The 40517-nt window shown below is 63.5% G+C and carries 35 protein-coding genes, 1 tRNA gene and 1 pseudogene; all 37 read left to right on the top strand.

The genetic code is table 11. The features are described 5' to 3' along the window. Positions 1 to 975, top strand: a 975-nt coding sequence (gene plsX / locus OC446_RS21110) for a phosphate acyltransferase PlsX (protein ID WP_262030983.1), incomplete at its 5' end; no start/stop codon positions are given. Between the two features lie 12 nt (positions 976 to 987). Next, positions 988 to 1965 carry a beta-ketoacyl-ACP synthase III gene (locus tag OC446_RS21105; protein WP_262030982.1) on the top strand — a complete coding sequence of 326 codons (978 nt, stop codon included), beginning with the start codon at positions 988 to 990 and terminating at the stop codon, positions 1963 to 1965. Positions 1966 to 2095: 130 nt separating this feature from the next. After that, positions 2096 to 2407, top strand: coding sequence for an integration host factor subunit alpha (locus OC446_RS21100; RefSeq protein WP_009491113.1), 312 nt, complete (start codon positions 2096 to 2098; stop codon positions 2405 to 2407). A 22-nt stretch (positions 2408 to 2429) separates the two neighbouring features. Continuing rightward, positions 2430 to 2933, top strand: a complete 504-nt coding sequence (locus tag OC446_RS21095) for a MerR family transcriptional regulator (protein ID WP_262030984.1) — start codon at positions 2430 to 2432, stop codon at positions 2931 to 2933. Positions 2934 to 3056: 123 nt separating this feature from the next. Further along, positions 3057 to 3133, top strand: a tRNA-Asp gene (locus tag OC446_RS21090). A 184-nt stretch (positions 3134 to 3317) separates the two neighbouring features. Then, positions 3318 to 3746, top strand: coding sequence for a low affinity iron permease family protein (locus OC446_RS21085; protein ID WP_262030981.1), 429 nt, complete (start codon positions 3318 to 3320; stop codon positions 3744 to 3746). Between the two features lie 174 nt (positions 3747 to 3920). Then, a complete protein-coding gene (locus OC446_RS21080; protein ID WP_009491116.1) occupies positions 3921 to 4286 on the top strand; it encodes an NADH-quinone oxidoreductase subunit A in 366 nt (121 codons plus the stop codon). Next, entirely contained in the window at positions 4277 to 4861 is a 585-nt protein-coding gene (locus tag OC446_RS21075; RefSeq protein ID WP_262030980.1) for a NuoB/complex I 20 kDa subunit family protein, read from the top strand. Before OC446_RS21080 ends, OC446_RS21075 begins: the two co-directional genes overlap by 10 nt. Positions 4862 to 4875: 14 nt before the next feature. Further along, a complete protein-coding gene (locus OC446_RS21070; RefSeq protein ID WP_262030979.1) occupies positions 4876 to 5478 on the top strand; it encodes an NADH-quinone oxidoreductase subunit C in 603 nt (200 codons plus the stop codon). An 18-nt stretch (positions 5479 to 5496) separates the two neighbouring features. Then, positions 5497 to 6687 carry an NADH-quinone oxidoreductase subunit D gene (locus tag OC446_RS21065; protein WP_262030978.1) on the top strand — a complete coding sequence of 397 codons (1191 nt, stop codon included), beginning with the start codon at positions 5497 to 5499 and terminating at the stop codon, positions 6685 to 6687. A gap of 115 nt (positions 6688 to 6802) precedes the next feature. Then, on the top strand, positions 6803 to 7858 hold the full coding sequence (nuoE, locus tag OC446_RS21060) for an NADH-quinone oxidoreductase subunit NuoE (protein WP_262030977.1): 1056 nt from the start codon (positions 6803 to 6805) through the stop codon (positions 7856 to 7858). A 14-nt stretch (positions 7859 to 7872) separates the two neighbouring features. Beyond that, positions 7873 to 9174, top strand: a complete 1302-nt coding sequence (nuoF, locus tag OC446_RS21055) for an NADH-quinone oxidoreductase subunit NuoF (RefSeq protein WP_262030976.1) — start codon at positions 7873 to 7875, stop codon at positions 9172 to 9174. Between the two features lie 8 nt (positions 9175 to 9182). Further along, a complete protein-coding gene (gene nuoG / locus OC446_RS21050) occupies positions 9183 to 11261 on the top strand; it encodes an NADH-quinone oxidoreductase subunit NuoG (RefSeq protein WP_262030975.1) in 2079 nt (692 codons plus the stop codon). Positions 11262 to 11273: 12 nt separating this feature from the next. Then, a pseudogene (gene nuoH / locus OC446_RS21045) lies at positions 11274 to 12297 on the top strand (NADH-quinone oxidoreductase subunit NuoH). 12 nt (positions 12298 to 12309) lie between these two features. After that, entirely contained in the window at positions 12310 to 12798 is a 489-nt protein-coding gene (gene nuoI / locus OC446_RS21040; protein ID WP_262030974.1) for an NADH-quinone oxidoreductase subunit NuoI, read from the top strand. Positions 12799 to 13024: 226 nt separating this feature from the next. Further along, on the top strand, positions 13025 to 13639 hold the full coding sequence (locus OC446_RS21035; protein ID WP_262030973.1) for an NADH-quinone oxidoreductase subunit J: 615 nt from the start codon (positions 13025 to 13027) through the stop codon (positions 13637 to 13639). A 10-nt stretch (positions 13640 to 13649) separates the two neighbouring features. Then, on the top strand, positions 13650 to 13958 hold the full coding sequence (nuoK, locus tag OC446_RS21030) for an NADH-quinone oxidoreductase subunit NuoK (RefSeq protein WP_114943804.1): 309 nt from the start codon (positions 13650 to 13652) through the stop codon (positions 13956 to 13958). Positions 13959 to 14044: 86 nt separating this feature from the next. Beyond that, positions 14045 to 16084 (top strand): NADH-quinone oxidoreductase subunit L, encoded by a 2040-nt coding sequence (gene nuoL, locus OC446_RS21025; protein WP_262030972.1) that lies wholly within the window; start codon positions 14045 to 14047, stop codon positions 16082 to 16084. Further along, on the top strand, positions 16084 to 17595 hold the full coding sequence (locus tag OC446_RS21020) for an NADH-quinone oxidoreductase subunit M (RefSeq protein ID WP_262030971.1): 1512 nt from the start codon (positions 16084 to 16086) through the stop codon (positions 17593 to 17595). The genes nuoL and OC446_RS21020 overlap by 1 nt, the downstream gene beginning before the upstream one ends. Positions 17596 to 17602: 7 nt before the next feature. Beyond that, on the top strand, positions 17603 to 19042 hold the full coding sequence (gene nuoN / locus OC446_RS21015; protein ID WP_262030970.1) for an NADH-quinone oxidoreductase subunit NuoN: 1440 nt from the start codon (positions 17603 to 17605) through the stop codon (positions 19040 to 19042). A gap of 2 nt (positions 19043 to 19044) precedes the next feature. Then, positions 19045 to 19869: a biotin--[acetyl-CoA-carboxylase] ligase gene (locus OC446_RS21010; RefSeq protein WP_262030969.1), complete on the top strand. Its 825-nt coding sequence runs from the start codon at positions 19045 to 19047 to the stop codon at positions 19867 to 19869. 5 nt (positions 19870 to 19874) lie between these two features. Continuing rightward, a complete protein-coding gene (locus OC446_RS21005) occupies positions 19875 to 21548 on the top strand; it encodes a ribonuclease J (protein ID WP_262030968.1) in 1674 nt (557 codons plus the stop codon). A 14-nt stretch (positions 21549 to 21562) separates the two neighbouring features. Next, complete coding sequence (mce, locus tag OC446_RS21000) at positions 21563 to 21967, top strand: methylmalonyl-CoA epimerase (RefSeq protein ID WP_262030967.1); 405 nt, start codon at positions 21563 to 21565, stop codon at positions 21965 to 21967. Between the two features lie 7 nt (positions 21968 to 21974). Beyond that, on the top strand, positions 21975 to 22313 hold the full coding sequence (locus tag OC446_RS20995) for a DUF1467 family protein (protein WP_262030966.1): 339 nt from the start codon (positions 21975 to 21977) through the stop codon (positions 22311 to 22313). 392 nt (positions 22314 to 22705) lie between these two features. Further along, entirely contained in the window at positions 22706 to 24034 is a 1329-nt protein-coding gene (gene proS, locus OC446_RS20990) for a proline--tRNA ligase (protein ID WP_262030965.1), read from the top strand. A gap of 6 nt (positions 24035 to 24040) precedes the next feature. Beyond that, positions 24041 to 25330: a lipoprotein-releasing ABC transporter permease subunit gene (locus tag OC446_RS20985; protein ID WP_262030964.1), complete on the top strand. Its 1290-nt coding sequence runs from the start codon at positions 24041 to 24043 to the stop codon at positions 25328 to 25330. Between the two features lie 2 nt (positions 25331 to 25332). Continuing rightward, complete coding sequence (locus tag OC446_RS20980; RefSeq protein ID WP_262030963.1) at positions 25333 to 26028, top strand: ABC transporter ATP-binding protein; 696 nt, start codon at positions 25333 to 25335, stop codon at positions 26026 to 26028. 411 nt (positions 26029 to 26439) lie between these two features. Further along, on the top strand, positions 26440 to 29913 hold the full coding sequence (gene dnaE / locus OC446_RS20975; protein ID WP_262030962.1) for a DNA polymerase III subunit alpha: 3474 nt from the start codon (positions 26440 to 26442) through the stop codon (positions 29911 to 29913). Between the two features lie 427 nt (positions 29914 to 30340). Next, positions 30341 to 31363 (top strand): 30S ribosomal protein S2, encoded by a 1023-nt coding sequence (locus tag OC446_RS20970; protein WP_262030961.1) that lies wholly within the window; start codon positions 30341 to 30343, stop codon positions 31361 to 31363. 105 nt (positions 31364 to 31468) lie between these two features. Next, the gene (tsf, locus tag OC446_RS20965) at positions 31469 to 32398 is read left to right on the top strand and encodes a translation elongation factor Ts (RefSeq protein ID WP_262030960.1); all 930 of its coding nucleotides are present in this window, start codon (positions 31469 to 31471) and stop codon (positions 32396 to 32398) included. A gap of 71 nt (positions 32399 to 32469) precedes the next feature. Then, positions 32470 to 33183 carry a UMP kinase gene (pyrH, locus tag OC446_RS20960; protein ID WP_410055108.1) on the top strand — a complete coding sequence of 238 codons (714 nt, stop codon included), beginning with the start codon at positions 32470 to 32472 and terminating at the stop codon, positions 33181 to 33183. 72 nt (positions 33184 to 33255) lie between these two features. Next, positions 33256 to 33816, top strand: a complete 561-nt coding sequence (gene frr, locus OC446_RS20955) for a ribosome recycling factor (RefSeq protein WP_262030959.1) — start codon at positions 33256 to 33258, stop codon at positions 33814 to 33816. A 27-nt stretch (positions 33817 to 33843) separates the two neighbouring features. Further along, positions 33844 to 34611, top strand: coding sequence for an isoprenyl transferase (locus tag OC446_RS20950; RefSeq protein WP_262030958.1), 768 nt, complete (start codon positions 33844 to 33846; stop codon positions 34609 to 34611). 2 nt (positions 34612 to 34613) lie between these two features. Continuing rightward, positions 34614 to 35471 (top strand): phosphatidate cytidylyltransferase, encoded by an 858-nt coding sequence (locus OC446_RS20945; protein WP_262030957.1) that lies wholly within the window; start codon positions 34614 to 34616, stop codon positions 35469 to 35471. Between the two features lie 6 nt (positions 35472 to 35477). Continuing rightward, on the top strand, positions 35478 to 36659 hold the full coding sequence (gene dxr, locus OC446_RS20940) for a 1-deoxy-D-xylulose-5-phosphate reductoisomerase (RefSeq protein ID WP_262030956.1): 1182 nt from the start codon (positions 35478 to 35480) through the stop codon (positions 36657 to 36659). A 20-nt stretch (positions 36660 to 36679) separates the two neighbouring features. After that, positions 36680 to 37843 carry an RIP metalloprotease RseP gene (rseP, locus tag OC446_RS20935; protein WP_262030955.1) on the top strand — a complete coding sequence of 388 codons (1164 nt, stop codon included), beginning with the start codon at positions 36680 to 36682 and terminating at the stop codon, positions 37841 to 37843. Between the two features lie 165 nt (positions 37844 to 38008). Continuing rightward, the gene (gene bamA, locus OC446_RS20930; RefSeq protein WP_262030954.1) at positions 38009 to 40393 is read left to right on the top strand and encodes an outer membrane protein assembly factor BamA; all 2385 of its coding nucleotides are present in this window, start codon (positions 38009 to 38011) and stop codon (positions 40391 to 40393) included. Positions 40394 to 40517 lie beyond the last annotated feature (124 nt).

Here is a 40517-nt window from a genome sequence, read left to right as displayed (position 1 = left end):
GTAATCCCGGGCGCAGCCTTGGCCTTGGAGCGCCACCCGGATCTCCGTTTCCTGATGTTCGGCAATGAAACGATTGTTGCGCCCCTCCTGAACGCCCATCCCAAGCTGAAGGAAGCCACGGAGCTTCGCCATACCGATATCGCCATCGCCATGGACGAGAAGCCCAGCCAGGCCATTCGGATGGGGCGGGGCAAATCTTCCATGTGGAGGGCCGTCCAGGCCGTCCGGGACGGAGAGGCGGATGCGGCTGTGTCGGCAGGCAATACCGGCGCCCTGATGGCGACGGCCAAGGTCTGCCTCAAGACCATGGCCCATATCGAACGCCCGGCCATCGCCTGCATGTGGCCCACTATGCGGGGCGAGAGCATCGTGCTCGATGTCGGTGCGACGATTGGGGCCGATGCGGGGCACCTTGTGGATATGGCGATCATGGGCGCCGCCATGGCGCGCATCGTGTTCGATCTGGATCGCCCGACCGTCGGCCTGCTCAATGTCGGCACGGAAGAGATCAAGGGTATCGAGGCCGTCAAGGAAGCGAGCCGGATCCTGAGGGAAGCGAACCTCCCGCACCTCGATTATCGCGGCTTCGTCGAAGGGGACGATCTCGGGAAGGGTACCGTCGATGTGGTCGTGACTGAAGGTTTCACGGGTAATATCGCCCTGAAGACCGCCGAGGGAACGGCCAAGCAGATCGCCCAGTACCTTCGCTCGGCCATGAGTCGCACCCTGATGGCGAAAATCGGCTATCTGTTTGCGAAACAGGCCTTTAACGCTCTGCGTGACAAGATGGACCCCCGCAAGGTCAATGGCGGCGTCTTCCTGGGACTTGAAGGAGTCGTCGTCAAAAGCCACGGCGGAACGGATGATCTTGGCTTCGCCAGCGCCATCGACGTCGCCTACGACATGGCGCATTTTGAATTGATGAACACAATCCGGAGCATGCTCGATCATGACCCGGTGGGCCAATCGGCCTGAGGAAGGCGCATCTTGAAACGCATTCGTTCCGTCGTACGCGGCGTCGGCTCGTACCTGCCGAGACGCAAGCTGACAAACCAGGACCTCGAGAAGCTGGTGGACACCTCGCACGACTGGATCGTGCAGCGGACCGGTATTGAGGAGCGCCATATCGCTGAAGAAGACGAGACCACATCCGTCCTCGGAATCAAGGCAGCGCAAGCCGCCCTGGCGGATGCAGGTCTCCACGCCGACGATATCGACCTGGTCATCTGCGCCACTTCGACGCCGGACTACACCTTCCCCTCGACGGCCACGATGATCCAGACCGGCATCGGCATGACGCACGGGGCAGCCTTCGATCTCCAGGCCGTCTGCACCGGATTCGTCTATGCGGTGGCGACGGCAGACAAGTTCCTGCAGTCCGGTTCGCACAAACGCGCCCTGGTTGTCGGCGCCGAGACCTTCTCCCGTATTCTCGACTGGAACGACCGGACGACCTGCGTGCTGTTCGGGGACGGCGCCGGGGCTATCGTGCTCGAGGCCCAGGAGGGGGAAGGCACGTCTTCCGACCGGGGCGTCCTGACCTCGCATCTGCGGTCCGACGGTCGCTACCGGGACAAGCTCTATGTCGATGGCGGTCCAGGCTCGACGAAGACGACGGGCGTTCTGAAGATGGAGGGCCGCGAGGTCTTCAAGTTCGCCGTCGGCATGGTGGCGGATGTCGTCCAGGATGCATTCAAGGCGACCGGCACGAGCGCCGAGGAGCTGAAGTGGTTCGTGCCGCATCAGGCCAACAAGCGCATCATCACGGCGAGTGCCGACAAGCTGGGCATCGCACCGGAGAAGGTCGTCATCACCGTCAACAAACACGGCAACACGTCGGCGGCGTCGATTCCCCTCGCGTTGGATACCGCCCGAAAGGACGGGCGGATCAAGGACGGGGATCTCGTGATGATCGAGGCGATCGGCGGCGGCTTCACCTGGGGCAGCGCGCTGATCCGCTGGTAGTCCGCCGGTAGAAGGTATCGACTCTGGTGGTATCCGGTCTATCGACCTTGGCGGTTGACCATAGGGAGCCATCTGCATAGCGTCGTCCAGGACGACAAGACCAACGAACTCATTCGCGCTGGGGAGCTCAATGGCTGGCAAGACGATAACGAGAGCGGATCTGAGTGAGGCCGTCTACCAGAAGGTGGGGCTCTCGCGGACCGAATCGGCTGAACTGGTGGAGCGGGTCTTGGCCGAGATCTGCGACAGCCTGGCCGCCGGTGAGACCGTCAAGCTGTCGTCCTTCGGCTCCTTCATCGTGCGCAGCAAGGGAGAGCGGGTCGGCCGTAATCCCAAGACGGGCGTCGAGGTTCCGATCGATCCCCGCCGTGTCATGGTTTTCAAGCCTTCGAACGTCCTGAAGGCGCACATCAACGGCGAGACCTTCGAAGGCGAGGATTGATCCGGCGATGGCGAGTGGCGTCATGGACAAGAGCCCCGACGCATTCCGCACGATCAGCGAGGTCGCCGAAGACCTCGATGTGCCCCAGCACGTGCTGCGCTTCTGGGAAACCCGCTTCAGCCATATCAAGCCCCTGAAGCGCGGCGGCGGACGGCGATATTACCGCCCGGACGATATCGACCTTCTCAAGGGGATCCGTCACTTCCTCTACGGCGAAGGTTATACGATCAAGGGTGTGCAGCGAATCCTGAAGGAGGAGGGGGTTCGCTTCGTCCAGGCGATCGGACGCGGCGAGCAGAGCGTTGCCTCGATTCCCCAAGGATCCGGCCAGGAATCCGCAGAGGACCTGTCCCCGGCGAATGGAACCCAGCCCTATGAGGACGAGGATTCGGATCGCCTGCCTCTACGGCAGGGGCTGTCCTCGGAGGCTCTGCGTGAGCTCAAGGTTGCCCTTGAGGAGCTCTACGAATGCGACCGGGTGCTGTCGTCCCTGAAGGGGACGGGCGAGGCCTCGGCGGGCGAGTGAGCGGCGCCTAAGCGTCGGAGGAATTCCCTTCGGTGCGGGCTTTCCGGAACGATCGCATTCAGCGCTTGACAGGGGGCGGGGCCACCCTTAAACCGCACCCACACCGCTTCGGCGGTCCAATGCGCGGGCGTAGCTCAGTCGGTTAGAGTGCCGGCCTGTCACGCCGGAGGTCGCGGGTTCGAGCCCCGTCGCCCGCGCCACTTTCCCTCCCCAAAATCAGGTTTGATAGGGCTTCGGATGAAACGTCCCGGAGCCGCTCGCCTGCCGGCCAGGGTTTCTCCTCTGAAGCATGGTTTTTGGCAAAAAGCCGCATTCTGCTCGTGGTCTGGAGCAATTGGCGTAGCTGGGCGTTAATGCCCGAGGGGAGGTGTGAGGCCGTTGCCGATGTTGATGTCTAGGTTGTTTACGAGTTTCTCCAACTGGGTGGCTCAGGTGGCGGGGCGGCCCATCACCTTCGGGATCAGCCTCCTTATCATCCTGTTCTGGGCTCTCAGCGGTCCCCTGTTCGGGTTCTCGGATACCTGGCAGCTCGTGGTGAACACCGGGACGACGATTGTCACCTTCCTGATGGTGTTCCTGATCCAGAACACCCAGAACCGCGACGGCGCCGCCATCCAGGCCAAGCTCGACGAGCTGATCCGGGCCAGCGCGGCCCAGAACGTGTTCATCGGTATCGAACACCTGACCCAGGAAGAGCTCGACGAGATTCGGGCCAAGTGCGAGGCCAAGGCCAAGGCGGAGGCCGCCGCAGGGCAGGCCGAGGCCGCCGCCAACCGAAAAGCAGCGAAAGCGGCGGAAAAGGCCACCTCCTAATTTGGAATGGTTCTTTTTGCGGCAGTGCAAACACTTGTCACGGAAGGGGAACTCGGTTAAGCCTCCCGCGCAATCAACGTGTTGCCGCAGGGGGCTTTCGTCGGGCCCGTCTGGGGCTTAAATGCGTTCCAGGTTGCCGGTCCTAGGCCGTGCTCCGTACCTTCTAGGTGTCGTATGACGAATCTCCTCGCCGACTACCTGCCTCTCGTAATCTTTATCGGCGTATCGCTCCTGATCGGTGTGGCGCTGCTCGTGGCTCCTTTCATCGTTGCCTATAGCCGCCCCGATACCGAGAAGCTGTCCGCTTACGAGTGCGGTTTCAATGCCTTCGACGATGCCCGCATGAAGTTCGACGTGCGGTTCTACCTCGTCGCCATCCTTTTCATTATCTTCGACCTCGAAGTGGCATTCCTGTTCCCCTGGGCCATCACGTTCGGGAACCTGGGCTGGTTCGGCTTCATCTCCATGATGATGTTCCTCGGTGTCCTGACGGTCGGATTCATTTACGAGTGGAAGAAGGGGGCCCTTGAATGGGATTGATCTCCGAGAACCAGTCGACCCTGGTCGCTCCCGCGCCGCGGGGTATCATCGACCCCAACACCGGCAAGCCGGCCGGATCGACGGACCCTTATTTCGTCTCGATCAACGAGGAGTTGTCCGACAAGGGCTTCCTCGTGACCTCGACCGAGGACCTTATCACCTGGGCGCGCACCGGCTCGCTCATGTGGATGACCTTCGGCCTGGCGTGCTGCGCCGTCGAGATGATGCAGATGTCCATGCCGCGCTACGACGTTGAGCGGTTCGGCTTCGCGCCGCGTGCCTCGCCGCGCCAGTCCGACGTGATGATCGTCGCCGGCACGCTCACCAACAAGATGGCCCCCGCGCTCCGCAAGGTCTATGACCAGATGCCGGAGCCGCGCTACGTCATCTCCATGGGCTCCTGCGCCAATGGCGGCGGTTATTATCACTATTCCTATTCCGTGGTTCGTGGCTGCGACCGGATCGTTCCGGTTGATATCTACGTGCCGGGCTGCCCGCCGACGGCCGAGGCGCTCCTGTATGGGGTGCTGCTTCTGCAGAAGAAGATCCGCCGGACCGGCACCATCGAGCGCTGAGCAAAGGTCGTCGCATGAGTGCTGATCTCCAAGCCCTGAGCGATCACATCGCCTCGTCCCTCGGCGAAGCGATCGAGAGCCGGGCTATCGCCTTCGACGAGCTGACGATCGTCGCCCGCCGTGAAGACCTGGTCCGGGTGGCGACGTTCCTGCGGGACGACCCGCAGTGCCGGTTCGTCTGCTTCATCGATATCTGCGGCGCCGATTACCCGGCCCGCGACAAGCGCTTCGACGTGGTCTATCACTTCCTCGCGCCGCACCATAATCGGCGCATCCGCCTGAAGGTCGAGACGGACGAGGTGACCCCGGTTCCCTCGCTTGTCGGCCTTTGGCCCGCGGCGAACTGGTTCGAGCGCGAGGCTTACGACCTCTATGGGATCTTGTTCTCCGGTCATCCGGACCTGCGCCGGATCCTGACGGACTACGGGTTTGAGGGGCATCCGCTCCGAAAGGACTTCCCGCTTACTGGCTATGTCGAGGTCCGTTACGACGACGGACAGGGTCGCGTGGTCTACGAGCCGGTGAAGCTCAACCAGGAATTCCGCAACTTCGATTTCCTCTCGCCCTGGGAAGGCACCGACTACGTGCTGCCCGGCGATGAGAAGGCCAAGGCATAAGGAGCGGAGAGGCGACCCATGGGCGAGCATAATATCCGCAACTTCACCATCAACTTCGGTCCGCAGCATCCGGCCGCGCACGGCGTGCTGCGCCTCGTGCTGGAGCTGGACGGCGAGGTGGTCGAGCGTGTCGATCCGCATATCGGCCTGCTGCACCGCGGCACCGAGAAGCTGATCGAGTACAAGACATACGTTCAGGCGAATCCCTATTTCGACCGGCTCGACTATGTCGCGCCGATGAACCAGGAGCATGCCTTCTGCCTGGCGACCGAGAAGCTGCTGGGCATCGAGGTGCCCCGGCGCGCTCAGCTCATCCGCGTCCTGTTCTCGGAAATCGGCCGTCTTCTCTCCCACCTCCTCAACGTGACCACGCAGGCCATGGACGTCGGCGCGCTCACGCCGCCCCTCTGGGGTTTCGAGGAGCGCGAGAAGCTCATGATTTTCTACGAGAGGATCTCCGGCTCGCGGATGCATGCCAATTACTTCCGCCCCGGCGGAGTGAACATGGACATCCAGCCGGAGCTGATCGACGACATCGAGGCGTTCTGCAATCCGTTCCTGCAGGTGCTCGATGACCTCGACACCCTCGTCATCGGAAACCGGATCTTCAAGCAGCGTAACGTCGACATCGGCGTTCTCACGCTGGACGACTGCTTCCGCTGGGGCTTCTCCGGCCCGATCGTTCGCAGCTGCGGCGTCGCCTGGGACCTGCGCAAGTCGCAGCCCTACGAGTGCTACGAGGAGATGGAATTCGACATCCCCGTGGGCTTGAACGGCGACAATTACGACCGTCAGGTCATCCGCATGGAGGAGATGCGCCAGTCCGTCCGGATCATGCGCCAGTGCCTCACCAAGCTGCGGGCGCCGGACGGGCAGGGGCCGGTGGCGACGCTCGACGGCAAGGTCGCTCCGCCGTCACGCAAGGACATGAAGCGCTCCATGGAAGCGCTGATCCATCACTTCAAGCTGTATACGGAAGGCTTCCACGTCCCGGCGGGCGAGGTCTATGCCCCCGTGGAAGCTCCGAAGGGTGAGTTCGGCGTCTATCTCGTGTCTGACGGCACCAACAAGCCGTACCGCTGCAAGATCCGCCCGCCGGGCTTTGCTCATCTTCAGGGCATGGATTTCATGTGCCGCGGCCACATGCTGGCTGACGTCGCAGGCATCCTGGGCTCCATCGACATCGTGTTCGGCGAGGTCGACCGCTAACGAAAACCGCCCCGGTTCCGGGGCGGATATCCACGCTCTTTCAAGGCGTGCTGGACAATTTCAAGTCGCGATTGGCCGGGCTGATGCCCGGCCATGGCGATGAGGAGAAGAGTGTATGGCCGTTCGTAAGCTCGCGCCTGAAGACATGCAGCCCGAGAGCTTCGTTCTCTCCGCCGAGACCGAAGCTTTCGCGGACAAGGAAATCGCCAAGTATCCGCCCGGCCGGCAGGCTTCGGCCGTGATCGCCCTCCTGACCAAGGCGCAGGAGCAGGCGGGTGGCTGGCTGCCTCGCAAGGCCATCGAGGCCGTTGCGGCCCGGCTCGACATGCCGGTGATCCGCGTGATGGAGGTGGCGACCTTCTACACGATGTTCAACCTCGAGCCCGTCGGGAAGTACCTCATCCAGTTCTGCGGCACCACGCCCTGCGTTCTGCGCGGCGCGGGCGACATCCGGAAGGTGCTGGAGCGCCGCGTGGGCGACCAGAACCACGTGACGGCGGACGGGACCTTCTCCTGGCTCGAAGTCGAGTGCCTCGGCGCCTGCTCGAACGCCCCGATGGTGCAGATCAACGACGACTACTACGAGGACCTGACCACCGAGAACTTCGAGAAGCTCCTCGATGATCTCGCCGCCGGGCGTCCCGTGAAGGTCGGATCCCAGATCGGCCGCAACCGCTCCGAACCCTTCGAGGCCGTGAATACCCTCCAGGACCCGGCTCTCTACGACGGCTCCGTCGTCGGCGCCTGGCGCAAACGCTTCGAGGAGCAGGCGAGGGCCGCAGAAACCGGCGAGGCGGCTGCCGCGATGGCGAGCGTTCCGCAGGAAGCCAAGGCCGCGAAGCCGACGGCCGGACGGCCCATCGAGAGCGACGCCGCCAATACCCCGGCCAAGCGCGCCAAAGAGGGCGAGAAGCCGGTCAGCACGGCGGACCAGAAGGAAGCTGCGGATTCCTCCAAGGCCACCAAGGTCGAGCCCAAGGATGCCGGTGCCCAGCCAGCCCCTCAGAGCAGCAAGTCCTATGTGGCCTCGCCGAAGAAGGAAGGCGAAGCGGTGCCTGCGAGCCCGACGACGCCTTCCGCCGGCACGCCGCCTGCGAAAGCCGAGACCCGCCGGGACGGCAGCGAAAGCAAGCCGGGCGTGGTCGTCGACAAAGACAACAAGTCGTCCTGATGGAGTGATCGGGAATGCTTCAGGACAAAGATCGTATCTTCACCAATCTCTACGGCTTCCATTCGCCGGACCTCAAGGCTGCGCAGATGCGCGGCGCCTGGGACGGGACGAAGTTCCTGCTCGAGCAGGGCCGCGACTGGATCATCAACGAGATGAAGGCGTCCGGCCTGCGCGGCCGCGGCGGCGCCGGCTTCCCCACGGGCCTGAAATGGTCCTTCATGCCCAAGCAGTCGGACGGCCGTCCGCACTACCTGGTCGTGAATGCGGACGAGTCCGAGCCAGGCACCTGTAAGGACCGGGAGATCATGCGGAACGATCCGCATCTCCTCGTCGAGGGCTGCCTCATCGCGTCCTTCGCCATGGGGGCCCATGCGGCCTACATCTATATCCGCGGCGAGTACGTGGCCGAGCGCCACGCGCTTCAGCGGGCGGTGGACGAGGCCTATGCGGCGAAGCTCATCGGCAAGGACAACATCCACGGCTATCCCTTCGACCTCTACGTCCATCACGGCGCAGGCGCCTACATCTGCGGCGAGGAGACGGCTCTCATCGAGAGCATGGAAGGCAAGAAGGGCATGCCGCGCCTGAAGCCGCCGTTCCCGGCCAATATGGGCCTCTACGGCTGCCCGACGACCGTGAACAACGTCGAGTCGATCGCGGTCGCCGGCACGATCCTGCGTCGCGGCGCCGCCTGGTTCTCCGGCATCGGCCGGCCGAACAACGTGGGCACGAAGCTCTTCTGCGTCTCGGGCCACGTCAACAAGCCCTGCAACGTGGAAGAGGCCATGGGCCTCACCTTCCGCGAGTTGATCGACCGCCATTGCGGCGGCATCCGGGGCGGCTGGGACAACCTGCTCGGGGTGATCCCCGGCGGCTCGTCCGTGCCGATCGTTCCGGCCCACGAGATCGCCGACGCCTACATGGATTTCGACACGTTGCGGAACCTGAAGTCGGGTCTCGGCACCGCGGCCGTGATCGTCATGGACAAGTCCACCGACATCGTCCGGGCCATCGCCCGCATCTCGTACTTCTACAAGCACGAGAGCTGCGGCCAGTGCACCCCGTGCCGTGAGGGCACGGGCTGGATGTGGCGCGTGCTCACCCGCATGGCCGAAGGTCGCGCCCAGAAGCGCGAGATCGACATGCTTCTCGAAGTCTCGACCCAGATCGAAGGCCACACCATCTGCGCGCTCGGCGACGCGGCGGCTTGGCCGGTTCAGGGCCTGATCCGCCATTTCCGTCATGAGATCGAGAAGCGGATCGACGATTACGCGGCGAACCCGCATTCCGAATCCGTCCTGATCGCGGCGGAGTGAGATTGAAGATGGCGAAAATCATCGTTGATGGCGTCGAGGTCGACGTCCCCGCGGAATACACCCTGCTCCAGGCCGCCGAAGCGGCCGGGGCGGAAATTCCGCGCTTCTGCTACCACGAGCGGCTTTCGATCGCCGGCAATTGCCGCATGTGCCTCGTCGAGGTGAAAGGCGCCCCGAAGCCGGTGGCGTCCTGCGCATGGGGCGTGCGCGACTGCCGTCCCGGCCCGAACGGCGAGCCGCCGGAAATCTCCACCAAGTCGCCGACGGTGAAGAAGGCGCGGGAAGGGGTGATGGAGTTCCTCCTCATCAACCACCCGCTCGACTGCCCGATCTGCGACCAGGGCGGCCAGTGCGACCTGCAGGACCAGGCTATGGCCTACGGCGTCGACACCAGCCGCTATCACGAGAACAAGCGCGCGGTGACCGACAAGTATCTCGGCCCGTTGGTGCGCACCTCCATGAACCGGTGCATCCACTGCACCCGCTGCGTGCGCTTCTCGGCCGAAGTGGCGGGCGTGCCGGACCTCGGCGCCATCTGGCGCGGCGAGGACATGGAGATCACGAGCTATCTCGAGCGGGCCCTCGGCTCCGAGCTGCAGGCCAACGTGGCGGATCTCTGCCCGGTCGGCGCGCTTACCCATAAGCCGGAAGCCTTCCACTACCGTCCCTGGGAGCTCACCAAGACCGATTCCGTCGACGTGATGGATGCGGTTGGCTCCTCGATCCGCGTGGATTCCCGCGGCCGTGAGGTCATGCGCATCCTGCCGCGCGTGAACGAGGCGGTGAACGAGGAGTGGATCACGGATAAGACCCGCCAGATCGTGGACGGCCTGCGCCTGCAGCGTCTCGATCGTCCCTTCGTGCGCGAGAATGGCCGCCTTCGCCCCGCCAGCTGGCAGGAGGCCTTCGCGACCATCGCGGCCCGGGTGAAGGGCGCCGATCCGAAGCGCGTCGGCGCCATTGTGGGCGATCTCGCGGCCGTCGAGGAGATGTATGCCCTGAAGCTCCTCATGGAGAGCCTCGGCGTCACCAACATCGATGCCCGCCAGGATGGCACCGTGCTGACGCCGGTCTATGGGCGCGGCTCCTACCTCTTCAACACCACCATCGCGGGCATCGAGGATGCGGACGCGATCCTGATCGTCGGGGCGAACCCGCGCATCGAGGCTTCGCTCGTCAACGTGCGCATCCGCAAGCGCTGGCGTATGGCCCCCCCGCCGATCGCCCTGATCGGCGAGCATGCCGACCTGACCTATCCCTACGACTATCTCGGCGCCGGCCCTGAGACGCTGGCCGAACTGACTGGCGGCCGTCACAGCTTCATCGAGAAGCTGCGTGCCGCCGAGCGTCCGCTGATCATCGTGGGGCAGGGCGCCCTTTCGCGTCCGGACGGTCTGGCTGTTCTCTCGGCCGTGGCGCAGCTCGCTCGCGATGTGGGCGCCGTGAAGGATGGCTGGAACGGCTTCTCGGTCCTCCACACCGCCGCGTCCCGCGTCGGCGCCCTCGATCTCGGCCTCGTGCCGGGTGAGTGGGGCCTCGATGCCAGGACCATGGCGCAGGGCGAAGTGGACGTGCTGTTCAATCTCGGCGCCGACGAGATCGACATCGCGCCCGGCGCCTTCGTGATCTACCAGGGCACCCACGGCGACCGCGGCGCGCACCGCGCCGACGTGATCCTGCCGGGGGCGACATACACGGAGAAGTCCGGCACTTACGTGAACACGGAAGGCCGGGTTCAGCTCGCCAACCGGGCGGCCTTCGCCCCGGGCGAGGCCCGTGAGGACTGGGCCATCCTGCGGGCCCTGTCCGACGTGCTCGGCCACCGGCTGCCGTTCGACTCGCTCAATGCGCTCCGGGCAAAGCTCTATGCCCATTACCCGCACTTCGCCGCCATCGACACGGTCCAGCCGGCCGATGCTTTCGCGGCCGTGCAAGTGCTTGCCGGGATCGGCGGCACTCCGGGTCGCGAGGCATTCGCCAGCCCGGTGAAGGACTTCTATCTGACGAACCCGATTGCCCGCGCCTCCGGCGTCATGGCCGCGTGCTCCGCGCTCGCCCGTGAGCTGAAGCTCGAGGCGGCTGAGTAAGAGGAACGGAACATGGAATTTGGGGACATCCTCCTCGCAGTCGCGATCATGCTGGGCAAGAGCCTGCTCATGCTGGTGGCGCTTCTCATCTTCATCGCCTATGCGCTCTATGCCGACCGGAAGGTCTGGGCGGCCGTCCAGCTGCGTCGGCCCGAACGTGGTCGGACCCTGGGGCCTGCTTCAGTCCTTCGCCGACCTGCTGAAGTTCGTCCTGAAGGAGCCGGTCATCCCGGCCCCGGCCAACAAGGGCATGTTCCTTCTGGCACCCCTGGTGATGTGCACCCTGTCGCTCGCCGCCTGGGCTGTCATTCCGCTCAATGCGGGCTGGGCGATCGCCGACATCAACGTGGGCATTCTCTACATCTTCGCGATCTCGTCGCTCGGCGTCTACGGCGTCATCATGGGCGGCTGGGCGTCGAACTCGAAGTATCCTTTCCTCGGCGCGCTTCGCTCCGCGGCCCAGATGGTGTCCTACGAGGTCTCCATCGGCTTCGTCATCGTGACGGTGCTCATGTGCGCGGGAACGCTGAACCTTTCGGCCATCGTGGAATCGCAGAATACCCGCCTGGGCATCCTCGGCTGGTACTGGCTGCCGCTCTTCCCGATGTTCGTCGTGTTCTTCATCTCGGCCATGGCCGAGACGAACCGTCCGCCCTTCGACCTTCCGGAGGCCGAGTCCGAGCTCGTGGCCGGCTACATGGTGGAGTATTCCTCCACGCCGTACCTGCTCTTCATGCTCGGCGAGTACGTGGCCATCATGACCATGTGCGCCCTCGGCACGATCCTCTTCCTCGGCGGCTGGCTGTCGCCGATCCCCTTCGCGCCCTTCACCTGGGTGCCCGGCGTGATCTGGTTCGTGTTCAAGGCCAGCTTCCTCTTCATCCTCATCGCCATGGTGAAAGCCCTGGTGCCACGCTACCGCTACGACCAGCTCATGCGCCTCGGCTGGAAGGTCTTCCTTCCGCTTTCCCTGGCGATGGTGGTCATCGTGGCAGCTGTCCTGATGGCGACCGGCAATGCGCCGGGCGTCCGCTAAAGGAGTTCGGCCATGCAGCTCGACCGCATCGCCCAGTCCCTCCTGCTGAAGGAGTTCATCTCGGGCTTCGTCCTGACGGTGAAGTACTTCTTCAAGCCGAAGGCCACTCTCAACTACCCGTTCGAAATGGGCCATCGCGGACCTCGTTTCCGCGGCGAGCACGCCCTGCGGCGCTACCCCAACGGAGAAGAGCGCTGCATCGCCTGCAAGCTCTGCGAGGCGATCTGCCCGGCCCAGGCCATCACCATCGAAGCCGGCCCGCGACGCAACGACGGCACCCGCCGGACGACGCGCTACGACATCGACATGGTGAAGTGCATCTATTGCGGCATGTGCCAGGAGGCCTGCCCGGTGGACGCCATCGTGGAAGGCCCGAACTTCGAGTTTTCCGTGGAGACCCGCGAGGAGCTCTATTACGACAAGGCCAAGCTTCTCGAGAACGGGGAGCGCTGGGAGCGGGAAATCGCGCGCAACATCGCGAAGTCCGCACCCTACCGGTAAGCGAAGCATTTTTTGGTGAAGTGGACTCCGGTTCATCTCGGAAAATGCCGCTAAGGAATTGAAGCTGATCCTGCGAAGCAGGGCAGCTCCGGGCTTTCTACCCGACAAGGGCAGGGGGCAAGCAGGTCCGGCGGGTTGTGCCCGTCGGATTCGGATTTTATAGACAGGCCGCCGGATTCTCCGGTGCCACGTCGGAAGGGGCCGCCTCGGGCGGCTTAAGCTGAGCATGACGGTTACCGCCGCCTTCTTCTATCTGTTCGCGACGATCACGATCGCCTCCGGCTTCATGGTGATTGCCTCCCGCAATCCCGTTCAGTCGGTGCTGTTTCTCATTCTGGCCTTCGTCAATGCGGCGGGCCTGTTCCTGATGATGGGAGCCGAGTTCCTGGCGATGATCCTGGTCATCGTCTATGTGGGCGCGGTCGCGGTGCTGTTCCTCTTCGTCGTGATGATGCTCGACGTGGACTTCGCGGCGCTCCGCCAGGGCTTCCTGCAGTACCTGCCCATCGGCGGGGTGATCGGGGTGATCTTCCTGCTCGAGCTGATCCTGGTCGTCGGCGCCTATTCGATCGATCCGGGCCTCGTCCGCTCGCCGGCCGTTCCGATCCCTTCACCCGCGGTCATGACGAACACCGAGGCCCTCGGCCAGGTGCTCTACACCCGGTACTTCTATTTCTTCCAGGCCGCCGGCCTGATCCTGCTGGTCGCCATGATCGGCGCCATCGTGCTGACCCTGCGCGAGCGTGTCGGCGTCCGGCGCCAGGATATTTCCAAGCAGAACGCCCGGACGCAGGAAACCGCCGTCGAAGTGCGGAAGGTTCCCTTCCGCCAGGGCATCTAAGGAGGCACGCATGGTTATCGGACTGGGTCATTATCTCACCGTCGCCGCCGTGCTCTTCACGCTCGGGGTCTTCGGCATCTTCATCAACCGGAAGAACGTGATCGTCATCCTGATGTCCATCGAGCTGATCCTGCTCGCCGTGAACATCAACATGGTCGCATTCTCGACCCACCTGAACGACATCGTCGGCCAGATCTTTGCCATGCTGATCCTCACGGTCGCGGCGGCGGAGGCGGCCATCGGCCTTGCCATTCTGGTGGTCTTCTTCCGCAACCGCGGCTCCATCGCGGTCGAGGACGTCAACAGGTTGAGGGGCTAGGCATGAGTCAGAAAAGTGGGAACCGGTTTTCTGAACGAAATCAGGCCTCGGCCGTGAGCCCGAGCGGACTGGCGAAGTAATCGAACATGTATCACGCAATCGTCTTCCTGCCGCTCGTCGGCTTCCTCATCGCAGGCATCTTCGGGCGCGTCCTCGGTGCCCGTCCCAGCGAGATCATCACCACGGCACTTCTTTTCGTGTCGGCGGTTCTCTCCTGGGTGTCCTTCATCCATGTGGGCTTCGGCGAAGAGCCGTTGATCCGCGTGCAGATCGCCCAGTGGATGTCCGTGGGCGACCTTCAGGTCGATTGGGCGTTCCGCATCGATACGCTGACGGCCATGATGCTGGTGGTGGTCAACACGGTCTCTGCCCTCGTGCACCTGTATTCCATCGGCTACATGCACGAAGATCCGCACCGTCCGCGCTTCTTCGCCTACCTGTCGCTCTTCACCTTCGCCATGCTCATGCTGGTGACGGCCGACAACCTCGTCCAGATGTTCTTCGGCTGGGAAGGCGTGGGCCTCGCGAGCTACCTCCTGATCGGCTTCTGGTACCAAAAGGATTCGGCGAACGCGGCGGCCATGAAGGCCTTCATCGTCAACCGCGTCGGCGATTTCGGCTTCCTTCTCGGCATCTTCACGATCTTCGTGCTGTTCAACGGCGTCACCTTCGACCAGATCTTCCCGCGCGTCGCCGAGTTCGCCGATGCGAAGTTCCACTTCCTCGGGATCGAGTGGCACGCCCTGACCATCGCCTGCCTGCTGCTGTTCATGGGCGCGATGGGCAAGTCAGCGCAGTTCCTGCTGCACACCTGGCTGCCCGACGCGATGGAAGGTCCCACCCCGGTCTCCGCGCTCATCCACGCCGCCACCATGGTGACCGCCGGCGTGTTCATGGTCGCTCGCCTGTCGCCGGTCTTCGAATACGCGCCGGCTGCTCTCACGGTCGTCACCGTCATCGGCGGCATCACGGCCTTCTTCGCCGCGACGGTCGGTCTCGTTCAGAACGATATCAAGCGCGTCATCGCCTATTCGACCTGCTCGCAGCTCGGCTACATGTTCGTGGCCCTCGGCGTCGGGGCGTATGGGGCCGGCGTGTTCCACCTGTTCACGCACGCCTTCTTCAAGGCCCTGCTGTTCCTCGGCGCCGGCTCGGTCATCCACGCGATGCACCATGAGCAGGACATCCGCCACATGGGAGCGCTCCGCCGCTACATCCCGTTCACCACGGCGATGATGGCAGTCGGAACCCTGGCGCTCACCGGCTTCCCGTTCACGGCAGGCTACTACTCGAAGGACGCGATCATCGAGGCGGCCTATGCGGCCCATTCGTCGGCCGGATCCTTCGCCTTCCTGGCGACGGTCGTGGCGGCCTTCATGACCTCCTTCTACTCCTGGCGTCTGTTCTTCCTGACCTTCGAGGGCAGCGCCCGCTGGGGGCATCACGACCATCATGCCCATGCGCCGCATGATCATGAGGGCGTGGAGCATGACGATCACAACCGGGATGTGGAGCCTGCGACCCATGCCCAGCACGAGCACGGCCACCACGGCTCGCATATGCCGCACGAGAGCCCGCTCGTGATGCTGGTGCCGCTCCTCGTGCTCGCCATCGGGGCGGTCATCGCCGGCTTCGTGTTCCACGGCGCCTTCATCGGCGAGGGCTACCAGGAATTCTGGAAGGGGGCCCTGTTCACCCGTCCCGAGAACCAGATCCTGGAAACGATGCACCATCTGCCGGGATGGGTGCCGCTGCTGCCCACGATCATGATGATCCTCGGCTTCCTGGTCGCCGTGTACATGTACATCATCGACAACAAGCAGCCGGCGAAGCTCGCGGCCGATCACCCGATCCTGTACCGTTTCCTCTTGAACAAGTGGTACTTCGACGAGCTGTACGACGCGATCTTCGTGCGGCCCGCCATGGCCATCGGGCGCTTCTTCTGGCGCACGGGCGACCAGCGCATCATCGACGGGCTCGGGCCTGACGGCATCTCCGCCCGCGTGCTCGACGTGACGCGCGGCGTGGTGCGGGTCCAGACCGGCTACGTCTACCACTATGCCTTCGCGATGCTGATCGGCGTTGCCGCTCTCGTGACCTTCTATCTCTTCAGGGGAGCCCACTAATGCTCGGCTTCGGCATCCTCTCCGGCCTTCTGATCCTTCCTCTCGTCGGAGCGGCCTTCATCCTCTCCCTGCGCGGCGACAGCGAGGCTGCTCGCTCGAACGCCCGCTGGGCCGCTCTCGCCACGACGATCGCGACCTTCCTCCTGTCGCTCGTAGCCTGGGCACGTTTCGACATCGCCTCGGCGTCGTTCCAACTGGTGGAAAGCCATGCCTGGCTGGCCGAGTCGATCCGCTTCAAGCTCGGCGTCGACGGCTTCTCCATGCCGCTCGTCCTGCTCACCACGTTCCTGATGCCGTTCTGCATCCTGGCCTCGTGGGAATCGATTGGCACCCGGGTGAAGGAGTACTTCGTCGCCTTCCTGGTACTCGAAACCACGATGATCGGCGTGTTCTGCGCCCTCGACCTCGTGCTGTTCTACCTGTTCTTCGAGGCGGGCCTCATTCCGATGTTCCTCATCATCGGCATCTGGGGCGGCAAGCGGCGCATCTATGCGAGCTTCAAGTTCTTCCTCTACACGCTGCTCGGCTCCGTCCTGATGCTCCTGGCCATCATGGCCATGTACTGGACCGCCGGCACCACCGATATCCCGACGCTGCTCGCCTACAAGTTCGCTTCGAACCTGCAGATCTGGCTCTGGCTGGCGTTCTTCGCCTCCTTCGCGGTGAAGATGCCCATGTGGCCGGTCCATACCTGGCTGCCCGACGCGCACGTGGAAGCGCCGACGGCCGGTTCGGTGATCCTGGCGGGCGTTCTCCTGAAGATGGGCGGTTACGGATTCATCCGAGTGTCGCTTCCCATGTTCCCGGATGCGTCGCTCTATTTCGCCCCACTGGTCTATGCCCTGTCCGTCATCGCGATCATCTACACGTCGCTGGTCGCCCTGATGCAAGAGGACATCAAGAAGCTCATCGCCTATTCCTCGGTGGCGCATATGGGCTTCGTGACCATGGGGCTGTTCAGCATGAACGAGCAGGGCATCCAGGGCGCCATGTTCACCATGATCTCCCACGGTCTCGTGTCGGGCGCGCTCTTCCTCTGCGTCGGCGTGATCTACGACCGGATGCACACCCGCGAGATCAAGGCGTATGGCGGTCTGGTGAACCGGATGCCCCTCTATGCGGTGGTCTTCCTCATCCTGACCATGGCCAACGTGGCGTTGCCCGGCACCTCCGGCTTCATCGGCGAGTTCCTGACCCTCATGGGGGCCTTCCGGTCCAACACCTGGGTCGCCTTCTTCGCCGCGAGCGGTGTGATCCTCTCGGCCGCCTATGCGCTCTGGCTGTACCGGCGCGTGGTCTACGGACCGCTCGACAAGCCGGCTCTCCAGGGCATCAAGGACCTGAACCGTCGCGAGATCATCACCTTCGCGCCGCTCATCCTGCTCATCATCTATTACGGCGTGCAGCCCGGCCCGATCCTCGATGCCTTCGCGGCTCCGACGGATGCGCTCATGACCAGCGTCCAGGCTGCGCTCGCCACCGTGAAAACGGCCGCTGTCGCCGCACACTGAGGTTCCGATGAATCCCGCCCTGACCATTCCAGCTTTCGGTCCGATGCTGCCAGAGATCCTCATGGCAGTCGGAGTCCTCGTCCTGGTCCTGTTCGGCGCCTTCCGCGGCGAGCGTCCCGGCTACGGCATGAGCATCATCGCGCTGGCGCTTCTCGCCGTCACTTTCGTGGCGGTGCTGATGCTGCCCGGCGAGCGGGTCGAAACCATGGCCGGCTCCTTCGTGATCGACGGCTTCGCCAAGTTCATGAAGGCGCTGACGCTCCTGGCTTCGGCCGGGGGCATCATCCTCTCCCTTGATTATATGCGCCGCGAGGGGATCTACCGCTTCGAATACCCGATCCTGATCATCCTCTCGACCATCGGCATGATGATGGTCATTTCGGCGAACGACCTGATCGCCCTCTATCTCGGCCTCGAGCTGCTCAGCCTCTCGTCCTACGTGATCGCGGCTTTCGACCGCGACAACGCGCGCTCGACGGAAGCTGGCCTGAAGTACTTCGTGCTGGGTGCGCTCTCCTCGGGCATGCTCCTCTACGGCGCCTCGCTCGTCTACGGCTTCGCCGGTAGCGTGTCCTTCCCGGTCATTGCCACCGTTCTGCAGGGCAATGTGGGCATCGGCGCCATCGTGGGCCTCGTGTTCGTGTCAGCCGGTATCGCCTTCAAGATCTCCGCCGTACCGTTCCACATGTGGACGCCGGACGTCTACGAAGGATCGCCGACGCCCGTGACGGCCTTCTTCGCCGCCGCGCCCAAGATGGCCGGTATGGCCATGGCCACCCGCGTCTTCATCGATTGCTTCCCGGGCATCCTGGTCCAGTGGCAACAGATCATCGTCTTCGTCTCGATCGCCTCGATGGCGCTCGGCTCCTTTGCTGCCATCGGCCAGCGCAACCTCAAGCGCCTGATGGCCTATTCCTCCATCGGCAATGTGGGTTACGCGCTGATCGGCCTCGCGGCCGGAACGCCCGAGGGCATCCAGGGCGTGGTCATCTACATGGCGATCTACCTCGCCATGACGCTCGGCACCTTCGCGGTCATTCTCGGCATGCGCCGCGGGAACGTGATGTTCGAGTCGATCGACGACCTTTCGGGGCTCGCTCGCACCCATCCGGCCCTGGCGTTCTGCCTGGCGATGATGATGTTCTCGCTGGCCGGCATTCCGCCCCTGGCGGGCTTCTTCGCCAAGTTCTACGTCTTCGCCGCCGCGATCCAGGCCAACCTGGTGACGCTCGCCGTGATCGGCGTCGTGACCAGCGTGATCGGCGCCTATTACTACCTGCGCATCGTGAAGGTCATGTACTTCGATGCGCCGGTCGAGCGGTTCGAGCCCATGTCTCCGGGTGTGAGCTTCGTGCTCGTGGTGTCGAGCGCCGTCGTGCTGCTGTTCTGGCTCGTGCCGGCTCCCATCGTCAACGCAGCTGGCGCCGCTGCGCGCTCCCTGTTCTGATCGTGCGCCTGTCGCCCGAGACAGAGGCTGCCGGCTACCGGCTTCTCTCGCTCGAGGCGACGGGCTCAACGAACGACGATGCCCTGCAGGCGGCCCGGAACGGTGATCCGGGTCGGCTCTGGATCATCGCGGCCGAGCAGCTTGCGGGCAGGGGACGCCATGGCCGCCAATGGTCGTCGCCCCCGGGCAATCTTTATGCCAGCCTGCTCCTGATCGATCCCTGCGACATGCCTTCGGCGCCGCAGCTCGGCTTTGTCGCCGGGCTGGCCTTGCATGAGGCCGTCGAGGCGGTGACCGGGATCGGTGCGCCGCGTCTTGCACTGAAATGGCCGAACGACCTCCTTCTGGATGGGGCCAAGCTGTCCGGCCTCCTTCTGGAGGGGCATCGCCTTCAGCCGAACGGTCCGCTTTCCATCGTGATCGGATTCGGGGTGAACGTGGCTTTCGCTCCGACCGGCACGCCGTATCCTGCAACCACATTGCAGGCCGTCAAGCCAGGCCTTGACAGGGGAGAGGTACTCCACGCCCTGTCGTCAGCCTTTGCCCGGACGTTCTCGGCGTGGCGCACCTCTTCGAGAATGAGCGCCTCCGATCCGTTCGGAGCCATACGGCGGCTCTGGCTCGAGCGGGCTGCCGGCGTCGGACAGGAGGTGACGCTCCGCTTGCCCTCGGGCGAGAAGAAGGGAACATTCGAGGGGCTCGACAGGTTCGGACGCTTGCAGTTGAGGAGCCTCGAAGGCATGGAGCTCATCGATGCGGGCGATCTTTATTTTCCCAATTTGCTGCACGATATAGCCAAGCACGAGGCTGGCTCGAAAAGGTTTTGAATTTAATGGCTTCCCACCAGGATGAATTGGTCTTTCTCCCTCTTGGAGGGCTCGGCGAAATCGGTATGAACGCTGCGCTGTACGGCTTCGGGCCGGAAGCGGAACGGCAGTGGATTCTGGTCGATTGCGGCATGGGCTTCGGCGGTGAGGAGAACCTGCCTGGCATCGACCTCGTCTATCCCGATCTTCGCTTCATCGAGGAGGAACGCCACAACCTGCTCGGCATCTTCATTACCCATGCCCACGAGGATCATATCGGCGCGCTCGTCGAGATGTGGCCGCGCCTGCGCGCTCCGGTTTACGCGACCAAGTTCGCCATCGGCCTGCTGGAGACGCGCCGTCTCTCGGAAGCCGACGCGCCGAAGGTCGATCTCAACGAGATCGTGCCAGGCCAGCGCCTGAAGCTCGGTCCGTTCGACATTGAATACGTCCCTGTTGCCCACTCGATTCCTGAATCGAATGCGCTCGCGATCCGGACGCCACAGGGACTCGTGGTGCATACGGGCGACTGGAAGCTCGACAATACTCCCTATCTGGGAAGCCTCACGTCGGAGGAAGCGTTTCGGGCTCTGGGCGACGAGGGTGTGCTGGCGCTCATCTGCGATTCCACCAACGTGGTTCGTGAAGGCACCAGCCCCAGCGAATCCGACGTTGCCCGCAACCTCGCTCAGCTGATCAAGGATTCGCCCCACCGCGTCGCGGTCACGACCTTCGCCTCGAACGTGGCCCGCATCCGTTCGATCGCGGAAGCCGCGCGCGAATGCGGCCGCGATGTGGTGGTCGTCGGCCGGGCCATGGACCGAGTCGTCGACGTGGCCAAGGAATGTGGCTATCTCGAAGGCCTGCCCGAGTTCCGCTCCACGGAGAATTTCGGCTACATTCCCCGCGACAAGATCGTCGCCATCCTGACGGGCTCCCAGGGCGAGCCGCGCGCGGCTCTGGCTCGGATCGCCCAGGACGAGCACCCGGACATCGCGCTCTCGGCAGGAGACCGGGTGATCTTTTCCTCCCGAGCCATTCCCGGCAATGAGAAGGGCGTCGGGTCGATCATCAACAGCCTGATCGAGCAGGGCATCGAGGTCATCACCGACCGTACGGAACTCGTGCACGTGTCCGGCCATCCGCGCCGCGGCGAACTCGAGCAGATGTACCGGTGGACCCGGCCGCGCATCGCCATTCCCGCCCACGGTGAGCCGCTGCACCTGAGCGAGCACGCGAAATTTGCCCGGGCCCAAGGGGTGCCCGAGGTGGTCCGCGCGAAGAACGGCACCGTGGTGCGCCTCGCTCCCGGGCCGGCTGAGATCGTCGACAACGTTCCGGCGGGACGCCTCTACCGCGACGGCAATATCGTCATCGGAGCAGGCGAACGCGCCCTGCCGGAGCGCCGCAAGCTCGCATTCGCCGGAATCGTCACCGTTGCCATCGCCATCGATGATCGTGGCGAACTCGTCGGCGACCCTGTCATCGACGCCATGGGCCTGCCCGATAAGAACCGGGAGGGACGTGACCTGACCGACATCATTGCCGATACGGTGGGTGATCTGCTCGATAGCTTGCCGAAAGGCAAGCGGCGGGATCCAGACGCGGTGGAGAACGCTGTCCATCGGGCAGTCCGCGCGGCGGTGAACCAGGAATGGGGCAAGAAGCCCGCCTGCCACGTGCTCGTCATCGAGGCCTGAAAGGGAAAGTTCCGATGATTGGACGTCTCAACCATGTCGCCATTGCGGTGCCGGACATCGCGGCCGCTGCCGAGATGTACCGCAGGACCCTTGGAGCCGAGGTCTCGGCCCCGGAGGCGTTGGAGGAGCATGGCGTCACGGTCGTGTTCATCACCCTCCCCAACACCAAGATCGAGTTGCTGGAGCCCCTAGGGGGAGAATCGCCCATCGCTCGGTTCCTGGAAAGGAACCCGGACGGCGGCATGCACCATATCTGCTATGAGGTGGACGATATCGTCGCGGCGAGGGACCAGCTTGTGAATTCCGGGGCAAGGGTGCTCGGCTCGGGCGAGCCGCGGATCGGAGCTCATGGAAAACCGGTGCTTTTCCTGCATCCCAAGGATTTCAACGGCACGCTGATCGAACTCGAGCAGGCCTGAGGACAAGGTGTTGATAAGCTTTGTAAAAAACCTGGCGGGATCGCTCTGGTCCACCATAGCTGTCGTGGCGGTCGTGTCCGCCATCGCCGTCGCCATCAGCGTCAGTGCTTTCGGCCTGCGGGTGAGCGGTGGGTTGGCACTCTATTTCGTAATCTGGTGGATCCTGCTCTTCGCTGTCCTGCCATTCGGCATCCGTAGTCAGGCCGAAGCCGGGGAGGTCGTCCAGGGAAGCGAGCCAGGAGCCCCGGCTCTGCCTGCCCTGCGAGAGAAGGCGATCTGGACGACGCTCGTCGCATCCGTCGTTTTGGTGATCGCCGCTGCGGTCTTCCCCCTGGCTGGGCTCTGATCGGAGGCAGAAGCGGGGAGGTCAAAAAAGAAAAGCAAGGCTTTCGCCTTGCCTAAACTGCCTTTTGGCAATTTTTGATCCCTGGCTTTCTCAGGCCAGCGCCTCTTGGCGCTTGGGGATCTTGTTCCTCCCGAAACTCGGACCGTAGCCTCTGACCCTTGAAGGTCTAAGACGTTAGGGTTTCGTTTATAGTCATCTTGTTCCCCGGAGTCACCTTTTGTAGGCAGGCCTTGATGCATTTTTCGGCAATTCTTGTATTGATCTTTGGTCTAATCCATCTCGCCGCAGGCCCGTTCAGGCGATGACAGCTTGTCTTTTGGCCGAGGCCTGTGTTGTGTGCTGGAAGCGAGTCGCTACCTATTTCATATTCGATCGAGATCTAAAGGCGCCCTATGCGTTTGAGCCGCTACTTCCTCCCCATTCTCCGTGAGACGCCGAAAGAGGCGGAGATCGTGTCTCACCGCCTGATGTTGCGCGCCGGCATGATCCGCCAGGAGGCAGCGGGGATCTATGCTTGGCTGCCGCTAGGATTGAAGGTGCTCAACAAGGTCAATGCCATTGTCCGCGAGGAGCAGAACCGCTCCGGGGCCGTCGAGCTTCTCATGCCGACGATCCAGTCGGCGGACCTGTGGCGGGAATCGGGCCGCTACGATGCCTATGGCAAAGAGATGCTGCGCATCCAGGACCGTCATGAGCGTGAGATGCTCTTCGGCCCGACCAACGAGGAGATGGTGACGGAGATCTTCCGGGGCTATGTGCGCTCCTACAAGGACCTGCCGCTGAACCTCTACCATATCCAGTGGAAGTTCCGCGACGAGGTGCGCCCGCGCTTCGGCGTCATGCGCTCGCGCGAGTTTCTGATGAAGGATGCCTATTCCTTCGACCTGGACCAGGCCGGCGCCGTGCATTCCTACAATAAGATGTTCGTGGCCTATCTCCGCACCTTCGCCCGTATGGGCCTGAAGGCGATCCCGATGCGTGCCGACACTGGACCCATCGGCGGGAACCTGAGCCACGAGTTCATCATCCTGGCCTCGACGGGCGAGAGCGAAGTCTTCTGCCATGCGGATTACCTGAACTTCGACATTCCCCCGGCGGACACGAATTTCGACGATATCGCCGGTCTCCAGAGCACCGTCGATAAATGGACGTCGCTCTACGCCGCCACGTCCGAGATGCACGATGAAGCGGCCTTTGGCGCCGTCTCGGAGGACAAGAAGATGTCCGCCCGCGGTATCGAGGTCGGCCACATCTTCTATTTCGGCACCAAATATTCCGAGCCCATGGGCGCTAAGGTCATGGGGCCGGACGGGCAGGAGACGCCAGTCCATATGGGCTCCTACGGCATCGGCCCGAGCCGCCTGATCGCCGCCATCATCGAGGCGAGCCATGACGAGAACGGCATCATCTGGCCGGAGGGGGTCGCTCCGTTCGACGTGGCGATCCTGAATCTGAAGGTCGGCGATGCTGCGACCGACGCTGCCTCGGAGCGCCTCTATCGCGAACTCGGAGCGGCGGGACGCGATGTCCTCTATGACGACCGGGACGAGCGTCCCGGCGGCAAGTTCGCCACGGCCGATCTTATCGGTGTCCCGTGGCAGGTGCTTATCGGCCCAAAAGGACTTGCCGAGGGCAAGGTTGAATTGAAGAACCGCGCCACGGGAGAGCGCGAGCACCTTGCGCTCGAGGACGTGCTCGCTCGGCTCACCACGCGAAAATAGGCGGTTATGGCCAAGGAAAGAGACGCCAAGACAAGCCCGGCGGGGACGAAGCCATTCTCGCTCTTCGAGTGGATGCTCGCCGGGCGCTATCTGCGCACGCGGCGGCGGGAGGGTTTCGTCTCAGTCATCGCGGGTTTCTCCTTCCTCGGCATCATGCTCGGCGTCGCCACGCTGATCGTGGTGCTCTCGGTCATGAACGGCTTCCGTAAGGAGCTGCTCGACAAGATCGTCGGCATCAACGGTCATATCTTCGTGGCGCCACTCGAGAGCCCGCTCACGGACTATCCGGAAGTCGCGGCCCGCATCGCGGCGGTGCCGGGCGTCAAGCGGGCGATCCCGCTGGTGGAGGGGCAGGCCTTCGGGTCCTCCCAATACAATGGCAGCGGGGTCCTCGTGCGCGGCATCCGCGCGGAGGACCTGCGCAAGATCGACCATATCGCCGGTAATCTGCGACAGGGCTCGCTGGAGAATTTCGAGGACGGCGAGGGGGTCGCCATCGGCCGTCGTCTCGCGGACGCGCTTTCGCTTCAGGCCGGCGATACGCTGACGATCATCACGCCGCGCGGAGCATCGACTCCATTCGGCACGGCGCCGAGGGTGAAGGGATACCCCGTCAAAGCGATCTTCGAGATCGGCATGTCGGAGTTCGATTCCACCTTCGTGTTCATGCCGTTGACCGAGGCGCAGAACTACTTCAACCGCCAGAACGACGTGCAGCTCATCGAGGTCTATCTCGACAACGCCGACCGGGTCGACGAGGCGCGTGTCGCGATCGACGAGGCCGCGGGGCGCCCGATCCTCATGACCGACTGGCGTCAGCGCAACCGAACGTTCTTCGGAGCGCTCGAGGTGGAGCGGAACGTCATGTTCCTCATCCTCACGCTTATCGTTCTGGTGGCGGCGCTCAACATCATTTCCGGGCTCATCATGCTCGTGAAGGACAAGTCGGAGGACATCGCGATCCTGCGCACGATGGGAGCGACACGAGGCGCCATCATGCGGGTCTTCCTGATCACTGGCGCCTCGATCGGTATCGTCGGCACCATCGCGGGCTTCGGCCTGGGACTGCTGCTGGCCCTTAACGTCGAGACGATCCGCGACGTCATTTCCCGACTCACGAACACCAATCTCTTTCCAGCGGAACTCTACTTCCTGAGCCGGCTGCCCGCTGAGGTGAACCCCACGGAAGTGGCGACGATCCTCATCATGGCAATGGTGCTGTCCCTCCTGGCGACCTTGTATCCCTCCTGGCGGGCCGCGAAACTCGATCCCGTTGAAGCGTTGCGTTACGGATAAGTATGTCGCCGACTCAAGCCCAACCCGCCCTGTATCTCTCTAAGGTCGAACGCCGTTACCCGCAGGGGGACAGCTTCCTCGAAGTGCTGCGCGGCGCCGATCTCGCGATCTGGCCGGGCGAGATCGTGGCACTCATCGCACCGTCCGGCACGGGCAAGTCGACCCTGCTTCATCTGGCCGGCCTGCTCGAACGTCCCGACGGCGGCGAGGTGTTCGTCGGCTCGAAGCAGACCGCCGCCATGAACGATCCGGAACGCACCCGCATCCGGCGGGAAGAACTCGGCTTCGTGTACCAGTTCCACCATCTCCTGCCGGAGTTCTCGGCGCTTGAGAACGTGGTGATCCCGCAGCTCATCCGCGGCCTCGCGAAGGCGGAGGCCCAGGACCGTGGAACGCAGCTCCTCACATTTCTGGGGCTCGGAAAGCGCCTCGACCATCGACCCGGCGAACTCTCGGGAGGTGAGCAGCAGCGTGTCGCCATCGCCCGCGCCGTCGCCAATGCGCCGCGCCTTCTCCTCGCCGACGAGCCCACGGGCAACCTCGATCCGAACACGGCGGACCGCGTTTTCCAGACCCTCGTCGCCATCGTGCGCGCCTCGAAGCTTGCGGCCTTGATCGCGACGCACAACCTGGATCTCGCCGCCCGGATGGACCGGCGCGTGACCATCCGAGACGGGCTGATCGTCCAGCTGCCGTAAAGGCCTCAAGCTGCCTTCAATGCCTCTTTTCAGGATTGAACCTGCAGAAGCGCGTTCAGCGCTTGCGAAGCTGCGCGCATCTGCATCTTAACGTTCTGTTGACTCCGTCCCGAGCCTGGACTCTGCACAGGCTTTACACAGAACATCCAATGAACAAAGATGAACATATTGGGAACACGGAGAAACACACCATGCTTCGCTTCATCCTTGAGACCACCGCCGAAATCGCCTCCCTGGCAATGTTCGGCTCCGCCGTGGCAATCTGGGCTCTGGTCCTTTCTCCCATTGCTTGATACCGGGATCCACAACAACTCACCGGGATTCACAGGAACCTTGTCCTAGTGGCCGGAGGTTAGGCTTCCTTAGAAAAGAATCGTGCCACTATGCGTGCCGTTTGCTGAGTAGAGTTTCATGGCGCGCATTCTTCACGATATCGGTTTTGTCCATCTGCATGTCCATTCCTCGTACTCGCTGCTCGAGGGGGCGCTGAAGGTCGCGCAATTGGCCAAACTCGCGGCGGCCGACAAGCAGCCGGCCCTTGCGCTCACCGATACCAACAATCTTTTCGGCGCACTCGAATTTTCCGAGAAGCTCGCGGGTTCCGGTATCCAGCCTATCGCGGGCGTTCAGCTCTCCGTCTGCTTCGAGGAGCCGGATCCGGTCGCCCGCGTGGTGCCGCAGCCATCGAACATCGTGCTCCTTGCGCAGAACGAAGAGGGCTATCGCAACCTCATGCGCCTCGTGAGCCACGCCTATTTCGGCGTGCCGCTGGGCGAAGATCCGCGCGTGATGGCGCCCGTGCTCGCGGCCCACAGCGAGGGGCTGATCGCACTGACGGGCGGCTTCTCGGGGCCGCTCGATTGCGCCCTGCGCAACGGTGCGCGCCAGGATCTGGCGCAGGCGCGTCTCAATCTCTTGAAGAACGCCTTCGGCCATCAGCTGTATGTCGAGATCCAGCGCCATGGCCTCGAGGACGAGCGCCTGATCGAGGGCGAGCTGCTCGCTCTGGCGGACCGCAACGGGCTGCCCATCGTGGCGGCGAACGAACCCTTCTTCTCGGCAGCGAAAGACTACGAGGCGCACGACGCGCTGCTCGCCATCGCCGAAGGGCAGATCGTCTCGAATCCGGATCGCCGACGCCTGTCGCCGGAGCATCACTTCAAGACGCGCCAGCAGATGATGGAGCTGTTCTCGGATTTGCCCGATGCGCTCCAGGCAAGCGTCGAGATCGCCATGCGCTGCGCTACGCGCGTGAGAACCCGCAAGCCCATCCTGCCGAATTTCGGCACGGGTCCCGATGCCGCCGCGCTGGACGAGGGCGAAGAGCTGAAGCGGCAGGCGGAGGAGGGGCTCGAGAGGCGTCTCGCCGCACACGGCCCCGCGCCTGGCCTGACCGAGCAGGATTACCGCGACCGTCTCGCCTATGAGATCGGGATCATCCGGAACATGAAGTTTCCGGGATACTTCCTGATCGTGTCCGACTTCATCAAGTGGGCCAAGGACCACAACATCCCGGTCGGGCCGGGCCGCGGCTCGGGTGCGGGCTCGCTCGTGGCCTATGCGCTCACCATCACCGATCTCGACCCCTTGCGGTTCGCTCTGCTTTTCGAGCGCTTCCTCAATCCGGAACGCGTCTCGATGCCGGACTTCGATATCGACTTCTGCGTCGAGGGGCGCGAGCGCGTCATCGAATACGTGCAACAGCGGTATGGCGAGGAGCAGGTCGCGCAGATCATCACGTTTGGTACGCTGCTCGCCCGAGGCGTGATCCGCGACGTCGGCCGCGTGCTTGAGATGCCGTATGGCCAGGTCGACAAGCTCACCAAGCTGGTGCCACAGAATCCCGCCAACCCGGTGACCCTCGCGCAGGCCATCGAGGGCGAGCCGAAGCTGCAGGCGGCCATCGACGAGGAGCCGGTCGTCAAGCGCATGCTCGACATCGCGCAGAAGCTCGAAGGCCTGCACCGGCACGCCTCGACCCACGCGGCCGGCGTGGTGATCGGCGACCGTCCGCTACAGGAGCTGGTGCCGCTCTACCGAGACCCGAAGACCGGCATGCGCGTGACCCAGTTCAACATGAAATGGGTCGAGCAGGCGGGGCTCGTGAAGTTCGACTTCCTGGGCCTCAAGACCCTCACCGTTCTACGCACGGCGGTCGATCTGATCCGGCGCAAGGGGATCGAGGTCGATCTCTCCGCTCTGCCGCTCGACGATCGCAAAACCTACGAGATGCTCCAGCGCGGCGAGACGGTCGGCGTGTTCCAGGTGGAATCGGCGGGCATGCGGAAAGCCCTCGTCGAAATGGAGACCGACCGCTTCGAGGACATCATCGCCCTCGTGGCGCTCTACCGTCCGGGCCCGATGGCGAACATTCCGGTCTATTGCGCGCGCAAGCTCGGCAAGGACGAGCACAACAAGAAGGATTGGTATCCGCACGACAAGCTGGAGCCGATCCTGCGCGAGACCTTCGGAATCATCGTGTACCAGGAGCAAGTGATGGAGGTGGCGAAAGTCCTCTCCGGATACTCGCTCGGCGACGCCGACCTTCTGCGCCGCGCCATGGGCAAGAAGATCAAGGCCGAAATGGACGCGCAGCGCGAGCGCTTCGTCTCCGGCGCAAAGGAGGGCGGTCTCGACAAGGCGAAGTCGAACGAAATCTTCGACCTGCTCGCCAAGTTCGCGGATTACGGCTTCAACAAGAGCCACGCGGCAGCTTACGCTCTGGTCGCGTTCCAGACGGCCTATCTGAAGGCCAATCATGCGGTTGAGTTCCTCGCCGCATCGATGACGCTCGATCTCGACAACACCGACAAGCTGTCGGAATTCCGCCGCGAGGCCCAGCGGCTCGGCTTCAAGGTCATCCCGCCCTCGATCAACCGCTCCGGCGTCGTCTTCGACGTGAAATACGACCAGGAGGGCAAGGGACAGATCCTCTACGCGCTCGCGGCCGTGAAGGGAGTCGGCCGGCAGGCCATCGAGGCCGTGGTCGAGGCGAGGGGCGACAAGCCCTTCAAGGATCTTGCCGACTTCGCCCGCCGCATCAATCCGAAGGCGATCAACAAGCGCACCCTCGAGAACCTCATCGCGGCCGGCGCCTTCGACGAGCTGGAGCCGGACCGTGCGAAGGCCTGCGCCTCCATCGACGCCATGATGAGCCTCGCCCAACAATCGCACGAGGCGGCCAACGGCGGCATGATGGACATGTTCGGCGGCGTCGCAGCGGCCGGCGTGCAGCTGCGGATCGGACCCTACGAGCCCTGGCCCTCCGCCGAGAGGCTGCAGCGGGAATACGACGCCATCGGGTTCTTCCTCTCAGGCCACCCGCTGGACGAATACGGTGATCTTCTCAAGAAGCTGCGCGTGCAGACCTGGATGGAGTTCTGCCGCTCTGTGAAAGCGGGCAACTCCGTCGGGCGGGTCGCGGCCACCATCCTCGACCGGCAGGAGCGCCGGACCAAGACCGGTAACAAGATGGGCATTCTCACCCTGTCGGATCAGACCGGTCAGTTTGAGGCCATCATCTTCTCCGAAGGGCTGCAGCGCCTGCGCGAGGTTCTCGAGCCCGGATCCGCCGTGGTCCTGTTGCTCCAGGCCGGTCTCGAAGGCGAAGAGGTGAGGGCGCGCATCGGCATGGCCGAGCCTCTGGACGAGGCCGTCGCCAAGCACCAGAAGAGCATGCGGATCTTCCTGCGCGACGAGCGGCCGATCACGAGCGTCTATGAACGGCTCAAGGCCCGGGGCGAGGGGGAGGTGTCCCTCGTCCTCATCCTCGACGACGGCGACCGGGAGGTCGAAGTCAAGCTCCCCGGCAAGTACATGGCCACCCCCCAGATCGCCGGAGCGCTCCGCGCCGTGCCTGGGGTCGTGGATGTGCATGTAAATTAGGGTAATCGGTCACTAATAGATGTCCATTTGGCTGTCCAACCTCAAACGGCTGCTGCTTGAGGCCTGGTTTGAGCCCTATCAACGGAGGATCTCGTCAATAGATCCGAATAGCTCTGCTTGGGGCGCGGGCTATGGGAGGCGAGTACAGGGCCAGAGGACAGAGCCCGCCCCTTATACAGATCCTCAAGACCTTGAAAACTATATAGATGGCTGGATAACCGCTGACGCTGAGGCTGATTATTATGGGTATCCTGCGCTTAAGGAATGAGAGGCTAGCCACCCTACGGTTTCGGCTTGCATCTCAGCCGCTTTACCCCTATATGCGCGCCTATCCCACACGCGGAATCAACCTCATAAGTCCATGAGGTATCCCGGTGGCCGGTCTGACCGGTCCACTGATCCGCGGAGGCTTAACCGGAGAATAAATATGGCGCTTCCCGATTTCTCGATGCGCAGCCTGCTTGAGGCTGGCGCTCACTTTGGCCACCAGGCCCACCGTTGGAACCCGAAGATGGGTCAGTTCATCTTCGGTACCCGCAACAACATCCACATCATCGACCTCGCCCAGACGGTTCCGATGCTGCACCGCGCCCTCCAGGCCGTGAGCGACACGGTGGCCAAGGGCGGCCGCGTGCTCTTCGTCGGCACGAAGCGCCAGGCTTCCGACGCGGTTGCGGATGCGGCCAAGCGTTCGGCCCAGTACTACGTCAACTCCCGCTGGCTCGGCGGCATGCTGACCAACTGGAAGACGATTTCCGGCTCGATCCAGCGCCTGCGCAAGGTCGACGAGATCCTCGCCGGCGGCGGCCAGGGCCTCACGAAGAAAGAGCGTCTCATGCTCGCCCGTGAGAAGGAAAAGCTCGAGCGCGCTCTCGGCGGCATCAAGGACATGGGCGGCACGCCCGACCTGATCTTCGTCATCGACACCAACAAGGAGCAGCTGGCGATCCAGGAGGCCAAGCGCCTCGGCATCCCGGTGGCTGCCATCGTCGACACGAACTGCGATCCGGACGGCATCACCTTCCCGGTTCCGGCCAATGACGACGCCGGCCGCGCGATCGCGCTCTACTGCGACCTGATCGCCCGTGCCGCTCTCGACGGCATTTCCCGTGGCGCCGGCGCCATGGGCATCGATATCGGCGAGTCCGAGAACCCGATGGCCGAGGAGCTTCCGGCGAATGACACGGCTGTTGCCGCCTATGAGGGCGAGCAGTTCGAGCGTCTGGCCGCCCCCCGTGGCGCTCCCGACGACCTGACCAAGCTGAACGGCGTCGGCCCGCAGCTCGAGAAGAAGCTCAACGAGGCTGGCATCTTCCACTACTGGCAGCTGGCCGCCATGCAGGCGGGCGACATCGCCCAGCTCGACAAGGACCTGAAGCTGAACGGCCGCCTCGAGCGTGACGGCTGGATCAACCAGGCCCGCTCGATGATCGAAGCCGCTGCTGCGTAAGCCTCACGGCGCCGCAGGATGCCGCGCCGCTTGAACGAATGATCGAGCCCGGCGTTCCACGAACGCCGGGCTCCCTCTATGCGTGAACCTTTGAAAGGAAAAGCCATGGCGAACATTACCGCTGCGATGGTGAAAGAGCTGCGCGAGACGACCAGCGCCGGCATGATGGACTGCAAGGCCGCTCTCGCCGAGACCAACGGCGACATGGAGGCCGCGATCGACTGGCTCCGCAAGAAGGGCTTGTCGAAGGCCGCCAAGAAGGCCGGTCGCGTCGCGGCTGAGGGCCTCGTGGCCGTCGAGTCCTCCGGTCACACCGCCACGATCCTCGAGGTCAATTCCGAGACGGACTTCGTGGCCCGCAACGACCAGTTCCAGGCCTTCGTGCGCGAAGCCGCCAAGATCGGCCTGATGGGCAACGGCACCATCGAGTCGCTTGAAACCGCGACATTCCCTGGTTCTTCCACGACCGTGAAGGATCGCCTGCAGGAGCTCATCGCCACCATCGGCGAGAACATGACCCTGCGTCGCATCGCCAAGCTCGAAGTTTCGAAGGGTGTGATCGCTTCCTACGTGCATAATGCCGTCAGCGAAGGCCTCGGTAAGATCGGTGTTCTTGTGGCGCTCGAGTCCGAAGGCGATGTCGACGTGCTCAGCACGCTCGGCCGCCAGATTGCCATGCACGTGGCCGCCACCAACCCGGTGGCTCTCGACGCCTCCGGCGTCGATCAGGCGACCGTCGAGCGCGAGAGCGCCATTCTGCGCGACAAGAATGCCGGCAAGCCGGATCACGTCATGCAGAAGATCATCGAGAGCGGCCTGAAGAGCTACTTCAAGGAAGTCACCCTCCTGGAGCAGCCCTTCGTTCACGATCCCTCGAAGACCGTGACTCAGGTCCTCAAGGAAGCCGAGTCCAAGGCCGGCAAGCCGGTGACCCTCAAGGCCTTCGTCCGCTATGCCCTCGGCGAGGGCATCGAGAAGGAGGAGGCTCCGGACTTCGCGGCCGAAGTGGCCGCCCAGGCGGGTCTCAAGGCCTAAATCGAACCCATGAAAACGGCGGCTCTTCAGCCGCCGTTTTCATGAGAGGTCTCGAAAAGAAAGGTCTGATGATGGCAACGTTCCGGCGCATCCTGGTGAAGCTTTCCGGTGAGGCCTTGATGGCTCCCGACGGCTACTGGCTCGACACTCAGATCCTGTCCTCCCTGGCGGAGGATCTCGCCCAGGCGACGAGGGCCGGCTTCGAGATCGCCGTCGTCATCGGCGGCGGCAATATCATCCGGGGCGCCCGCATGAGCGCCGCCGGCTGGATCGACCGCCCCACGGCGGACTCGATGGGCATGCTCGGCACGGTCATGAATTCGCTCGCCGTCGAGACCGCCCTCAATGCGGCGGGCGTGCCTGCCCGCACCATGTCGGCCGTCTCCATGCCGACGATCTGCGAAACCTATGCCCGCCAGCCGGCTCTCCACCACCTCGACAAAGGGCAGGTCGTGGTCCTGGCAGGCGGCACCGGAAATCCCTTCTTCACCACCGACACCGCCGCCGTCCTGCGCGCTGCCGAGCTGCGCTGCGATGCGGTCCTCAAAGCCACGCAAGTGGACGGGGTCTACTCGGCCGATCCGAAGAAGGACCCTTCGGCGATCCGATTCGACCGCCTGACCCATGACGAAGCCATCGCCAAGGACCTGAAGGTCATGGACACGGCGGCCTTCGCCCTGGCGCGCGAGAGCAAGCTCTCCATCATCGTCGGCTCAGTGCACGCTCCCAGCTCCGTAACCGCTCTTCTCCAGGGGAAAGTGCCCTCGACCGTCGTCGCCCCTTGATCCAAGGGCCTTGATGCTGGACCCTGGGAAGCGTAAGCCCGTTTTAACTAGTTCGCGTAAGGACAAAATCGAATGGCCACGACCTTTGATCTCGCCGATGTAAAGCGCCGCATGCAGGGCGCCATCACCGCTTTCAAGAACGACCTGGCTAGCCTTCGCACCGGGCGGGCCTCCCCGAATCTCCTCGATCCCATCCAGATCGATGCCTATGGCTCTCTGATGCCGATCACCCAGGTTGCCACCATCAACGTCCCGGAGCCACGCCTCCTGAGCGTCCAGGTGTGGGACCGGGGCATGGTTGCGGCCGTTGAGAAGGCGATCCGGGAATCGGACCTCGGCCTCAACCCGCAGACCGAAGGCCAGGTGATCCGTCTGCGCATTCCCGAGATGAACGAGCAGCGTCGCAAGGAAATGGTGAAGGTCGCGCACAAATACGCCGAGGAGGCGAAGATCGCGGTCCGCCACGTCCGCCGCGACGGCCTCGACCTCCTCAAGAAGCTTGAGAAGGACAGCGCGATCAGCGAGGATGACGGCAAGCGTCATGCGGATCAGGTTCAGAAGGCCACAGATCAGTTCGTAGCCGAGATCGACGGTCTTCTGGTGACCAAGGAAAAGGAAATCATGCACGTCTGAACCTCAGGCGCGCATGGGGACGGAAATATGAGCGGCGAAGCCAAGCGGTCGGCTCCCATCCTCGCCCAGCGGGAAGCAGGCGAGGGAATGCCACGCCATGTTGCCATCATCATGGATGGAAACGGACGCTGGGCCGCTCAGAGAGGGCTGCCCCGGTTCGAAGGACATCGGAAGGGGATCGAAGCGATCCGCCGTGCGGTGCGCACCGCGACGGATCTCGGCATCGGGTACTTGACGGTCTACAGTTTTTCCGCCGAAAACTGGCGCAGGCCCGCCGATGAGGTGTCCTACCTCATGGGCCTGCTCAAGCGCTTCGTCCGGCACGATCTGGCCGAACTTCACGCCAACAATATCCGAGTCCGCATTATTGGCGAGCGCGAAGGGCTGGTCTCCGACATCCGCCTGCTTTTGGACGAGGCGGAGCATCTCACCCGTTCCAATACCGGCCTCACGCTGGTCATTGCGTTCAATTACGGCGGGCGCCAGGAGATCGTGAGTGCCGTTCGGGCTCTTGCCCGCAGGGTGAAGGAAGGATCGCTCGACCCGGCCGATATCGATATGGCGACGGTCGAAGCGGCCCTCGATACCCATGATATTCCGGATCCGGACCTGGTGATCCGGACCTCGGGCGAGCAGAGGGTATCGAACTTCCTCACGTGGCAGACCGCCTATTCCGAGTTCGTTTTCCTGCCCTGCTTCTGGCCGGATTTCGATGAGGCTGCCTTCAAGGCGGCCATTGACGAGTACTTCAGGCGCGACCGCAGATTCGGCGGCCTGAGTGTCCGGGCAGTCTGACGATGGTCTCGGACCAAGGCTCCAGCCTGCCATCCAGCTCGAAGCCGGCCCCGTCCAAGGAACTGACCGCACGCGTTCTGTCCGCACTCGTCATGGTGGCCGTCGCCCTGCTGGCGGCCTATTGGGGTGGATGGCCCTTCGCCCTGTTCTGGCTGGCAGCCGGCATCGCCATGATGATCGAATGGACCCGGATGACGGGTGTAGAGCCGCGTTTGCCGGTGCAAGGCGTCCTGGGTGTCGGCCTCGGCGTTCTGACGGCTCTTTTCCTGTCGGATGCGGACCTGGGCCTCTTCATCGGCGCAGGGCTGCTCTTCCTCGCAGCAGGCACGGTCCTGACCCGCGGCACGACCCACCGAATCTGGTCGGCCTCCGGCTTCCTTTACGCCTTGCCGGTCACGCTTGTTCCGCCGATCGTGCGCGAGCATCCCGAACTCGGCATCCTGGGCCTACTCTGGATGTTCGCTGTCGTGTGGGCGACTGATATTGCGGCCTATTTCACAGGGCGAACTTTCGGCGGCCCGAAGCTGTGTCCGCCGATCAGCCCGAAGAAGACTTGGTCGGGGTTCATCGGCGGCGTCGTGGCGGCGGCGCTGGCTGGAGTTCTGGTCGCCTGGGCGGGGCGGAAATACGGCCTCGACCTGCCGTTTGGCCTTCTCGGTACCGCCGCCATCTCCGTTGTCGCATCTGTCGCGAGCCAGATCGGCGATCTCGGCGAGTCGGCCCTCAAACGCCATTGCAAGGTCAAGGATTCGAGCCATCTTATTCCAGGCCATGGCGGCGTAATGGATCGCCTGGATGGTTTCTGGGCCGTCTGCCTCATCGTTGCGGCCGTTCTTTCGACAGTACATTTCATCCCATAGGCGTTGATGACCCGTTCCCTTACGATTCTCGGAGCCACCGGTTCGATCGGCCGCTCGACGGCCGATGTCGTTTTGGCCCATCGGGATGAGTTCCGCGTCGCATCCGTCGTCGGCGGGCGTGATGTCGCCGCGCTCGCCAAGGTCGCTCGGGACCTGGGCGCCACATTCGCGGCTCTGGCCGATGAGCGCGGAGGCGAGGCACTGCGAGAGGCTCTGTCCGGAACCGGAATCGGGAGCGGGGCAGGGCATTCGGCCGTCATTGAGGCGGCCGAGCGTGACGCCGACATCGTCCTGGCGGCGATCAGCGGCACGGCCGGCCTCGCGCCGACCCATGCGGCACTGAAGCCGGGGCGGCGGATTGCTCTTGCGAACAAGGAAAGTCTGGTGAGCGCCGGGGCCGCCTTCATGGCCGATGCCCGCCGTCTGGGCGTGGAGATCATGCCGGTGGATTCCGAGCATAACGCCCTGGATCATGCTCTTGCGGCGGGCCTCGGCAGGGATGTGGAAAAGGCGGTGATAACCGCGTCCGGTGGACCCTTCCGCTCCTGGACGAAAGACGCCATTGCTCGGGCTGGCGCCAAGGAGGCATCGGCGCATCCGATCTGGTCCATGGGGTCGAAGATCAACATCGACTCGGCCACCTTGATGAACAAGGGACTCGAGCTGATCGAGGCGCATCACCTGTTCGACCTCCCGGAGGAGCGGCTCGACGTTCTGGTTCACCCCGAGGCGATCGTCCACGGGCTCGTGCAGTGGAGCGATGGTGCCGTTACGGCCGGGCTTGCCCTTCCGGATATGAAGGTCCCGATCGCCAATGCCTTGCGCCACCAGGGGCGCCTGACGATGGACCTGCCCCGTCTCGATCTTGCCGCGATCGGACGATTAAGTTTCGAGCGGCCTGACGAAGAACGGTTTCCGTGCCTATCTCTGGCCAAGGCGGCACTCAGGGCCGGGGGGGCGATGCCCACCATTCTGAATGCCGCCAATGAGATCGCCGTTGAGTCCTATATGGCAGGTCATGTCAGATTCTATGATATCTCAGAGTTGGTTGAGCGCGTCTGCTCCGCTTTCTCGGGGAGAGGGATCTCCGCGCCGGTGACCGTGGCGGAGGCCCTCGGGATCGACCAGGAAGCCCGGCAAGTGACACGGCAGCTCATTCCGACCTATGCTGAAGCGACGCGGCTCTAGAGCCCGCGAAAGGGATGACGATGGACTTTCTTGCGACGATCAGCGGTGCGACGGGCTCCCTGTTCCTGACCCTGATCTCCTTCCTAGTGGTGCTCACGGTGGTCGTGTTCATCCACGAGTTCGGCCATTTCTGGGTCGGGCGCCTGTGCGGCGTCGGGGTGACGGCGTTCTCCATCGGCTTCGGGCGCGAGCTGTTTGGGTGGACCGACAGGAAAGGGACCCGCTGGAAGATCTGCGCGATTCCCTTGGGCGGTTATGTGAAGTTCGTCGGCGACCTCAATGCCGCGAGCGTTCCGGATCAGGCCGAGCTCGACCGGATGCCGCTGGCGGAGCGGTCGATCAGTTTTCCCCACCAGAATGTTGCCAAACGCGCCGCTATCGTAGCGGCAGGTCCGATCGCCAATTTCATCCTGGCCATCGCGATCTTCGCGGGCTTCAACTACTTCAGCGGGCGGCAGGTTCTCGAGCCGAGGATCGAGGCGGTCCAGCCCGGAAGCGCGGCCGAGAAGGCCGGTTTCCAGCCCAAGGACCTGATCCTGACCGTCGACGGCCGGCAGATCCAGACCTTCGCAGACATGCAGCTGATCGTCAGCTCCAGCGCGGGCGAGCCCCTCGACTTCACGGTCGAGCGCAACGGGCAGACGGTCGCCCTGACGGCGACGCCGAATCTGGTGGAGAGGACCAGCCCCTTCGGCAAGCAGCGCATCGGGCTTCTCGGGGTCGAAGCCTCGCGCGATCCGGCGGCGATCAAGCGCCTGACCTATTCACCTTGGGGCGCCGTCAAGGCGGCTGTGGGCGAAACCTGGAGCCTCGTCGAGCGGACTCTCAACTTCATCCGCCGCTTGGCCATGGGCTGGGAATCGACCGATCAGCTCTCCGGTCCCATCGGAATCGCCAGGGCTTCGGGTACGGCTTTCGACGTGGGAGGGGTGTACAGCCTGGTCAGCCTGATCGGGTTCATGTCGGTTTCGATCGGACTTATTAACCTATTTCCCATTCCGCTGCTGGATGGCGGCCATCTTCTGTTCTATGCCATTGAGGCGGTTCGCGGGCGCCCTCTGAGCGAGAAAGCCCAGGAAATCGGCTTCAGAATCGGCTTCGCCCTGGTGGCGATGCTCATGCTGTTCGCCACCTGGAATGATCTTGTTCACCTTGGCACCAGTTTCCTGGCCCGGGGATCGTGACAAGGACGCCACGCTCCTTAAAAATTGGTACTCTGTTGTGGATGTGCCGTTTGCAATGACGGCGAAAGTTTGTACAAGCGGTCCACAAAGATAAGGTTGGCGGCTCTCGTCTCCAACCTGCGGGGCCTCCTCGCTAGGGACAGAATATAAAGAACGGGCCAGTTGATGATGTCGACGACCACGCCTCGCCGGAAAAAGCCGGCCACTACCGCCATTGTCGCGATCAGCGCGCTCATGGCCGGGATTACTGCCGGGCAGAGCGCTTTCGCGCAGCAGGTGGCTCCGGGGAATCGCCGTGCCTCGGCCGCGCAGGGACCCATCGTCAACCGGGTCGCCATCGAAGGTAACAAGCGGGTCGAGAAGGCTCTGATCGAGGACCAGCTTCAGGCTCGGGCTCGGGCGCCCTACAATCAGGCTGCCGTCGACGCCGACGTCCAGCGAATCCTCGAGGTCTATCGCCGTTCCGGCCGTGGTCTCGCCCAGGTGACCCCGCGTCTGGTTGATCTGCCGAACGGCACGGTCGACGTGGTCTACACCATCAACGAGGGCGACAAGACCGGCGTGACGGATATCCGCTTCGTCGGCAACAATCAGGTCTCGTCAAGCCGCCTGCGCGGCATCATGCAGACCTCCGAGACGAATCTGCTGAGCTTCCTCAAGAGCAACGACGTCTACGATCCGGAACGCCTCTCGAACGACCTCGATCTCATTCGCCGGTACTACCTGAAGAACGGCTACGCCGATTATCAGCTCGTCTCCAGCGACGTTCAGTTCGATCCCAACGCGGGCGGCTACGTCATCACCATCACGGTCAGCGAGGGTGAGCAGTACCGTTTCGGAGCCGTGGGCGTCGATCCGCGCCTCTCCGGTATCGATCCCGAGGCCGTGCGCCGGGGTGTCGCGACCTCCGAGGGTTCAGTTTACAACGCTGAAGCCGTCGAGAAGTCCGTCCAGGCTCTGACCACGAATGTGGCCCGCCAGGGCAATCCGTTCGCCCAGGTGCGTCCGGTCGGCACCCGTGATCCTTCGACCCGCACGGTCAACCTTTCCTACGTGATCGAGGAAGGTCCGCGGATCTACATCGAGCGCATCAATGTGCGCGGCAACAGCCGTACCCGCGACTACGTGATCCGTCGCGAGTTCGAGCTGGGCGAGGGTGATGCCTATAATCAGGTTCTGGTTGATCGCGCCGAGCGCCGCCTGAACAACCTCGGCTACTTCAAGCGCGTCCGCATTTCAAACGAGCCCGGCTCCTCGGCCGACCGCGTGGTCGTGAACGTGGATGTTGAGGATCAGTCCACCGGTTCGTTCGCCATCTCGGGCGGTTACTCGACGGCGGACGGCTTCATCGGTGAAGTCTCGGTGACCGAAACCAACTTCCTCGGCCGTGGCCAGTTCGTCCGCTTGGCCGGTCAGCTCGGCCAGCGCGCCCACGGCATCGACTTCTCCTTCACGGAGCCGTATTTCCTCGGCTACCGGATGGCGGCCGGTATCGACCTGTACTCGAAGTTCAGCGACCAGACCCGGTATGCCCGCTACGAGAACCGCATGACCGGCGGTACGTTGCGCCTCGGCCTTCCGATGACGGAAGAGTTCTCGATCACGGCTCGCTATTCGCTCTTCCAGCAGTCGGTGGATATCCCGAACGATCTCAAACAGCCGTACAACGACTGTTCGGCTCCGATCCCGGGCTACACGCTTCTGAATCCCGACGGCGTGCCGAACCGCGCATTCTGCGAAGGCAACGGTGAAGCATCCCTGGCCATCAAGCAGTCGCAGGGCGACACCATCACGTCGCTTGCCGGCCTGACGTTCAACTACAACACCCTCGACAACATCCGTGAGCCGCGCAACGGCTTCTACGCCGAAGTGAAGACGGACTTCGCCGGCCTCGGCGGCGACTCCCGTTACTTCCGCGTGACCGGCGATGCGCGCTACTACCGCGAACTGTTCGAGGATGTGGTCGGTATCGCCCGTATCCAGGGCGGTCACATCATGGGCTTCGACAGCGGCAGCGACGGTGGCGACAACGGCGACCTGCGCATCGTGGACCATTTCTTCATGGGCCCGTCGCTGGTTCGCGGCTTCGCCCCGAACGGCATCGGTCCGCGTGACATCTCGAGCCTCGACAGCCGTGCGAACGCCGTCGGCGGCACCACGTATTTCGGCGGTTCGCTCGAAATGCAGTTCCCGATCTGGGGTCTGCCGCGTGAGCTTGGCCTGAAGGGCGCTGTCTTCGCCGATGCCGGTACGCTGTTCGGCTACGAAGGTCCGACCAGGTTCGGCCCGACCGGCGGCAGCATCCTCGATCCCGCCGATGCCTGCGTGCAGGATCCCAACGTACCGCAGAACTGCATCAACGTTCTCGACAGCAAGGTGATCCGGTCGTCCATCGGCGCCTCGATCCTCTGGAGCTCGCCGCTCGGTCCGATCCGCTTCGACTATGCCTATGCGCTCACCAAGGAAGAGGGCAGGCTTCTTCCGGACGGGACCCGGGTCGGCGAGGATCGCACCCAGGCCTTCCGGTTCACGGGCGGCACTCGCTTCTAATCGGGGAGGGCGCCGAGGGGCGCCCTCACTTATTTTTCATGACAGAATCCAATTTCTTTCCGCAAACCCAGACGTTAATGGTACGTCAGGTGGCGGAGATGGCCAATGCAACGCTCCCCGACGG

Origin of the sequence: Microvirga sp. Mcv34 (genome assembly GCF_024519725.1) — a bacterium.
GTDB lineage: Bacteria > Pseudomonadota > Alphaproteobacteria > Rhizobiales > Beijerinckiaceae > Microvirga.
This window is presented reverse-complemented; position numbering and strand designations above follow the sequence as displayed.

Coding starts and splice junctions, on each gene's coding strand:
- nuoN (WP_262030970.1), top strand. CDS start 17,603: ATGAATCCCGCCCTGACCATTCCAGCTTTCGGTCCGATGCTGCCAGAG.
- frr (WP_262030959.1), top strand. CDS start 33,256: ATGGCCACGACCTTTGATCTCGCCGATGTAAAGCGCCGCATGCAGGGC.
- nuoF (WP_262030976.1), top strand. CDS start 7,873: ATGCTTCAGGACAAAGATCGTATCTTCACCAATCTCTACGGCTTCCAT.
- OC446_RS20985 (WP_262030964.1), top strand. CDS start 24,041: ATGGCCAAGGAAAGAGACGCCAAGACAAGCCCGGCGGGGACGAAGCCA.
- OC446_RS20945 (WP_262030957.1), top strand. CDS start 34,614: ATGGTCTCGGACCAAGGCTCCAGCCTGCCATCCAGCTCGAAGCCGGCC.
- OC446_RS20970 (WP_262030961.1), top strand. CDS start 30,341: ATGGCGCTTCCCGATTTCTCGATGCGCAGCCTGCTTGAGGCTGGCGCT.
- nuoI (WP_262030974.1), top strand. CDS start 12,310: ATGCAGCTCGACCGCATCGCCCAGTCCCTCCTGCTGAAGGAGTTCATC.
- OC446_RS21100 (WP_009491113.1), top strand. CDS start 2,096: ATGGCTGGCAAGACGATAACGAGAGCGGATCTGAGTGAGGCCGTCTAC.
- nuoE (WP_262030977.1), top strand. CDS start 6,803: ATGGCCGTTCGTAAGCTCGCGCCTGAAGACATGCAGCCCGAGAGCTTC.
- nuoL (WP_262030972.1), top strand. CDS start 14,045: ATGTATCACGCAATCGTCTTCCTGCCGCTCGTCGGCTTCCTCATCGCA.
- tsf (WP_262030960.1), top strand. CDS start 31,469: ATGGCGAACATTACCGCTGCGATGGTGAAAGAGCTGCGCGAGACGACC.
- OC446_RS21080 (WP_009491116.1), top strand. CDS start 3,921: ATGACGAATCTCCTCGCCGACTACCTGCCTCTCGTAATCTTTATCGGC.
- OC446_RS20950 (WP_262030958.1), top strand. CDS start 33,844: ATGAGCGGCGAAGCCAAGCGGTCGGCTCCCATCCTCGCCCAGCGGGAA.
- mce (WP_262030967.1), top strand. CDS start 21,563: ATGATTGGACGTCTCAACCATGTCGCCATTGCGGTGCCGGACATCGCG.
- nuoK (WP_114943804.1), top strand. CDS start 13,650: ATGGTTATCGGACTGGGTCATTATCTCACCGTCGCCGCCGTGCTCTTC.
- OC446_RS21065 (WP_262030978.1), top strand. CDS start 5,497: ATGGGCGAGCATAATATCCGCAACTTCACCATCAACTTCGGTCCGCAG.
- OC446_RS21035 (WP_262030973.1), top strand. CDS start 13,025: ATGACGGTTACCGCCGCCTTCTTCTATCTGTTCGCGACGATCACGATC.
- OC446_RS21070 (WP_262030979.1), top strand. CDS start 4,876: ATGAGTGCTGATCTCCAAGCCCTGAGCGATCACATCGCCTCGTCCCTC.
- OC446_RS21075 (WP_262030980.1), top strand. CDS start 4,277: ATGGGATTGATCTCCGAGAACCAGTCGACCCTGGTCGCTCCCGCGCCG.
- OC446_RS21005 (WP_262030968.1), top strand. CDS start 19,875: ATGGCTTCCCACCAGGATGAATTGGTCTTTCTCCCTCTTGGAGGGCTC.
- proS (WP_262030965.1), top strand. CDS start 22,706: ATGCGTTTGAGCCGCTACTTCCTCCCCATTCTCCGTGAGACGCCGAAA.
- OC446_RS21095 (WP_262030984.1), top strand. CDS start 2,430: ATGGACAAGAGCCCCGACGCATTCCGCACGATCAGCGAGGTCGCCGAA.
- OC446_RS21085 (WP_262030981.1), top strand. CDS start 3,318: ATGTTGATGTCTAGGTTGTTTACGAGTTTCTCCAACTGGGTGGCTCAG.
- dxr (WP_262030956.1), top strand. CDS start 35,478: ATGACCCGTTCCCTTACGATTCTCGGAGCCACCGGTTCGATCGGCCGC.
- pyrH (WP_410055108.1), top strand. CDS start 32,470: ATGGCAACGTTCCGGCGCATCCTGGTGAAGCTTTCCGGTGAGGCCTTG.
- OC446_RS21020 (WP_262030971.1), top strand. CDS start 16,084: ATGCTCGGCTTCGGCATCCTCTCCGGCCTTCTGATCCTTCCTCTCGTC.
- bamA (WP_262030954.1), top strand. CDS start 38,009: ATGATGTCGACGACCACGCCTCGCCGGAAAAAGCCGGCCACTACCGCC.
- dnaE (WP_262030962.1), top strand. CDS start 26,440: ATGGCGCGCATTCTTCACGATATCGGTTTTGTCCATCTGCATGTCCAT.
- nuoG (WP_262030975.1), top strand. CDS start 9,183: ATGGCGAAAATCATCGTTGATGGCGTCGAGGTCGACGTCCCCGCGGAA.
- rseP (WP_262030955.1), top strand. CDS start 36,680: ATGGACTTTCTTGCGACGATCAGCGGTGCGACGGGCTCCCTGTTCCTG.
- OC446_RS20980 (WP_262030963.1), top strand. CDS start 25,333: ATGTCGCCGACTCAAGCCCAACCCGCCCTGTATCTCTCTAAGGTCGAA.